The sequence below is a fragment of the Marmoricola sp. RAF53 genome (assembly GCF_052114005.1).
Taxonomy (GTDB): domain Bacteria; phylum Actinomycetota; class Actinomycetes; order Propionibacteriales; family Nocardioidaceae; genus Marmoricola.
Map to the genome: position 1 here is coordinate 1 of NZ_JBFRDX010000019.1, position 57671 is coordinate 57671.

The 57671-nt window shown below is 73.7% G+C and carries 46 protein-coding genes and 4 tRNA genes (1 of these 50 running past the window's edge); 17 read left to right on the forward strand and 33 right to left on the reverse strand.

Going from position 1 to position 57671, the window contains the following annotated elements; genetic code table 11:
- On the reverse strand, positions 1–270 hold a 270-nt coding region (locus AB4Y76_RS15820), incomplete at its 3' end, for a hypothetical protein (RefSeq protein WP_441926963.1).
- Between AB4Y76_RS15820 and AB4Y76_RS15825 the strand changes: the two genes are divergently transcribed.
- Positions 260–778 (forward strand): BACON domain-containing protein, encoded by a 519-nt coding sequence (locus AB4Y76_RS15825; protein WP_441926965.1) that lies wholly within the window; start codon positions 260–262, stop codon positions 776–778. The genes AB4Y76_RS15820 and AB4Y76_RS15825 overlap by 11 nt on opposite strands.
- Before the next feature lie 6 nt (positions 779–784).
- On the opposite strand, the gene AB4Y76_RS15830 is transcribed toward AB4Y76_RS15825, so the two are convergent.
- The 6 genes from AB4Y76_RS15830 to AB4Y76_RS15855 form a co-directional block, all read right to left on the reverse strand.
- The gene (locus AB4Y76_RS15830; protein WP_441926967.1) at positions 785–1405 is read right to left on the reverse strand and encodes an antibiotic biosynthesis monooxygenase; all 621 of its coding nucleotides are present in this window, start codon (positions 1403–1405) and stop codon (positions 785–787) included.
- A gap of 106 nt (positions 1406–1511) precedes the next feature.
- Positions 1512–2087, reverse strand: coding sequence for an HIT family protein (locus tag AB4Y76_RS15835; RefSeq protein ID WP_441926969.1), 576 nt, complete (start codon positions 2085–2087; stop codon positions 1512–1514).
- Positions 2088–2091: 4 nt separating this feature from the next.
- Positions 2092–4095 carry a threonine--tRNA ligase gene (gene thrS / locus AB4Y76_RS15840; protein WP_441926971.1) on the reverse strand — a complete coding sequence of 668 codons (2004 nt, stop codon included), beginning with the start codon at positions 4093–4095 and terminating at the stop codon, positions 2092–2094.
- Positions 4096–4176: 81 nt separating this feature from the next.
- On the reverse strand, positions 4177–5256 hold the full coding sequence (locus AB4Y76_RS15845; protein WP_441926973.1) for an NAD(P)H-dependent amine dehydrogenase family protein: 1080 nt from the start codon (positions 5254–5256) through the stop codon (positions 4177–4179).
- A 371-nt stretch (positions 5257–5627) separates the two neighbouring features.
- Positions 5628–5699, reverse strand: a tRNA-Val gene (locus tag AB4Y76_RS15850).
- 81 nt (positions 5700–5780) lie between these two features.
- The gene (locus AB4Y76_RS15855; protein ID WP_441926975.1) at positions 5781–6242 is read right to left on the reverse strand and encodes a PGPGW domain-containing protein; all 462 of its coding nucleotides are present in this window, start codon (positions 6240–6242) and stop codon (positions 5781–5783) included.
- Between the two features lie 286 nt (positions 6243–6528).
- Here AB4Y76_RS15855 and AB4Y76_RS15860 point away from each other — a divergent pair, with 286 nt between their 5' ends.
- Positions 6529–6957, forward strand: coding sequence for an SsgA family sporulation/cell division regulator (locus AB4Y76_RS15860; RefSeq protein WP_441926977.1), 429 nt, complete (start codon positions 6529–6531; stop codon positions 6955–6957).
- Between the two features lie 75 nt (positions 6958–7032).
- Here the strand turns inward: AB4Y76_RS15860 and AB4Y76_RS15865 are convergent, their stop codons facing one another.
- Positions 7033–7866, reverse strand: coding sequence for an aminotransferase class IV (locus tag AB4Y76_RS15865; protein ID WP_441926979.1), 834 nt, complete (start codon positions 7864–7866; stop codon positions 7033–7035).
- A gap of 149 nt (positions 7867–8015) precedes the next feature.
- Between AB4Y76_RS15865 and AB4Y76_RS15870 the strand changes: the two genes are divergently transcribed.
- The 3 genes from AB4Y76_RS15870 to AB4Y76_RS15880 all read left to right on the forward strand — a co-directional run bounded on the left by AB4Y76_RS15870 (position 8016) and on the right by AB4Y76_RS15880 (position 8283).
- Positions 8016–8088, forward strand: a tRNA-Gly gene (locus AB4Y76_RS15870).
- A 25-nt stretch (positions 8089–8113) separates the two neighbouring features.
- Positions 8114–8184: transfer RNA gene (locus tag AB4Y76_RS15875), tRNA-Cys, on the forward strand.
- A 24-nt stretch (positions 8185–8208) separates the two neighbouring features.
- Positions 8209–8283, forward strand: a tRNA-Val gene (locus AB4Y76_RS15880).
- Between the two features lie 121 nt (positions 8284–8404).
- Here the strand turns inward: AB4Y76_RS15880 and AB4Y76_RS15885 are convergent.
- The 3 genes from AB4Y76_RS15885 to AB4Y76_RS15895 form a co-directional block, all read right to left on the reverse strand.
- Positions 8405–9286 (reverse strand): universal stress protein, encoded by an 882-nt coding sequence (locus tag AB4Y76_RS15885; RefSeq protein ID WP_441926981.1) that lies wholly within the window; start codon positions 9284–9286, stop codon positions 8405–8407.
- Between the two features lie 79 nt (positions 9287–9365).
- A complete protein-coding gene (locus AB4Y76_RS15890; protein WP_441926983.1) occupies positions 9366–10739 on the reverse strand; it encodes an MBL fold metallo-hydrolase RNA specificity domain-containing protein in 1374 nt (457 codons plus the stop codon).
- Entirely contained in the window at positions 10736–11593 is an 858-nt protein-coding gene (locus AB4Y76_RS15895; protein ID WP_441926985.1) for a universal stress protein, read from the reverse strand. Before AB4Y76_RS15895 ends, AB4Y76_RS15890 begins: the two co-directional genes overlap by 4 nt.
- A 416-nt stretch (positions 11594–12009) precedes the next feature.
- Between AB4Y76_RS15895 and sqr the strand changes: the two genes are divergently transcribed.
- From sqr to AB4Y76_RS15920, 5 genes are all read left to right on the forward strand, one after another.
- Positions 12010–13245, forward strand: a complete 1236-nt coding sequence (sqr, locus tag AB4Y76_RS15900) for a type III sulfide quinone reductase, selenoprotein subtype (protein ID WP_441926987.1) — start codon at positions 12010–12012, stop codon at positions 13243–13245.
- Positions 13242–13556 carry a TusE/DsrC/DsvC family sulfur relay protein gene (locus tag AB4Y76_RS15905; RefSeq protein WP_441926989.1) on the forward strand — a complete coding sequence of 105 codons (315 nt, stop codon included), beginning with the start codon at positions 13242–13244 and terminating at the stop codon, positions 13554–13556. The genes sqr and AB4Y76_RS15905 overlap by 4 nt, the downstream gene beginning before the upstream one ends.
- Before the next feature lie 24 nt (positions 13557–13580).
- Complete coding sequence (locus tag AB4Y76_RS15910) at positions 13581–14084, forward strand: DsrE/DsrF/DrsH-like family protein (RefSeq protein ID WP_441926991.1); 504 nt, start codon at positions 13581–13583, stop codon at positions 14082–14084.
- Between the two features lie 39 nt (positions 14085–14123).
- The gene (locus AB4Y76_RS15915; RefSeq protein ID WP_441926993.1) at positions 14124–15059 is read left to right on the forward strand and encodes a universal stress protein; all 936 of its coding nucleotides are present in this window, start codon (positions 14124–14126) and stop codon (positions 15057–15059) included.
- Positions 15060–15175: 116 nt separating this feature from the next.
- Complete coding sequence (locus AB4Y76_RS15920) at positions 15176–16135, forward strand: universal stress protein (RefSeq protein WP_441926995.1); 960 nt, start codon at positions 15176–15178, stop codon at positions 16133–16135.
- Here AB4Y76_RS15920 and AB4Y76_RS15925 read toward each other — a convergent pair.
- Positions 16087–17586: a PAS domain-containing sensor histidine kinase gene (locus AB4Y76_RS15925; protein WP_441926996.1), complete on the reverse strand. Its 1500-nt coding sequence runs from the start codon at positions 17584–17586 to the stop codon at positions 16087–16089. The two genes, AB4Y76_RS15920 and AB4Y76_RS15925, sit on opposite strands and share 49 nt — an antisense overlap.
- Positions 17587–17781: 195 nt before the next feature.
- Here AB4Y76_RS15925 and AB4Y76_RS15930 point away from each other — a divergent pair, with 195 nt between their 5' ends.
- A complete protein-coding gene (locus tag AB4Y76_RS15930; RefSeq protein WP_441926998.1) occupies positions 17782–18051 on the forward strand; it encodes a DUF1876 domain-containing protein in 270 nt (89 codons plus the stop codon).
- Between the two features lie 192 nt (positions 18052–18243).
- Here AB4Y76_RS15930 and AB4Y76_RS15935 read toward each other — a convergent pair whose 3' ends face one another.
- Positions 18244–19053 (reverse strand): slipin family protein, encoded by an 810-nt coding sequence (locus AB4Y76_RS15935; protein WP_441927000.1) that lies wholly within the window; start codon positions 19051–19053, stop codon positions 18244–18246.
- 145 nt (positions 19054–19198) lie between these two features.
- Between AB4Y76_RS15935 and AB4Y76_RS15940 the strand changes: the two genes are divergently transcribed.
- The 3 genes from AB4Y76_RS15940 to AB4Y76_RS15950 all read left to right on the forward strand — a co-directional run bounded on the left by AB4Y76_RS15940 (position 19199) and on the right by AB4Y76_RS15950 (position 21909).
- Complete coding sequence (locus AB4Y76_RS15940; RefSeq protein ID WP_441927002.1) at positions 19199–20029, forward strand: class II glutamine amidotransferase; 831 nt, start codon at positions 19199–19201, stop codon at positions 20027–20029.
- A 78-nt stretch (positions 20030–20107) separates the two neighbouring features.
- A complete protein-coding gene (locus AB4Y76_RS15945; RefSeq protein WP_441927004.1) occupies positions 20108–21619 on the forward strand; it encodes a hypothetical protein in 1512 nt (503 codons plus the stop codon).
- On the forward strand, positions 21616–21909 hold the full coding sequence (locus AB4Y76_RS15950; RefSeq protein WP_441927006.1) for a hypothetical protein: 294 nt from the start codon (positions 21616–21618) through the stop codon (positions 21907–21909). Before AB4Y76_RS15945 ends, AB4Y76_RS15950 begins: the two co-directional genes overlap by 4 nt.
- Here the strand turns inward: AB4Y76_RS15950 and AB4Y76_RS15955 are convergent.
- From AB4Y76_RS15955 to AB4Y76_RS16005, 11 genes are all read right to left on the reverse strand, one after another.
- Positions 21881–25693: a hypothetical protein gene (locus AB4Y76_RS15955; protein ID WP_441927008.1), complete on the reverse strand. Its 3813-nt coding sequence runs from the start codon at positions 25691–25693 to the stop codon at positions 21881–21883. The two genes, AB4Y76_RS15950 and AB4Y76_RS15955, sit on opposite strands and share 29 nt — an antisense overlap.
- Entirely contained in the window at positions 25690–29547 is a 3858-nt protein-coding gene (locus AB4Y76_RS15960) for a hypothetical protein (protein WP_441927010.1), read from the reverse strand. The genes AB4Y76_RS15955 and AB4Y76_RS15960 overlap by 4 nt, the downstream gene beginning before the upstream one ends.
- Entirely contained in the window at positions 29544–30521 is a 978-nt protein-coding gene (locus AB4Y76_RS15965) for a hypothetical protein (RefSeq protein WP_441927012.1), read from the reverse strand. The genes AB4Y76_RS15960 and AB4Y76_RS15965 overlap by 4 nt, the downstream gene beginning before the upstream one ends.
- Entirely contained in the window at positions 30518–32626 is a 2109-nt protein-coding gene (locus tag AB4Y76_RS15970) for a hypothetical protein (RefSeq protein ID WP_441927014.1), read from the reverse strand. Before AB4Y76_RS15970 ends, AB4Y76_RS15965 begins: the two co-directional genes overlap by 4 nt.
- Positions 32607–42572, reverse strand: a complete 9966-nt coding sequence (locus AB4Y76_RS15975; protein WP_441927016.1) for a DUF6603 domain-containing protein — start codon at positions 42570–42572, stop codon at positions 32607–32609. The genes AB4Y76_RS15970 and AB4Y76_RS15975 overlap by 20 nt, the downstream gene beginning before the upstream one ends.
- A 4-nt stretch (positions 42573–42576) precedes the next feature.
- Positions 42577–43143, reverse strand: a complete 567-nt coding sequence (locus AB4Y76_RS15980) for a hypothetical protein (protein ID WP_441927017.1) — start codon at positions 43141–43143, stop codon at positions 42577–42579.
- Between the two features lie 2 nt (positions 43144–43145).
- Positions 43146–43271, reverse strand: coding sequence for a hypothetical protein (locus AB4Y76_RS15985; RefSeq protein ID WP_441927019.1), 126 nt, complete (start codon positions 43269–43271; stop codon positions 43146–43148).
- A gap of 87 nt (positions 43272–43358) precedes the next feature.
- The gene (locus tag AB4Y76_RS15990) at positions 43359–43586 is read right to left on the reverse strand and encodes a hypothetical protein (RefSeq protein WP_441927020.1); all 228 of its coding nucleotides are present in this window, start codon (positions 43584–43586) and stop codon (positions 43359–43361) included.
- Position 43587: 1 nt separating this feature from the next.
- Positions 43588–44940, reverse strand: a complete 1353-nt coding sequence (locus tag AB4Y76_RS15995; protein WP_441927022.1) for a dipeptidase — start codon at positions 44938–44940, stop codon at positions 43588–43590.
- Between the two features lie 9 nt (positions 44941–44949).
- Complete coding sequence (locus AB4Y76_RS16000; protein WP_441927023.1) at positions 44950–45414, reverse strand: hypothetical protein; 465 nt, start codon at positions 45412–45414, stop codon at positions 44950–44952.
- Positions 45411–46880: an APC family permease gene (locus AB4Y76_RS16005; RefSeq protein WP_441927078.1), complete on the reverse strand. Its 1470-nt coding sequence runs from the start codon at positions 46878–46880 to the stop codon at positions 45411–45413. Before AB4Y76_RS16005 ends, AB4Y76_RS16000 begins: the two co-directional genes overlap by 4 nt.
- A 190-nt stretch (positions 46881–47070) precedes the next feature.
- On the opposite strand from AB4Y76_RS16005, the gene AB4Y76_RS16010 reads away from it, so the two are divergent.
- From AB4Y76_RS16010 to AB4Y76_RS16020, 3 genes are all read left to right on the forward strand, one after another.
- On the forward strand, positions 47071–48390 hold the full coding sequence (locus tag AB4Y76_RS16010; RefSeq protein WP_441927026.1) for a threonine/serine ThrE exporter family protein: 1320 nt from the start codon (positions 47071–47073) through the stop codon (positions 48388–48390).
- A gap of 94 nt (positions 48391–48484) precedes the next feature.
- Positions 48485–48988, forward strand: coding sequence for a hypothetical protein (locus tag AB4Y76_RS16015; protein WP_441927028.1), 504 nt, complete (start codon positions 48485–48487; stop codon positions 48986–48988).
- A complete protein-coding gene (locus AB4Y76_RS16020; RefSeq protein WP_441927030.1) occupies positions 48985–50490 on the forward strand; it encodes an MFS transporter in 1506 nt (501 codons plus the stop codon). Before AB4Y76_RS16015 ends, AB4Y76_RS16020 begins: the two co-directional genes overlap by 4 nt.
- Here the strand turns inward: AB4Y76_RS16020 and AB4Y76_RS16025 are convergent.
- The 9 genes from AB4Y76_RS16025 to AB4Y76_RS16065 all read right to left on the reverse strand — a co-directional run.
- On the reverse strand, positions 50487–50660 hold the full coding sequence (locus AB4Y76_RS16025) for a hypothetical protein (protein ID WP_441927032.1): 174 nt from the start codon (positions 50658–50660) through the stop codon (positions 50487–50489). The two genes, AB4Y76_RS16020 and AB4Y76_RS16025, sit on opposite strands and share 4 nt — an antisense overlap.
- Before the next feature lie 79 nt (positions 50661–50739).
- Positions 50740–52821, reverse strand: coding sequence for an alkaline phosphatase family protein (locus tag AB4Y76_RS16030; protein WP_441927034.1), 2082 nt, complete (start codon positions 52819–52821; stop codon positions 50740–50742).
- Between the two features lie 106 nt (positions 52822–52927).
- Positions 52928–53482, reverse strand: coding sequence for a hypothetical protein (locus AB4Y76_RS16035; RefSeq protein WP_441927035.1), 555 nt, complete (start codon positions 53480–53482; stop codon positions 52928–52930).
- A gap of 145 nt (positions 53483–53627) precedes the next feature.
- Entirely contained in the window at positions 53628–54719 is a 1092-nt protein-coding gene (locus AB4Y76_RS16040) for a potassium channel family protein (RefSeq protein ID WP_441927037.1), read from the reverse strand.
- 3 nt (positions 54720–54722) lie between these two features.
- Positions 54723–55094, reverse strand: coding sequence for a hypothetical protein (locus tag AB4Y76_RS16045; protein WP_441927039.1), 372 nt, complete (start codon positions 55092–55094; stop codon positions 54723–54725).
- 61 nt (positions 55095–55155) lie between these two features.
- Positions 55156–55428 carry a hypothetical protein gene (locus tag AB4Y76_RS16050; protein ID WP_441927041.1) on the reverse strand — a complete coding sequence of 91 codons (273 nt, stop codon included), beginning with the start codon at positions 55426–55428 and terminating at the stop codon, positions 55156–55158.
- Between the two features lie 68 nt (positions 55429–55496).
- Positions 55497–56519, reverse strand: a complete 1023-nt coding sequence (locus tag AB4Y76_RS16055) for a YihY/virulence factor BrkB family protein (protein ID WP_441927043.1) — start codon at positions 56517–56519, stop codon at positions 55497–55499.
- A gap of 57 nt (positions 56520–56576) precedes the next feature.
- Entirely contained in the window at positions 56577–57197 is a 621-nt protein-coding gene (locus tag AB4Y76_RS16060; RefSeq protein ID WP_441927044.1) for a hypothetical protein, read from the reverse strand.
- Positions 57198–57199: 2 nt separating this feature from the next.
- Positions 57200–57671, reverse strand: partial view of a glycine hydroxymethyltransferase gene (locus AB4Y76_RS16065; protein WP_441927046.1) — the final stretch only. It continues 1010 nt past the right edge of the window; the window shows 472 of its 1482 coding nt (coding positions 1011–1482); its start codon lies beyond the right edge, outside the window; its stop codon occupies positions 57200–57202.

A 57671-nucleotide genomic window follows, 5' to 3' on the forward strand; every position in this document is an offset into this window, starting at 1 on the left:
GCTCTGGCCCGACGGCGACGACGTCGCGGCACCGGCGAGCGCCTCCCCCGCGCCCCCGTCGGACCAGGCGGGGCCGACGGACCAGGCCGCGCCGACGGAGGCGCCGACCTCGGCCGTCTCCGCCACGGCACCGGCCTCGCCACCCGCCTCGGTCGCCGCGCCGTCGGTCTCGGCGACCACCAGCGCCGCGCCCGGGACGCTCAGCACGAGCACCCGCGCCATCGACCTCGGCACGAAGAGCACCCGGAGCACCTTCGCGGTGACCGGCACCGGTGAGCTGCCCGTCGCCTTCACCGCGACGGCACGCTCGACCTGGCTGACGGTCTCCCCCGGTGCGGGCAGCCTCGACGGCGGCACCAGCCGGATCGTCACGGTGCGGGCGGACCGCAGCCGCGTGCCCGAGGGCCGGTCGACCGGCTCGGTGGTGCTGCGCTGGGCCACCGGCAGCACCACGGTGAAGGTCTCCCTGACCCAGGACCTGCCGCCGCGGGTCGGTGCCCCGGTCGCCTCCGCGGCACCGTCGTGCGGGACCCCCACGGTCACCGTGCGGGCGAGCGTCGCGGACGCGAGCGGCCTGTCCTCGGTGCGGCTGCGCTGGTCGGGCCCGCACGGTCCGGGCAGCGCGACGATGACGCGGTCCGGATCGCAGTGGACCGCGCCGATGGGCCCGTTCACGCTCGGCGGGACGGTGACCTTCCGGGTCGTCGCCACCGACCGGGCCGGTCACACCACGACCGGCCCGGCCCGCAGCGTCGAAGCAACGCCGTGTCCCGGCTGACCTGACTCAGACCAGCTCGGGGGCCCGCAGGTGGGCCATCACGAGCTCCATCTCGGCGACGTCGGTGAACTCGGCCTTGCCGATCGTCGCGCGTTCTGCCCGGAGGCCGGCCGCCATCTCCCGGGTCGCCGCCAACGACTCCGCGGAGTCGAAGCGGACGGTCCCGCAGGCCCGTCCGGTGGCGCGGTCGACCAGCAGGCTCGCGCTGCAGAACCCGTCGGTCTGGTCGAGCCGGGTCAGCACCGTGCCCTTGTAGAAGTCGATGGTCTCGTCGATCATCCCCGGCTCGGTCTGGAGCCAGGTGACCCGGCAGAAGCCGGTCCCTCCGGCCTCGTGCTCCCGGTGCATCACCGCGAGCTCCCAGAGGTCGACGTACTGCGGCCCGCCCATGATCTCCGCCGCCCGCGTCCGGTGCGGACTGACCATCTCCTCCGTGGCCCGCATGGCCTCCTCGGTGGCCCACGAGGTCGTCGCGATGCAACGCCCCGTCTCCCGGTTGACCAGCATCGACATGCCGATGCAGCCCTCCATGCCGGTCACCACCGGCATCACCTCGTCACGCACGTACGCGATGCCGGCATCGATGCTGCCGGGGTCGCCCATGACCGTCGTCGAGCGTGCAAACATCAGGCTCTCGCCTCCCTCCGCGGCGGCGCCCCGCTGGCGTCACCGGTCACGTCCACATTCCTCGCGGTCGGGGACGGGGGCAACCCCCGGAGTAGTCAGGCGGGAGTCAGTCGCGGGGCCAGGCCTCGGCGAGCAGCGACCGGGTCTCGGTGAGCAGCTGCGGCAGCGGCTTCGTGCGCCCGATCACCGGCATGAAGTTGGCGTCGCCGGACCACCGCGGGACCACGTGCTGGTGCAGGTGCGCCGCGATGCCGGCCCCGGCGACCGCGCCCTGGTTCATCCCGAGGTTGAACCCCTGCGCTCCCGAGACGGCCCGGATCGTGCGCATCGCCGTACGGGTGAGGTCGGCGACCTCGGCGGTCTCCTCGACGGTCAGCTCGGTGTAGTCGGCGACGTGCCGGAACGGGCAGACCAGCAGGTGGCCGGAGTTGTACGGGTACAGGTTGAGCACCACGTAGGCGAGCCGGCCGCGGTGCACCACCAGTCCCGCCTCGTCGTCCAGCGCGGGGACGCGGCAGAACGGGCACTCCTGCGGGCCGTCGCCGCTCGGCTTGCTCTCGCCCCGGATGTACGCCATCCGGTGCGGCGTCCAGAGCCGGTCGAGCTGGTCGGGCTCGCCGAGGCCGTCCTGGTGCAGGACGGGTTGCTGCTCCTCCGCCTGCCCGTCGTCGTCCGGCGTCACCGGGTCAGACCTGGACCCGGTCGGCGACGGCCTGGACGACGCGGGCGATGGCCTCGTCGACCGGGACGCCGTTGTCCTGACGGCCGTCGCGGTAGCGGAACGAGACCGCGCCCGCCTCGACGTCATCGGCACCGGCGATGAGCATGAACGGGACCTTCTGCAGCTGGGCGTTGCGGATCTTCTTCTGCATCCGGTCGTCGGAGTCGTCCACCTCGACGCGCAGGCCGGCCGCCTTCATCTTCCCCGCGACGTCGTACAGGTAGTCCGCGAAGGCGTCGGCGACCGGGATCGCCTGCACCTGGACCGGCGCCAGCCACGGGGGGAACGCGCCCGCGTAGTGCTCGACGAGGACGCCGAAGAACCGCTCCAGCGAGCCGAACTTCGCGGAGTGGATCATCACCGGCTGGTGCTTCTGGCCGTCGGCGCCGTTGTACTCCAGGCCGAAGCGCGCCGGCTGGTTGAAGTCGTACTGGATCGTCGACATCTGCCAGGTGCGGCCGATCGCGTCGCGGCACTGCACCGACACCTTCGGGCCGTAGAACGCCGCCCCTCCCGGGTCGGCGACCAGCTCGAGCCCGGACTCGAGGCAGACGTCCTCGAGGACCTTCGTCGCGACCGCCCAGTCCTCGTCGGAGCCGACGAACTTGTCCGGCTTGGAGTCGTCGCGGGTGGAGAGCTCGAGGTAGTAGTCGTCGAGGCCGAAGTCCTTGAGGAGGCCGAGCACGAAGTTCAGCAGGTGCTTGATCTCCCCGGGCGCCTGCTCGGCGGTCACGTAGGAGTGCGAGTCGTCCTGGGTCAGGCCCCGCACCCGGGTCAGGCCGTGCACGACGCCGGACTTCTCGTAGCGGTAGACCGAGCCGAACTCGAAGAGCCGCAGCGGCAGCTCCCGGTAGGACCGTCCGCGGGAGCGGTAGATCAGGTTGTGCATCGGGCAGTTCATCGGCTTGACCATGTAGTTCGAGCCCTCGAACTCCATGGGCGGGAACATCGTGTCCGCGTAGTACGGCAGGTGACCCGAGGTGTAGAAGAGCTGGTCCTTGGTGATGTGCGGCGTGCCGACGTACTCGAAGCCCTCCTCGATGTGCCGCTGCCGGACGTAGTCCTCCATCACCCGCTTCAGCACACCGCCCTTGGGGTGGAAGACGGCGAGGCCGGAGCCGATCTCGTCGGGGAAGCTGAACAGGTCGAGGTCGCGGCCGAGCTTGCGGTGGTCGCGGCGCTCGGCCTCCTCGATCCGGTGCAGGTGCTCGTCGAGCGCCTCCTTGGACTCCCACGCGGTGCCGTAGATCCGCTGCAGCTGCTTGTTCTTCTCGTCCCCGCGCCAGTACGCCGCCGCCGACCGCATCAGCTTGAAGGCGGGGATCCGCTTGGTGGTCGGCAGGTGCGGACCGCGGCAGAGGTCCTTCCAGGCGACCTCGCCGTTGCGGTCGAGGTTGTCGTAGATGGTGAGCTCACCGGCGCCGACCTCGGCGCCGGCGCCCTCGGCGGCCTCGGCGGCCGAGCCCTTGAGGCCGATCAGCTCGAGCTTGTACGGCTCGTCGGCGAGCTCGACCCGGGCGTCGTCGTCGTTGGTCACGCGGCGGGAGAACTTCTGGTTCTCCTTGATGATCTTGCGCATCCGGGTCTCGATCTTGGCGAGGTCCTCGGGCACGAACGGGGTCTCGACGTCGAAGTCGTAGTAGAAGCCGTTCTCCACCGGCGGGCCGATGCCGAGCTTCGCCTCCGGGAACAGGTCCTGGACCGCCTGGGCGAGGACGTGGGCGGTCGAGTGCCGCAGGATGTCGCGGCCGTCGCTGCTGTCGATCAGCACGCCCTCGATCGCGTCGCCGCCGACGAGCTCGTAGGACAGGTCCCTCAGAGCGCTCTCCCCACCCTGGCCGACCCGGACCGCGATCACGTCGGGCGCGTCCTTGAACAGCTCCCACGCGCGGGTGCCCGCGGCCACCGTCTGCTCCGTGGTGCCCCCGTCGCCGGCTGGGCTGATCACGGTGACGAGTACGTCGGACACAACGGCTCCTGCGGGGATGCGGGGGTGGATGGGCGTTCGCGGTGATCGTATCGACGCGGACGGCCCACCGCCCCACCGGTTTCAGCCGCGCCGGGCTCCGAGCCGGCCCACCGCGGGGCGCAGCGGCACGTCCAGGGCGTCGTACAGGCCGGGCTCGGCGGCGACGAGCCAGTCGATGGCTCCCACCAGGCGGCCGACCGCGGTGGCGTTGCCGCCGTCGGCACGGTTGCCCTTCTCGTCCGTCGCCTCGACGCTGACCTCGATCCGCGGGTTGCCCTCGATGATCACCCGGTGGGCGCCGTCACCGGTCGGCGGCAGCGGCCAGTCCGGCGCACAGGAGGCATGGATCCGGGTGACGTGCTCGACGACGATCCGCGGCTCGCCGGCGACGATGCCCTGGACCTCGAACCGCAACGCCCCCTGGGTGCCCGCCTCGAAGGTCCCCATCGCCGCCGTCTCGACCGTGCGCTCCAGCGGTCGACGCTCGACGACCTCCCTGATGTCGTCGAACTCGACCGCCAGAGCGCGCGCGATCATCCGCACCTGCCCGCCCCACACCATGGTGGGGACCGTCGCGGCGATCATCGGGGCGTCGTAGTCGAGGGGCTGCCCCATGCCCACCAGGAACCGGACCGAGTCCTCCTGGTCGTAGGTGGTGTAGTCGAAGATCTCCTGGCACCGGATCACGTCGACCTCGGTCCCCAGGCCGCTGATCAGGATCGGCAGCACGTCGTTGCCCCAGCCCGGGTCCACCCCGGAGGCGAACAGCGAGCCGCCGCCGATCGCGACCGCGGCCGCGACCGGGTCCCGGACCTCGGCGGGCGCGTTGCGCTGGTCGTAGAGCGCGTACAGCGCCGGCGTCACCACCACCGCTCCGGCGGCGATCGCCCGGATCACGTCGGCCAGCGCCTCATCGGGCCGGATGTCCCCGGAGGCGGCGTAGACGACGGCCTGCGGGCGCCCGGCCAGAACGGCGTGCACGTCGTCGGTCGCCGCCACCCCGAGCTCGCGGTCCAGGCCCGCGAGCACCCCGGCGTCGCGGCCGACCTTCGGCGGGTCGTGCACCACGACCGCCGTCAGCTCCAGCCCGGGATGAGCGTCGACAGCACGGATCGCCGCCCTGCCGACGTTGCCGGTGCCCCAGACGATGGTCGAGATCATGGGCAGGACCCTAGACGTGATCTGCAACACGTTCTAGTACCCGGGAGGGTCGGAAACGCAGAAGAGCCCCCGGTGTCCCGGGGGCTCTTCGTCGGTGGGCGATACCGGGTTCGAACCAGTGACCTCTTCGGTGCCAACGGCAGAGCCGCGCTACCACCCACAGAGCAGCCCGAACACGTTCACCGGAGCGAGGAAACAGAAGAGCCCCCGGTCTCCCGAGGGCCCGTCGTCGGTGGGCGATACCGGGTTCGAACCAGTGACCTCTTCGGTGCCAACGGCAGAGCCGCGCTACCACCCACAGAGCAGCCCGAACACGTTCACCGGAGCGAGGAAACAGAAGAGCCCCCGGTCTCCCGGGGGCTCTTCGTCGGTGGGCGATACTGGGTTCGAACCAGTGACCTCTTCGGTGTGAACGAAGCGCGCTACCACTGCGCCAATCGCCCGACGTGCGGTGCGCGGGAAACATTAGCCCATCACCGGCCGGGGTTTCACATCGGCCGGGTGGGGCGGTCCCGGGGCCGGTTTCACATGCCCGGCAGGTCCGGCACGAAGCCGAGCACGGACTGCAGCTTGTCCCAGCCGGAGACGGCCCAGTCGGGCCAGTCGGCGACCAGCAGGTAGCCGAGCACGATGCCGGCGACGAGGACGACGGCGACCGTGGTGAGCACGATCCGCTTGCGTCGTACGGCGGGATCGAGCGCGTCGGCCGCCTTCTTCGCCTCGACCAGCTTGCGGCGGGCGGCCTGGACCCAGCGGTCGGCCCAGTCCCACTCGGTGGCGAGGATGGCGAGACCGGCGACGATGCCGACCAGCCCGGGGCCGGGCGTCACCATCATCACCAGGCCGGCGGCGAGCACGAGGCTGCCGACCACGGTGACCACGATCTTGGTGGCCAGCGAGAGCGCCCGGTTCCGGTGCAGGTGGCGGTCGACGCGGGTCCACCAGTGCTCGTGGTGGGGTTCGTCGTGGGTAGGCGAGTCAGGCACGCCGACAGCCTGCCAAACGCCTCCCGCGAGCGCAGGATCCGGGCCCGGATCGGCGTCCGAAAGTGAACATTTGGTGCGGAAGTTCCACGTTTCGAACCTGGACTAGACCAATCGGGTCGTGAAGTAGACCACCCGTCTGATTTTCCTAGACCACCCCACCGGAAACCCCATGAAATCGGGCACATCGGTTGCATCTCGCGCCGTCACAAGCAAACTCATACCTGTCGCGCTGGGGATTTGCGGGAGGGCAAGTTCCATCAGACGTGGCCATCTGAAAGGCATGACGATGCAGAAGGAAATCACTGCACAGTCCATCATCACCGAAGCGATGCGGATGGAGTTCGTCGACGCGGAGGGACAGTCGACGCCCCTGGACGCCGAGTTCGAGTTCGACCCGGCCGACCCGTTCGCGGTGACCATCCTCTTCAAGGGTGAGCCGGTGCCGGTGCGTTGGACCTTCGCACGCGAGCTGCTCATCGAGGGCTTCTACGAGCCCACCGGCGACGGCGACGTGCACGTCTGGCCGTGCCTGAGCGCCTCGGGTCGCGCCGTCGTCATCCTCGAGCTGATCTCCCCCTCGGGCGAGGTCCTCATCCAGGTGAGCTCCCGCGAGCTCTCCACGTTCATCCACCGGATGGTCGCGATGGTGCCGCCGGGCACCGAGTCCGACCTGTTGGACCTCGACGCGACGGTCGCCGCGCTGTTCGCTGCCTGAGACAGACTTCCCTGGCCCGCCCATCCCCCGTGGCGGGCCAGGGCTGTTTCCGGACCCTTTCGCAGGCCGTCGGCCTCAGGGGTCCGAACTCTCGGCCGCGCGAGCGGCCCACGCCGCCATCGCCGCGGCGGTGACCGGCCCCGGTGCCGGCAGGTCCCGCCCGTCCAGGCGGCGTACCGGCTGCACCTCGCGGGTGGTCGACAGCAGGAACACCTCGTCCGCGCGGTGCAGCACGTCCATCGGCTCGTCGGCCTCGACCACGTCGCACCACTCCAGGGCGAGCCCGCGGGTCACGCCGGCGAGGCAGCCCGAGGCCAGCGACGGCGTCCGCGCCTGGCCGTCCACGACGTAGCAGACGTTGGACCCGGTGCCCTCGCACACCTCACCCCGGGTGTTCCCGAGCAGCGCCTCGTGCGCGCCGCGCTCCTGGGCCCACGCCAGCGCCACCACGTTGTCCGCGAACGACACCGTCTTCACCCCGGCGACCGCGCTGCGCTCGTTGCGTGCCCAGGGCGCGATGACGACAACCGCGCTCTCCGGCTGCGGCGCGCCGGGGGCGGCCGCGACCACCAGGCTCGGCGCCCCCTCGCCGCTCCCGTGAATGCGGCCGGAGCCCATCGGCGCCGGGCCGGCCGTCCAGGTGATCCGCAGCCGGCCGCGGGGCAGGTGCTCGGCCGCCAGTACGTCGGCGACGGCCGCGCGCACGACGCCGAGGTCCGGGGCCGGCAACCCCATCCGGGCCGCCCCCTCGGTGAGCCGCGCCAGGTGCCGGGTCAGCGCGAACGGAACCCCGTCGCGGACCAGCAGCGTCTCGAACACGCCGTCCCCGACGGTGAAGCCGTGGTCGTCGAGCCGGAGCACGGGAGTGGCCGGATCGTCGAGCAGAGCGCCGTTGAACCACACATGCATGCCCTGACCCTAGGGCGTGGGAATGACACGCCCCAGAGCGGTTCATGAGCGGTGTGAGGTACCCGACCCGTCTGGGAGGGGGTCCGAATTGGACGCGGGCGAGGCATCCGCTATGGTTCTTCTCGCACCGCCGGAAACGACAGTGCGAAGCGGACGTAGCTCAGTTGGTAGAGCGCAACCTTGCCAAGGTTGAGGTCGCGAGTTCGAGCCTCGTCGTCCGCTCGGAGAAGTAAAGCCGAACCTCCACGGTGGGTTGGCCGAGAGGCGAGGCAACGGACTGCAAATCCGTCTACACGGGTTCAAATCCCGTACCCACCTCGAAGATTTGAAAAGCAGCACCCGGGGCGATTGGCGCAGCGGTAGCGCGCTTCCTTGACACGGAAGAGGTCACTGGTTCAAACCCAGTATCGCCCACCAGGTAACCGCAGGTCAGAGGCCCTCACGAGGGCCTCTTTCCCATTCCGTGCTCCGCGAACGGCCGCTCGCCCTGTGGCGGCCGTCGCGACCGGGATGCTGTCGCTGCGCAGCAGCTCCCGGATCAGCCCTGCGGCACGACGGCCACCGCCGTCGCGGCGTGCTCCAGCACGTGCACCGCGATCGAGCCGACGAAGGCCCGCGCGGGGTGCCGGCCGACGACGACCAGCTCCATCCCGTCGGCCAGGTTGATGAGGCCGCCGGCCGGGGTTCCCCAGATCACCGACCTGTCGACCGCGACGTCGGGGAACTTCTCCCCCAGGCCCGCCAGCGACTCGGCCAGCGCGAGCTCGCCCTCCGGGTACCGCGGACTCTCCGGTTGCAGCTCGCGTGCCGGGCCCACGCCGGCCGGCCCTTCCCAGACGGTGTGCAGGACGGTCAGCGGCGCGTCCAGCTCGGAGGCCTGCCGGTAGGCGAACTCCAGCACCGCGAGCGAGCTGGGCGACCCGTCCGCGCCGACGAGCACGCCCTTCCCCTTCGACCCGTGCCGGTGCGGGCGCACGACGACGACCGGGCAGGCCGCGTGCCGGGCCACGGCGACGCTCACCGAACCGAGGAGCAGGTCCCGGACGGGGCCGTGGCCGCGGGACCCGAGGACCAGCACGTCGGCGCGCTCGGCCGCCTCCAGGAGGACCGACCTCGGGTCGACCCGGGTCAGCAGGCTCTCGACCCGTCCGGGGGGACGGTCGGGCGCGACGCGGGCCATCGCGGTGTCCAGGACCGCCTGACCGCCCTCCTCGATCTGCTGCACGTACGACGTCGGGTCGATCCGGCTCTCGTAGACCCAGGCCAGCATCGCGGCGGTGTCGTCGAGCGAGTGCACCAGGACCAGGTCCCGGCCCTCGCGCTTGGCGTAGGCGGCCGCCCAGTCGAGCGCGCGGTCCGACTCGCGCGACCCGTCGACCCCGACCACCACGGAACCCACAGAGATCTCGTTGACGTCCATGACTCCACCGTCGCCCCGTCGGGGGCCGCGCGGCAAGGCCGAACGCCCCGCGCCTGGGGGTCGTTCGGCCCGCGCCGGGTCAGAGGAGCACGCGCTCGCCGAGCCGCGGCACGACGGCGCAGAGGCCGAGCTCCTGCTCGATCCGCCGCGCCAGGTGCGCCGACGCGTCGGCCTCCCCGTGCACGACGTACACGGTGCGCGGCGGCTCCGGGGCACTGGCGATCCAGGCGATCAGCTCGCCCGCGTCGGCGTGCACCGAGAAGGTGCTGTCCTGGACGATCTCGGCCCGCACCGGCACGTAGCGACCGTGCATCTTCAGGACGCGGGCACCGTCGAGCAGCTGCCGGCCACGGGTGCCGATCGCCTGGTAGCCGGTGAGGACCACGGTGTTGCGGCGGTCCGGGAGCTGTTCGCGGAGGTGGTGCACGACGCGGCCGCCGGAGGCCATCCCGGACGCCGACACGATCACCGAGGGGCACGCCGGGTTGTTGATCCGGGCCGACCCGAGGGCGTCGTGGACCAGGTGCAGGTCACCGGGCTCGAACTGCGCGGACGCCAGCCCGGTGCGCATGCCACTGCCCGGCTCCCGGGTCGCCTTGCGGTAGATGTCCAGGGTCGTCAGCGCCATCGGGCTGTCGACGTAGATCGGGACCTCCGGGATCCGGCCGCTCTCGCGCAGCGCCCGCAGCCGGAGCAGGACGAGCTCGGTCCGGTCCACGGCGAACGCCGGGATGAGCACCGAGCCGCCGCGCCCGACGGTCCGGGTGATGGCGCCGGCCAGCACCGCGTCGTCGGGTTCCTCGTGCACCCGGTCGCCGTACGTCGACTCGACCACGAGCGCTCCTGACGCCAGCGGGGCCGCCGGCGGCTGGAGGAGCGGGTGGAACGGCCGGCCCAGGTCGCCGCTGAAGTGGGCCGACCCGCCGTCCACGGCGACGTGCACGGTCGCGGAGCCGAGGATGTGGCCCGCGGGCAGGAACCGGGCGACGACGCCGGGGGCCGCCGCGACCTCCTGGTCGTAGACGACCGGCCGGAACAGCCGGATCGTCTCGGTCACGTCCGCGGTGTCGTAGAGCGGCAGCGCGGGGCTGTGCCTGGAGTAGCCGGCCTTGTTCGCGAACGCGGCGTCCTCCTCCTGGAGGTGGGCACTGTCGCGCAGGACGACCTCGGCCAGCGCCGCGGTGTACGGCGTGCAGTGGATCGGGCCCGCGAAGCCGCCGCGCACGAGGCGAGGGAGGTACCCGCAGTGATCCAGGTGCGCGTGCGTGAGCAGCACGGCGTCGACGGAGCCCGGGGCCACCGGGAAGTCGCTCCAGTTCCGGCGCCGCAGCTCCCGGACCCCCTGGTACAGGCCCGCGTCGACGAGCACCCGGGAACCGGAGCCGTCGATCAGGAACCGGCTCCCGGTCACCGTCCCGGCGGCGCCGAGGAAGGTCAGGCTCGGTCCCGTCATCGTGCTCCCCCGCCCTCGTGGACGATCGCGACGGAGCAGTGCGCGTGGCGGACCACGTCCGCGCTGACCGATCCCAGCAACGCGCCGGCGACCCCGCCGCAGCCGCGGGAGCCGACCACGACGAGTGCCGCTTCCCGGGACGCCTCGACCAGGGCTCGCGACGGCTTCTGGTCGACCTCGCTGAGGACCAGACCCGGACCGCGCGCGGCACCGAGGGCGAGGACCCGTTCGCGCACGCCCGCGCGACGCGCGCAGACGGCGGCGCGCAGCTCCGGCGCCGGTTCGACCTCGTCCCAGTTGTCGAACCACTTCTCGTGCTCGGGGCAGTAGACGACCTCGACGTCCGCGGCCGCCGGCGCGACCGAGAGCGCGAACTCCAGCGCGGCGATGCTCGACCCGGACCCGTCGACGCCGACGACGACCTTCGCTCCGGACGCGGGCTCGTGGGCCACCACGACCGGACAGACCGCGTGCCGGGTGACGTGGTGACCGACCGAGCCCAGCAGGCCTTCGAGGACGGCACCGCGGAACTCGCGGCCGATCACCACGCAGGACGCGGTCCGGCTCTCGTCGACGAGCACCGATGCGGGCAGGCCGTCGCGCACCACCAGCTCGACCTCGGCGACTCCTGCCTCGTCGAGCCGCTTCCGGGCCGCCTCCAGGCGCCGCTCGGCGAGCTCACGGGTCCAGGCGTCGGAGGACGACGAGAGCGAGAACAGGTCTCCGCGTGCCGTGACGACCCGGAGCGGACGTCGCATCCGGGCCGCGTGCTCGACCGCCCAGTCCAGCGCCCGGCCCGCGTCGGGCGAGTCGTCGAACCCGACGACTACCGGCTTCTCGTGATCGGTGTCCATGTCCCGAGCATCGGCGTCGCGGACGATCCCGGGCCAGAGCCGGTACGGCCCGTCCGGGGGTGACCAAGGTCCCCTGCGGCCTCACCGCCGCCGAGGCCGTGGCCGCTGGACCCACCAGCGGCCACGGCAGAGGCGACCAGGCCAGCGCTGCGGCGTACGAGCGCGGACCTGGCGCGGGTCCCGGCGACGTCGGCACCCACGAGATGGGGGATTCCGTCGGCTTCGTCCGTCGTCGAGGGGGACAGCACAGCCATTGCGGCAGGGGGCGGACACGGCCGAAGGTCCTTTTCCGGTGGGACCATCGGCGGGGTCCCGGAAACGGCCCCTGAAGCGGCCCGTCCCGGCAGGACGTCCGGTCCCCCACCACCTGCCGTTCGGCCCTGCTCCGCGGCCGGTGCACGGACGAGGCTGAAGGCATGAGCAAGCTCGTCGTCCTCGGCGCCGGAACTGCCGGCACCATGATCGTGAACAAGCTGCGCCGCCGCCTCGGGCCGGACTGGTCGATCACCGTCGTCGACCGTGACGACCGGCACCACTACCAGCCCGGTTATCTCTTCGTCCCGTTCGGGCAGTACGACCGCGACGACATCGTGCGGAGCCGGCACCACTTCATCCCCGACGGCGTCGACCTGGTCCTCGAGGAGGTCGAGCGCGTCGACGCCGAACGCTCCCGGGTCGTCCTGGCCGACGGGACCGAGCTGCCCTACGACCAGCTGGTCGTCGCGACCGGCACCACGCCCCGTCCGGACCAGACGCCCGGCATGCTCGGCCCCGAATGGCGCCGCAGCATCTTCGACTTCTACACCCTGGACGGTGCCGAGGCCCTGGCCGCGGCGCTCACCGGGTTCGACCACGGCCACCTCGTCGTGCACGTCTCCGACACCCCGATCAAGTGCCCGGTCGCTCCGCTGGAGTTCACGTTCCTGGTCCACTCCTGGCTCCAGGACCACGGAGTGCGCGACCGGGTGAAGTTGTCCTACGTCACGCCCCTCGACGGCGCCTTCACCCGTCCGGTCGTCTCCGAGCTGCTCGGCGGGATGCTCGCGGAGCGGGACGTCGAGCTGGTCGCCGACTTCCTCGTCGAGGAGATCGACGGCGAGCGCAGGACCCTGGTCTCCTACGACGGCCGCGAGGTCCCGTTCGACCTTCTGGTGACGGTCCCGGTGAACATGGGCGCCGACTTCGTCGCCCGCTCCGGCCTCGGTGACGAGCTCAACTACGTCCCCGTCGACAAGCACACCCTGCAGTCGACGTCGTACCCGAACATCTTCGCCGTCGGCGACGCCAGCAACATCCCGGCCTCCAAAGCAGGGTCGGTGGCGCACTTCGCCGTCGACGTCTTCGTCGACAACTTCCTCGAGCACGTCGCCGGCGTGCCGATGACCGGCTCCTTCGACGGGCACGCGAACTGCTTCGTCGAGACCGGCGACGACAAGGCGCTGCTGATCGACTTCAACTACGACACCGAGCCGCTGCCGGGGAAGTACCCGCTGCCGGTGGTCGGGCCGCTCAGCCTGCTGCGGGAGACCCGGGCCAACCACGTCGGCAAGCTCGCGTTCCGGCACGTCTACTGGAACGCGCTGCTCCCCGGCCGGCCGCTCCCGCTGCCCGCACACATGTCCATGGCCGGGAAGGAACGGAGCACACCATGACCACGACCACCATCGAGGGCCGCAGCGTCCACGTCGATGCCGAAGGCTTCCTGACCGACCCCGCGGAGTGGGACGAGGGCCTCGCCACCGCCCTGGCGACGCAGATCGGGATCGCGCTGACCGACGAGCACTGGAAGGCGATCCGGTTCCTCCGCGCCGACTACGCCGCCCAGGGCGAGACCGCGACCCTGCGACGGATCTCGGTGCAGGGCGGGATTCCGACCAAGCAGCTCTTCGCCCTGTTCCCGCAGAAGCCGGCGAAGAAGCTGGCCTACGTCGCGGGTCTGCCCAAGCCGCACGGCTGCGTCTGACCCGACCACCCCGAGGAGATCAGCATGACCACCACCGCCCCCCTGGTTCCGGACTTCGGCGCCGCGCACGCGGGCCGCAAGCTCGCGATCATCTGCTCCAAGGGAAACCTGGACATGGCCTACCCGGGGCTGATCCTGGCCAACGCCGCGCTCGGCGAAGGGGTGGAGACGCACCTGTTCTTCACCTTCTGGGGCTTCGACATGATCAACAGGAAGACGATGGCCGACCTGAAGTTCACCCCTGTCGGCAACACCGCGACGCACCTGCCGCAGGGCCTGACCCCGCTTCCCGGGATGACCGCGATGGCGACGCACCAGATGAAGAAGGCGATCGCGGATCTCGACGTCCCCGAGGTCCCGGAGTTCCTGCAGCAGATCGTCGACTCCGGTGGGCACCTCTGGGCCTGCCGGATGTCGGCGGACATGCAGCACCTCGGCCTCGAGGACCTCTACGAGGAGGTCGAGGACATCATCAGCGCGTCCGACTTCATCGAGAAGACCGAAGGCGCCCAGCTGCTCTTCATCTGAACACGTCCGAAGCCCCTCCACCGTCCCTGCGAGGTCACGATGAGCAACGAGATCCCCCGCCAGACACCCTCGTCCGCGGAGCCTGCCGAGATCCTGGTCGGCATCGACGGAACCTCCGCCTCGGAGGCCGCCGTCCGGCACGCGATCGCCCTCGCCCGGGAGCAACGGTGCCGGGTCCGCCTGGTCCACGTCGTCCCGCAGGTCACGACCTCCGCCGGCTCGCCCGGCGCCGAGGATCTCCTGGACCGCGGCCGCGAGCTCCTCGCGCACGCCGTCGAACAGGCACGTGCGACCGGCCCCGGGATCGACGTACGCAAGACGCTCGTCGTCGGGCAACGCATCCCGGAGCTGGCGCAGGCGAGCCGCCAGGCGGCGCTCGTCGTCCTCGGGCGGCGGGAGCACAAGCACCTCGGCCGGATCGCCACCGGGGCGACCGCCGCGGCGCTCGCCTCGCAGACCACCTGCCCGGTCCGGGTCGTGCCGTCCGGTTGGACCAGCGACCCGACGGCGAAGGACGTGGTCGTCGGCATCAAGGAGGCCGCCACCGCGGGGCCCCTGATCGAGCGCGGACTCGAGCTCGCCCACGAGTACGGCGGGACCCTGGTCCTGGTGCACACCTGGCAGCTGCCGAGCGCCTACGCCGACGTGTTCTCCCGGGACGACCTGGCGGACTGGAACGCCCAGGCCGCCGTGGAGCTGGCCGCGGCAGCCAAGCCGGCGCACCGCAGGTTCCCGGAGGTCCGCCTCCAGTTCGTGGTCAGTCCCGGCCGGCCCGCGGAGGTCCTCGCCGAGCGCTCCGCCGCCGCGGCGGTGGTCCTGGTCGGCAGGCACGGCCGGAACCGGGTCTTCCCCCACCTCGGCCACGTGCCGCGAGCGGTCGTCCAGTCCGGCGCCGCCGCGGTCGAGGTCGGACCCGCGGAGCGGGCACCGGCGTTCGACCTCGAGCTCGAGCGCGCGGGGACCCTGCTGAAGTGACGCGCCGGGCGGCCCGGCCACCTGACGGTGCGGGCAGCGCAGGTGCGGCCGTTCGTCCCGCGATCCCGGACCGTGCGGCCCTGCCGCGACAGGGCGGATCCGCGCCAGGGTGAGCCATGGACACCCCACCGGTCACTCCCCCGCCTGTGGTGGTGTGCCTGGACGGCGGGTCCAGCGACGTGGCCGCCCTCGACTTCGCCGTCGACAAGGCGCGCTCCGGGCGGACGCGGGTCGTGCTCCACCACCTGGTGCGCCGGGCCCGCCACGTCCTCCCGGACGCCGGGTTCAGCACCCGCGAGACCGCGACGTACACGTCGCTCCAGCTGCTCACGGCAGCGGCGCGCTTCTGGGACGAGGCGCGCCGGTCCGGCGACCACCGCCCGCACCGGGAGCCGATCGCCGTGGTCGCCCAGGAGGCGGGGTGCCTCGTCCTCGGCGTCCCGCCGGAGGGCCCGCCGCCCTGGGCGCCCGGCCCGGCGGACCGCCTCGACCTGGGACAGGTCCGGTGCCCCGTCTACTGCGTGCCGCCGCCCGTGGTCCCGAGCCCTCGGCAGCGGACGGCACCGGTCGTGGTCGCCGTCGCGCACAGCCAGGAGCTCGACACGCTCCTCGATCTCGGGCTCGCCGAGGCGGCCCGGCTCGGCACCGGCGTCCGGGTGGTCCACGTCGGACGGTCCACCGCGGCCCAGGCCTACGCGGTCCGCACGCCTGAGGGCCGGGACGCCTGGACGCGCGACGCCGTCCGGGAGGTCACCGAGCGCAGCGCCCGTGCCTGTGCCGGAGCCCCCGACGTCGCGGTCGTGTTCGCCGCGACCCACGAAGAGCCCGCCCGGGTTCTCGCCGGGGAGCTCAGGACCGCCGCCCTGCTGGTGGTCGGCCAGCTCCGTACGACGCTGCCCACCGGGCGCGAGCTCGCCGGAGCCTGCCCGGTCGTCCTCGTGGCCGCTCCCTACCGTCAGACGCACACGGCCGGGTTCGGGCGCCTGCACGGTGCTCCCGACCAGGTGCCCCCCGCCCGGGGTCCGGGTCAGGTGCTGCCGCACGGCGCGCCGGGGACCGCCAGCCGGAACTCGTGAGCCGCACGCGCGCTGCCGGCGTCGTAGGTCAGCGCGCCGCCGTTGGCGGCTGAGAGCCGCGCGGCCATGTAGAGGCCGAACCCGCTCCCCCCGGCGGAGGCCTGCCGGCTGCCGGTGCGGGCGAACCGCTGGAAGAGCTGCGGCACCTGGGAAGCCGGCACACCGCCGCCGGCGTCGGAGACCGCGACGACGCAGCCACCGGCTGCCGCCCGGCTGCGGATCCGCACCGGGGCCGCGCCGTACCGGACGGCGTTGGTCAGCAGGTTCGCGACGATCTGCTCCAGGTGGACGCGGTCGAAGCAGATCCGTGCCGCCGGGTCGTGGAAGTCCAGGACGACCGAGCCGTCCAGGCCGCAGAGCTCGACGACGTCGTGCAGCACGAGAGCGAGCGCGAGCACCTCGGCGTGCGGCTCGATCACCCCGGCGTCCACCGCCGCGAGGGCGAGGATCTTCTCCACCGTGTGGTTCGTCCGCTCGACGGCGGCGATGGCCTTGCGGAGCAGGGCACGCCGCTGGTCGGGACCCGTCTCGACCTCGTCGTCGTCGAGCAGCTCGACGAAGCCGCGGACGGCGCTGAGCGGGGTCCGGAGGTCGTGCCCGAGCATCGCGATCACGTCCGCGTTGAGCTCGTTCGCCCGGCGCAGCTCGCCGTTGATCCGGTTCAGCTCGCGGGTCAGGGCGTTGGCCTCGGTCACGTCCTGCAGCGTCCCGGTCAGCCGCAGCACGGCCCCGTCGGGGCCGAGGACCGGCCGCCCCTTGCTGACCACCTCGCGCTCGGTCCCGTCCGGCCTGAGGACCCGGTACTCGTGGGAGTACCGATCAGCGGAGGCCGCGGCCCGACCGATCGCCGCGAGCACGCGCTCCTGGTCCTCCGGGTGCATGTACGCGCTCACCTCCTCCAGGGAGGCCGGCACGCCCTCGGCCGGGGCGCGGCCGACGATCCTGAAGAGCTCACGGCTCCAGGTGATCTCGCCCGTGCTCGGCGTGAACGTCCAGCTGCCCAGCCGGGCCAGCTCCTGCGCCTCGTCCATCGCCTCCTGGGCCGTGACCCTCGGCGTCACGTCGGTCACCAGGACGAAGAACCCGCGCACGCTCCCGTCGACGACGTGCGGCACGTACGACGCCTGGGTGTGCCGGGTGCGGCCGGACTGGTCCACGAGCGTCCGTTCGAAGAGCTGCTCCTGCCCGGCGAGCGCCCCGCGGATGAACGGCAGGTTCTTGGCGTAGACGTCGGGGCCGAGCAGGTCGCTGATGTGCAGGCCGCGCATCTGGTCCGGTCGCCGGCCGAACCACTCGACGTAGGCCGCGTTGCCGAAGACGTTGCGCGCGTCCTGGTCCCAGTAGGCGACCATGGCCGGCAGCTGGTCCACGACCTCGCGCAGCAGCGCCAGCTCTCGGGAGGCAGACCCGGCAGTCTCCATGCCGCACACCTCCTCGGACCGCTCTGACACCCACCGAGCCTAGGCGCCCGGCCCGGAGGGCGGCAGAGACCGAAGGCCCGGCTCGCCGGGACCTTCGCCCGCGGCGCCGAGGGTCCCGCACACGGAGGCCGAACGGCTCTGCCGGGGTGCGGCCCGAGGGGCGACCGTGGAGAAGGACCACCGGCGGCTCGTGGTGACGGGCCGCTCCACACCGAGGAGGACTCCATGCACACCAGGACCTGGACCGTGAGGGTCCACGTGTTCGAGCAGGACAACGGACGCACCAGCGCGGAAGCCGTGCTGGAGACCGACGTCGGGACCGTGCTCCGCCACCGCGGCGTGGCCCGCCGGAACCCGGCCGACCCCGACGTACCCGAGATCGGTGACGAGCTCGCCGTGTGCCGGGCGCTGTCCGGGCTCGGCCACGACCTGCTCGAGGCGGCCCTCTCCGACGTCGCCCTGAACGCCGCGTCCTCAGCGGGCTCCACGGTCTGACGGCTCGCGGAGGGACCTTCAGCACCCACGTCCGTGACGTTGAGCCCTACGCCGACCACCGGGCCCGCGGTTGAGTGGGGATCGGGACGACGGGGAGTCCAGTTGATGACTGGAGCGGCGTCCGAGGGCCTCGGCCCTCGTACACCCGCTCAGGCTCCGAGCCGTGCAGCACGGCCACGGACCCCCGTCGTCTCACTCGTCCCCGCCGGTCTCCCCGGTCCACGCCTCCGCGGCCAGCGTCTCCTGCCGGATGAACGCGCCGAGGTCGCTCACCGTGCTCAGCAGCGGCGCGGGGAACACCACCGTGGTGTTCTTGTCGACGCCGATGTCGATCAGGCTCTGCAGGGTGCGGAGCTGGAGGGCCAGCGGGTGGTCCATCATGATGTCGGAGGCCGCTCCCAGGGCCGCGGCGGCAGCCGCCTCCCCCTCGGCGGCGATGATCTTGGCCCGCTTCTCCCGCTCGGCCTCCGCCTGCCGCGCCATCGCCCTCTTCATGCTGTCCGGCAGCTGGATGTCCTTGAGCTCGACGAGGGTGACGAGCACCCCCCAGTCGGCCGTCGTCCGGTCGAGGATCTCGCGGATGTTCACGTTGATCGCCTCGGTCTCGGACAGCGCCTGGTCGAGGGTGTGCTGCCCGACGACGTTGCGCAGCGTGGTCTGGGCGATCTGGTTGATCGCGGACGCGACGTCCTCGATCGCGACGACGGACTTCACCGCGTCCACGATGCGGAAGTAGGCGACCCCGGCGACGTCGATGCTCACGTTGTCCTTGGTGATGATCCCCTGGGACTGGATCGGCATCGTGACGATGCGCAAGGAGACCTTCACGAGCTTGTCGACCACCGGGATGATCAGCCGGAGGCCGGGTTCGCGGACGGCCTGGACCCGGCCGAGCCGCAGCAGCACCCCCTTCTCGTACTGGTTGACGACGTGCACCGCCATCGCGAGCACCACCAGGCCCAGCGCGACCACGACGAGCGTGGTGATGATCGGTAGCTCCATGGCTGCCTCCTCGTTGCTCCGATCTCCCGAGCATCCCCCTTCCCGGTCCCGCCCGCTCAGGGGCGAAAGTCACCACGGTGCCTGCCGGCCGGTGCGCCGTCCGCCCGGCCGTGCGAGCATCGGAGGACGAACGGAAGGAAGCACCATGTGCCGATGGCTCGCCTACTCCGGAGGGCCGGTGTCGCTGGACGACCTGCTCTTCAAACCGGAGAACTCCCTGGTCGTGCAGAGCAAGCACTCCCGGCTGGGCGCCACCACGATCAACGGCGACGGCTTCGGCGTCGGCTGGTACGGCGAACCGGAGACGCCGGGCGTCTACCGGAGCACCGAGCCGGCCTGGAACGACCGGAACCTGCGCGAGCTCTCCGCCCACGCCCGATCGAGCCGGGTGTTCGCCCACATCCGCGCCAGCACCGGGACGCCGGTCCAGCAGACCAACTGCCACCCGTTCCGGCACGGGAGCTGGTTGTGGATGCACAACGGGTTCCTCGCCGAGTTCTCCCGGATCAAGCGCGACCTGGTGCTCGCGGTCGACCCGGACCTCTTCCCCCTGATCGAGGGCTCCTCGGACTCTGAGGTGCTCTTCTTCCTGGCGCTCACCTTCGGCCTGGCGGAGGACCCGCCCGCCGCGGTCGCCCGGGCGGTCGGGTTCGTCGAGGAGACGGGCCGGCGGCACGGCATCGAGTACCCGGTCCAGATGACCGTCGCGACGACCGACGGGACCGCCAGCTGGGCGTTCCGGTACTCCAGCGAGGGGCGGTCGCGGTCGCTGTTCCACAGCACCGACGTCGCGACGCTCCGGTTGCACTACCCCGACAACGAGGTCCTCGACGCCCTGTCCGACGACGCCCGGCTGGTCGTCTCCGAGCCGCTGGGCAACCTGCAGGGCGCCTGGCACGAAGTGCCGGAGTCCACCTGCCTGGTGGTGCGGGGCGGGCACGAGGAGCTGATCTCGTTCGCACCCGCGGCACCGTGACCACCGACCACCGCGGCGGGGCCGGTTGGTAGCGCCGCAAGGGTTGTGGCCGTCCGCGCGCTCGGCCATGGTGGATCCATGGTCGGCTGCGACAAGCTGGTGGTGACCCATCTCGGTGCCCTGCGCCGCAAGTACGGGACCGCCGGTGCCGCCCGGGTCAGGACGGCGCTCGACGCGCTGGACGCCGCCGACCGCGACCGGGGACTGACCTCGCGGCTGCTGCTGCTCGACAACGCCAGCAGCGCCAAGGCGCTGAAGGTCGCGAAGGTCGCCGACGGGGACTGGGCCGCCACCGTGCGCACCGTCGACCGGGCGGCCGCGAAGTACCTGCCGTCGTACATCCTGCTGGTCGGGGCGACCGACGTCGTCCCGCAGGCCCGGTTGCGGAACCCGCTCCGCGGGATCGACGGCGACGACGACCCGTACCTGCCCAGCGACCTCCCGTACGCGTGCGACATCCCCGACACCTGGGCCGGCACCAGCGCGACCCTGCTCGACCCGTCGGGACTGCTGTCGGTGACCCGCGTCGTCGGGCGCCTCCCCGACCTCGTCGGCGCGACCGACCCGGAGTTCCTGCTCCGGCTGCTCGACACCGCGACGACGTACCAGCAGCGCGCGAGCAGCACCTACCAGCAGGTCTTCTCGCTCACCGCGGCCGCGTGGAAGGGCTCGACCACGCTGAGCGTCGACCTGCTCCCGGGGCCGGCGCCGGTGACCAACCTGAGCCCGCCGCGGACCACCGGGTGGACCCGGGCGGAGCTGAAGGCGCGGACCCACTTCGTCAACTGCCACGGCGGCGACACGACCCCGGACTGGTTCGGACAGCTGGACTCGAACGCGCCGGTCGACACGGTGGCGCTCTCCCCCGAGGACGTCGACGGGCGGATCACGGCGGGCACCGTCGTCGCGGCCGAGTGCTGCTACGGCGCGATGCACCAGGACCCGGCCGACCTGGGCGGCCGGCTCCCGATGATGTGGGCCTACCTCGGCAGCGCCGCGTACGCCGGCGTCGGCTCGTCGACCACCGCCTACGGGCCGGCCGACGGGAACGGCCAGGCCGACCTGGTCTGCCGGTTCGTGCTGGAGGGCGTGATCGCCGGGGCCTCGACCGGGCGGGCGCTGCTCGACGCCCGTCAGCGCTACCTCCGCGAGCTCGGGGCGCTCGGCCCGGAGGACCTGAAGACCCTGGGCCAGTTCGACCTGCTCGGCGATCCCAGTCTGCAGCCGGTGCGCGTCCCCGGCCGGCCCAAGCAGGTGGTGCCGAAGGGCGGCGGGCCGGTCGCCGCCCTGACCCAGCGGCGCGCCGTGCTCCGCGCCGCCGGCCGCGCCCTCGGGGCGACGGTGCCGCGGTCCTCCTCCTCCCCCGCGCGCCGCAGCGAGGTGAGCGCCGAGGAGCTCGCCGTCGAAGCCGGCCTGCGCGCCGGTGCGGCCACCGGGACGGCCCTGACCTTCACCGAGGGTCGCCGGGCCCCACGGGCCGGGTACCGCTTCCACGTCGCGCCGGTCCGCGCCGCCGGCCGCGACGGCCTGGTGATCGCCCGCGAGGCCGACGGGCAGCGGCAGGTCAGCACGATCTGGCGCAAGGGATGACCCAGCCGGCCGACGAGCTCGTCGGGACGGTGGCGGTCGAGGTCACCGCCGAGGGGTCGAAGTCCGAGATGACCAGCGCGGTGCTCTACCGCGACGCGGACCCCGACGGCTCCCCCGTCGTGCTGCGCCGGCGCGAGGCGACCGCGCTGAGCGTCGAGCCCGAGCTCGCCCGGTACGACGGCCGCCGGGTCCGGGTCCGCGGCGTCCAGGGCTGGAGCACCTTCGTCGTCGACAGCGTCGAGGACCTCGACCCGGCCGCGCTCACGGACCCGGGACCGGACGCGGGGTGACCTGCACGATCCGGGCGGCGGCGTACGGCCAGCCCCGGACCAGGTCGGCGACGGTCGGCAGGGCCGGCAGGGCCGGGAACCCGACCGGCACCTGGGCGAGCTTGTCGAGGTCGCTCCAGGCGACCGCCAGGAGGAGCACGAAGTGCGACGGGTCCACGGCCGACAGGTTGACGTCGAACGAGACCGCCCGCGGGATGCGCGCGTCCAGCGCCACCCCGAGCGACCGCACCGCCGCGCCGGCCGCCGGCCCTGCCACCTGCCAGGCCCCGGGCGCGGCCTGCACGAGCCCGGTCGTCGCGCACTGCGCCAGGAACGGGGTCACGTCGGCGATCCCGAGGCCCTGCAGCGTCGGCATCGCCGGGGCCGAGCGCCACAGCAGCACGGCGTGGCTCTGCGCCGGGGTCAGCGGCCGGGTGTCCCGGTGGTGGAGCAGCACCTCGACGGTGTTGCGCTCCTGGTGCACCTGCCAGACGCCGCCGACCGACGAGACCGGCTGCACGCACTCCACCAGGTCGACCTCGGTGGCGCCGACGTCCATCGCCGCGCCGCTCTGCCACGGCGGCCGGTAGACGGCCAGCGGGTCGGCTGCGTTGTTCGACGGCGCCCCGGTCGCGGGGCTGATCCGGGTGCCGACGACCGCGTCCCACAGCGGCTTGTCGATGATCGGCTGGGGCGACATCCCGAGCTCGACCCGGCGGCGCAGCACCAGCTGCTGGAACGAGGGCGACCAGACCCCGGTCGCGAGCACGCTCGGGAACAGCCAGCGGAACGCGGTCTGGAACGTCCACAGCTGGTAGGTCGGCGGGTTCGCGGCGGTCATCGCCAGGGTGCCGGCGCCGAGCTGCCACTGCGGCTGGATCTGCGCGGCGGTCTCGGGCCGGACGGTGATGTCCGGGCTCTCGAAGGCGGTGAAGGAGGCCCCCGGGGGCGGGCGTCGTACGTCGGCCATCGGGGTCGGGAACCGGCGCCGGTCGTCCTGCGGGTGCACCCGCAGGTAGGTGCGCACCGGCTCGTCGGCGACGGCGAGGTCGACCTCCCAGACCCCGCGGGCCTGGATCGACGCGCGCAGCAGCCGCGGCGCCGGGTTGGCCGCGTCGTAGTGGATCGAGAGGTCCTGGACCGCCGCCTGCGGCAGCCCGTTGACGAACGGGGTCGGCGCCCAGGCGACGTTCGCGGTGCCGGGCGTGCGGACGCCGTGCCAGACGCCGGTCACGGTGCCGACGTAGACCTGCTTCGCGTCGGCCGGGTCCACCACCACCGCGTACGCCGGGTCGAGCGGTCCGACCACCACGGGCGGGCCGGCCTGGTTGAGCACCGTGCGCAGGCTGGTCCGGTTCAGCACCCCAGGAGCCGCCCCGGCCTGGGTGAAGAGGAAGCAGGTGTCGACCGCCGCGTTGTTCGGATCCCCGCTGGTGGTCAGGTAGAAGTCGGTGCCGCCGGCCGGGAAGACGTCGGTCAGCACCGTCGTCGYCGCCCCGGGCGCCGTCGCCAGGATCTGCGCCCCGGTGAGGACCACGGCGCCCTGCCAGGTCCCCGGGGCCGTCTCGGTCCAGGTCATCACGCCGCGCTGGAACATCGCCAGCAGCGTCGTCGGATTCATCCAGCGCAGCGTGGTCACCCGGCCCAGGGGCCCGAACTTCGCGTTCGCGGCCATGGCGGGCAGGCCGAGCGCGCCGGCCGGCACCCCGAACCGGCGCAGGTTCCCGGGGTCGGTGCCGTTCGGTCGCGCGTCCACCGGCGCCCCGCTGGGGAAGCGCAGCACCCGCCACGTGTTCGGGTTCGCGGTGCCGAGGTCGTCGGTGATCCAGATCCGGTTGGTGCCGATCGCCAGCCGGGTGGTGCCGCCGGCCGTGGTGGTCACCGCCGCGCCGGAGTAGAAGGACGTGACGTCCTGGCTGAACTCCCGGTCGTCGTCGTTGGAGCCCCCGCCGGCGAACCGGGCGGTCGGGCTGACGAACGCCGTCGGCGGGCTCGCCGACCACGACGAGGTGATGTACTGCCCGACGATCCGGTGCGGCTGGACCGGGTCGAAGACGATGCCGCCGCCGTCGCCCTCGAAGACCTCCTCCCAGACGGTCTCGCCGGCCCGCACCTGGCTGCCGTTGTCCTGCAGCCCGGCCGCGACGAAGTGGCTCGAGGTCGGGTGGTTCGCGCTGAACCCGGCCTCCAGGGTGCCGAGCCCGGTCGAGCGCGGCGCGAAGGTGTGCGTGCGCCCGGCCTGGGTGGAGACGTAGACGCCGCCGTCGCAGCCGACCCAGAGCTGGCGGGTCTGCGGGGTGTCGCCGACCAGGCGGACCACGTGCACGTCGGCGTGCACGCCCTGCCCGATGAACGACGCGACCGGGGCGCCGTCACCGGCGCCGGCACCGGCTCCCGGGTTGCCGCGCCGGGAGACCCCGGGCGCCGGCGCGAGGGTGTCGTCGGCCTGGACGTCGTAGCACCACAGGCTGGCGTCGAAGGTGTTCGGCACCGCCTCGAAGAAGGAGCCGGCCAGGTAGACCCGGTGGACGGCGGGGTTGGCGCCGACGGCGACGACGTCCACGTCGATCGCCTGGTCGTAGTCGCGCTGCCCCGGCCACAGCCGCGACTGGACCCCGCGGACCCGGACCGCGGCGGTGGGGGCCGCGCCACCCGCTGGGGTGATGTCCGGGACGCGGAAGAGCGCGGTGTCGTCGTCGACGGCGGCCGGCGCCCCGGCGGCCTTCCGGAGCCCGGTGAGCACGTAGACGGTGTTCGTGCCGGGCGCGCGCGCCATCGAGCTGACCCCCTGGACGGTCTGTCCGCCGACCGGCCAGTTCAGCCCGGTCACCCAGCCGAAGGTGGTCCCGCCGTCGTCGCTCCAGGCGAGCCCGCGACGGTTGATCGTGACCAGGATCCGGCCGTTGGCCCCGCCGGTCGCCCAGAGCACGTCGGTGACCGCCGGCGTCACCCCGGCCGGCTGGGCGGGCGGCGCGGGGTGGGTGAAGCTCGGCGCCACCGCCATCAGGGTGTCGATGCCGGGCAGCTTGGTCCAGGAGAAGGAGGCGGGCGGTCCGGCGACCCGGGTGCCCAGGTAGAGCCCCGCGCTGGTGGCCGCGAGCACCTGGTCGGTCGTCGCGCCGGTCGTCGAGGCGGGCGTCGACGCCGGGTTCCGGGCCAGCTTGAACACCCCGAGCCCGCGCAGCACGGCGAGGCCGGACTCGACCTCCCAGGGGTTGTCCCCGATCGGCTTGCCCGCCGGGCCGGTCCCGACGAGGACGCCGAGGCCGCCCCAGCTGCCGGTGAACGCACTCGCGCCGGGCACGGTCTCGCCGGTCCCGACCATCACGAAGTCGTGGTCGACGTCGGCGCCGAAGTCGACCAGCAGGCTGCCGCAGGACTGCGCGTTGTTCGGGCCGCCCGCCCCGACGGCACGCTCGGCCCAGCCGCCGACCGGCGCCCAGGTCGAACCGCCGTCCGCCGTGTACCAGACCCCGCCGCGGGCGCTCGCGGCGTACGCGCGCCTGCCCTCGTGGTGGATCGCGAGGTCCCGGATCCGGCCGGTGACCCGGGGCCGTCCCGAGCCCTGGCCCTGCCGGACCACGGACGGCCCGATCGGCACCCAGCGGCTGGCGTCCCCGGTCGGGAAGCCCTTGGGCTGGACGCCTCGGCCCTTCTTCTTCGGCCGTGGTTCGGCGAGCTTCGCGGAGACCGCGTCGTCCAGCGCCCGCTGGTCGTACTCCCCCATCCGGTCGACCACGAAGCGCTGCCGCGCCATCGCCCGGTCCCGCTTGGCGGCCTTGGCCGCGGTACGCGCGTCGCTCATCCGGCACCGTCCTCGCCCGGGGTCACCCGGATCCAGCCCTCCTGCACCTCGTGCGGCTGCACCGGCAGGTAGGCCGTCTGCGTGGCCGCGAGGATCGCGTCGTCCTTCCAGGCGAGCTCGCCGGTACGCCGCGTGAAGGTCTGCTTGTCGCCGAGGAGGTTGACCAGCGGCAGCCGGATCTCGGCCGGGTCGACCAGCAGCGGACCGACCCGCACCGACGGCATCAGCCGCTTCATCCCGGCCGCGAACCAGCTGTCGGCCAGCCCGATCTCCTTGCGCGGCAGCACGCCGGAGGTCAGGTGCACCTTGCCCATCGGCAGCATCAGCAGCGTCAGCACGGTGGTCTGGCGGGGCCGCAGCCGGAGCACCCCGTCGGTGACCAGGTACGGGTGCCGCAGCGTCGTGGTGTCCGGCGCGGTCGTGGAGCCGAGGATCCCGAGCTGGCCGACGGTGCGGCCGGTGAGCTTGGCGTGGCCCGCCAGCACCTTGTCCACCAGGTGCAGGTGCTCGTAGTCGTCGTCCACGAAGTAGCCGAGGACGGCGTCGTCGCTGCGGGTGAGCGTGCCGATCCGCACCTCCACCAGCTCGTCGCCGAGCGCGTCGAACCGGGCCTTCCGCTCCTCGGTCCCGCCGGCCGCCGTGACGGTCACCTCGGCGAGGTCGTCGGGGAGGTCGAGACGCAGCGTCGCCCGGACCACCGCGATCGGCCGGCCGACCAGCGCCGCGACGGTGCCGGCCCCGAGGGTCGCGAAGGTGTCGACGGTCCACAGCGTCGTGTCGACGGCCCGGAGCAGGGTGACCAGCGCACCGTCGTCGGGTCGCTGGTCCGGCGGCAGCGCCCGGGCGGCCGCGTCGGCCCGGACGAGGCCGGCGGCCACTTCGGCGACCAGCCGGTCCTGGGCCTCGATGCCGGTCAGCGGGCCGGCGTCGGCGGCGACCGCGCGGCCGGGCGCCGGCTCCCAGGTCACGGCCGCCGAGATGGCGTCGTGCCCGATCTCGCCCAGGGGCGTGCCGCCGACGGTGAACGCCTCCAGCGACTCGTCCACGTGGTCGGGCAGCAGGAAGCCCGCCACCGGGTTCGGCGCCGTTCCCGGCTCGAGCTGGTCGACGTAGGCCTCGCGCAGGGTGTCGAGCGGCCTCCCGGGCGGCTGGGAGGCATCCACCAGCCGGAGCAGCCAACGGGCGTTGCCCTGGAACCGCGGCCGGAGCCGGATCGTGCGGGCCTCCCCCGCGACCTCGAGCTCCACCGTGCTGACGGCCGCGTCGAGCACGGCGTCGGTCGGCGTGAGCGTCCGCCCGAAGGCGTCGACAACGCGCAGCGCGTCGATCCGCAGCGTCCCGCCGAAGAGCACGGTCGGGGTCCCCGACGCCGTCGGCCGGCCCTGGGCGTCGCGGACCACCTGGCCGACGAAGTCGATGCCGAGCAGCTGCTCGCGGATGCCGTCCAACGACGCGGACACCAGGTCGAGCGGCCGGTCCAGGTTGGCGAGCTCGCCGATCACCTCGCCGGTGCCGAACGGATCGGTCCCGTTGGTGACCGCCCGCCGGTGCTCGGACTCCAGCCAGGTCGCGACCGCGGCACGCAGCGTCTCGCCGGCCCCCTGGCCCAGCGGGCTGCGGCCGTGCAGCGTGGTGCTGACCGGGTGCCCTTCGGCGGGACCGGGGCCGGGCTCGACGTCGTACTGGTCCAGGTGCCAGCCGCGCAGCGAGTCGCGCCCGGTCAGCGTCACCTCCCACTCCAGCCAGAGCGGCACCCACGGCTGCCGCCAGGTGGTCAGCGCGACCGGGCTCGGCGGGGTGCCGTGCAGGGCGGACCGGGTGGCCAGCTCGGCGGTGATCCGCAGGTGCTCGGGCCGGTCCTCGAAAAGCTGCCGGCCCCAGGCGCCCGACCCCGCGGCCTTCGGGACGGCGAAGTCGAGCCGGGTGCTGCCGTCGTACCGGCCGTCGACGCCGTAGAGCCGGACGAGCTCGCCGGCGATCCGCGTCCGGTACGGCTGCAGCAGGTCGTCCTGGGGCGCCCCGGCGGCCGCCAGCCAGTCGTCGGCGTACGGGTTGAGCAGGATCGCCTCCCGGACCACGGTGAGCACCTCGGCCGGGATCGCGCCGGACCCCAGGGTCGGCAGCACGACGGCCCCGTCGACCAGCCCGTCCCAGCGCGGCACCGCCGAGCGCGGGTACCGGCAGAGCAGCATCCCGCTGGAGTCGAACAGGCCGTCGCCGTGGTGCCGGTGGCTCGGCCGGGCACCCCGTACGGCGACCAGCGGCGGCTGCGGCCGGAAGTACCGGGGGGCGGGCCGGTCGACCGAGCGCGACTCCGCGGCCGGGGCCGCCGGGGCGGGACGCTCGGTCTCCTCGGTGCGCCGCCGGGCGCCGGAGCCGCGCTTCGCGGTGTAGGCCTTCAGGTCGAACGTCTGCTTCCAGGCGAGCGTCCGGATCTCCTCGGCCGCCGCCTCCGGACCCGCCGCGCTCGCCGCTCCCCGGCCCTTGCGCCCCACCGTGGTCGGTCCGCTGGCGAGCGCGTCGTCGACCCGGAGCCGGTCGGCGCGGGCGTCGGGCAGCGGCGTGCCGGGGAAGGACCAGAAGCCGTTCTCGTGCTCGCGCTGGGCGATCTCGTCGAGGCCGTCGGTGGCGCCGAGCCGGCTGACCGCACCCATGCTGAAGGCGGCCATCGCGTCCTCGGCGAGCGCGCGGGCGTCCGGGCCGAGGCCGAGCCCGGCGGCACCGAAGGCCGCGACCACGTCGTCCACGTCGGTGCCGAGCGCGACGCTGAGGGCATCGGGAGCGGGCCGGTCGTCGGCGTCCGGGAGCGCACTCCCGACCGGGACGCCGAGCACGCTGCCGTGCAGCAGCGTGTGGTAGCGCGGCAACCGGTCGCCGAGGAGCACCGCCCCGGCCCGCTCGACCGGGTACCGCGCCTCCACCGCGACCCCGCGCAGCCGGCCGCCGGCCTTGGTGCCGTCGGCGTTGACGACCTGCGGCGCGGGCTCCTCGACCGGGCGCTTGAGGCCCAGCGCGGCCGCCCGCAGCTCGCTCTTCTTGTCCGGCTCGGCGACGTCGTCGTCGTTGACGTCGTGGTTCACGTGCCAGCCGAGCGCCCGCAGCGCCGCGTCCAGACCGGCGGGTGCCCGGGCTCCGTCCAGCGGGTCCGCGGCCGGGTCGGTCCACCAGCCCGCGACGGTGTAGACGGCCTGGTCCCCGGCGAAGCCMGCCGGCGCGGACGCGGCACGGACCTGGTCGAGGTCGGTCAGCGGGTCGTGGAAGCCGAACCGGTTCGCGCAGGCGGCGTACGACGCCGTCCAGTGCAGTCCGTTCGAGGTGGCGGTCAGCGGGACGATCGCGTCGGCGGGGAGCGTCTCCGCAGGCCCGCCGTACGCCGGCAGGTCGGCGACCACCCCGGTCCGGGCGTCGATCACCCAGCCGGTGGCGACGGCCTGCTGGGCGCCGACCGGCTGCAGGGTGCGGACCACGACCCAGGCGTCCGGGAGCAGCGGGGAGGCGGGCCCACCTCTCGGGCCACCTCTCGGGCCGCCGGTGGCCGGGTCGTGCCGGGCGGTGCTGAGCGCGTCCGGCATCGCCCAGTGCAGGTGCACCCCGGGGGCCTTCGCGGCCCCGTCGGCGAACGGGGCCGGGTCCTCCAGGCCGCCGAGCAGGTCCACGGTGGGCTCGTTGACGTCGGCGTGCGCCACGAACGCCTGGACGTCGACCGGCACCAGGATCCGGGTACGCCGCGGCAGCCGCGGGTCCCAGGTGCCCAGCGTGGCCAGGTCGACGTCGATCCGCCCGAGGAAGTTCAGCCGCGGCGAGGCGACCGCCCGCTCCGCCAGGTCGGCCCCGATCGCGAACACCGGCTTCACGGCTGCTCCCGGGTGAAGGTCCTGGTCAGCGCGGAGTACTTCACCGTCGCCTTGAACACCGACGAGACCGAGAATTCCTCGGCGTCGCCCCACACCTGTCGCCACGGCAGCTGGACGAGCTGGAGCGCGTACTCGGCGCTGTCCAGCCCGTCGGCGGCGCCGCTGCCGACGCGGGGCTTGAGCGCCTTCTCGAGCTGCTTGACGTCGACCACCCCGCTGGCCCCGGACCGGAAGGGCACGTCGACCGGCTGGCCGCTGAGGTAGCTGAAGTCGGCGGTGCTGCGCGGCCGCATCTGCGCGGTGAGCGTGCTCCCGCTCCGGGTCGCGGTGAAGCCGAACTGGACGCCCTGGCGCGGCTCCTCGATGTGCACCACCTCGGGGATGCCGTCGAAGAGGCAGAGCAGCACGGCCGGGGCGAGCCGCTCCAGGCGGAGCAGCCGCAACCGGCGGGGGTCGTCCTCGTCGTACTTGGCGTCGTCGGCCTCGTCGGGGTCGACCTTGAACGCGCGCACGTGCAGCGCCGGCCAGCCGGAGACCGCCTTCGACCGGAGCAGGAACCCGCTGACCGGGCCGCCGTCCTCGTCGGCCGAGAGCCGGTCGGCGCCGGCGGCGCGGCGCACCTGCCGCTCCTCCCGGTCGAGCTCACTGCGGACCGCGGGGTACTGGGCCGCCAGGTGGGTGCGGTCGTCGCTGTTCACGGTGCCCACCGACAGTGCTCCCATGACCAGCGCGTCGGTCCAGCGCCGGTCCAGGTAGAACCAGCGGATCGACTCCTCCGGCAGCAGCGCCGAGTCCGCCACCAGGTAGGAGAACGGCACCGCCTCGAGCAGCCGCAGCGAGACCAGCCAGCGGCGCAGCTCGGCCGGCATCGCGCCCGCGTCGTCGGCRCCGCCGATCTCCGGGACCACGTCCGGCGGGTTCGCCAGCGCGTCGCTCATCACCTGGAGCTGGACGACCATGTCCCGCTTGATCATCGCTCGTCCTCCTCGTCGGGCTCCACCGGACGCGCGTGCATCAGCAGGTCGAGCGGGTCGGCGCCGTGCGGCAGGGTGCCGAGGTCGACGTCCAGGTCGAGCCGGCGGCGCAGCTCGCCGACGGCCGGCCGGGCCGCGGAGCGCAGTGCCTCCTGCAGGTCGCCCGGCAGCCGCACGTCGCCGAGGTCGAGCGTGCCGTCGCGCAGCTGCGGGGCGAGCGCCTGCACCGCGGCGCGCGAGAACCGGGTGGTGAGGTGGGCGGCCAGCACGTCACGCTGCTCGGCGAAGGTCAGCTCGGGAACTCTTGCTCTCCGCGTCTTCGCGCCCTCCAGGCCGGCGAGCACCCCGTCCGGGGTCCCGTCGAGCAGCGCGGGGTCGAGGCCGAGCCCGCGGGCCAGGACCTGGTTCGCCGCCCGGTCCTCGAGCACCGGCCGGCCGGCCCGCACCAGCGGCGACGGGTCGCCGAGCACGTCGGCGGGCTTCTCGACCAGCCGGTCCGCGACCAGGCCGCCGATCCGGGAGCCGATCGCCCGGTCGACCTCCAGCTCGATGCCGGCGAGCAGGCCGGTCAGCTGAGCGGTGAGCCGGGCGCCGGCGTACCCGCCGAGCAGGCTCGCCGTCTGGTATCCCTGCTGCCGCCACCGGACCAGCGCCGCCACCACCGACGGCCGGGAGAGCGCGAGCAGCCGGCCGATCTCGAACGCGGAGGCGAGCGAGATGTCCTCACGGCCGTCCGGGACGACGGTGCGGACCTGGTCGGCCGCGTGCGCGAGGTCCAACCGCCCGCCCGGCGGGTCCTCGGTGGGGTGCGGGACGAACGGGCCGCGGTACCAGGAGCGCACCTCGTCTCCCCCGCGCAGCCGGTGGGCGAGGCCGGCGTGGCCGGTCTCGACGATCTCCAGCGGCGGCCGGCCCGGCTTCGCGGGACCCTTCGGCTCGGTGCCGAGGAGCCCCGACTGCAGGCTCTCCATGATGCTGCGGAAGGTCTCGTCCCCGGTCGAGGTGAAGCTCCAGTGCAGCAGCACCGGGAACCGCAGCTCCGGGTCGATCGCGATGAAGTCGCCGCCGATGAAGCCGCTGGTCGTGGCCAGGCCGAACGGCGCCGCCATCCTCGTGTAGATGTTGGCGACCTCGTGCTGGTCGCTCACGCTGGCCCACCCGGCCGCCCCGGCGTACGGCGCGGCCACCTCGGCGTCGACGACCGTGCGGCCGACGCCGGTGCGGGTGCTGCCGGCGGCCTTCGCGTCCTTCGGCAGCCCCTTCGGCAGCCCCTGGGGCAGCGCCGTCGCCCCGAGCCTCGGCCCGGTCGCCAGGTTCATCCTCGCGTGGTCGACGTCGGCCAGGGAGTAGGCCCGGGTCTCCAGCAGCTCCGGGACCAGGGTCAGGTCGACGTGCGGCGGCGCCTTCGCCAGCAGCCGGTCCCACTGGCCGCAGAGGTTGACCAGGCAGGCCAGGTACTTGACCGGCGCCTCCTTGCCGTCGGCGTCGCGGGCCGGCAGCGGCAGCCGGTTGCTGATCACCACCGCCAGGAACCCGTCGTCGTCGCCCATCATCAGCTCGGTGTCGTTGATGTCGACCTCGCGCGCGTGCGCCAGCAGCCGGACCTCCTCCCGGGTCGGGAAGATCCGGTGCACGGCGGACTGCCGCACCGCCAGGGTGTTGCCCTGCTCCACGTCCGCCGGGGTGTCCAGCCGGACGCCCGGGGTGACGCAGTCGGCCACCTTCTGGTTGAGCCGCAGCTCGGCCTCCCCCTCGGCGATCAGCACCAGCGCCAACCACGGTTCGTCCGGGTGGGCCTCGTCGACGGTCCGCTCCCAGGGCAGCGTCCGGCGGCGCAGCACCACCTGCGGCAGCCGGGACCCGAACGAGCCCTCGCGCCCGGCCGGCGGGAAGGTCGAGAGCACCTGGTCGGTCGGCAGCACGTACTGCGGCGAGCGCACCCGGACGTGCGTGACCAGCTCCTCGACCGGGAGCTTGTCGCTGCCGAGCGGGCCGTGGCTGTCGCTCGCGCCGAGGTTCTGCCGCGTGGTGAAGCGGTACGACCCCGCCTTCAGCGGCGGTTCGATGCGCGAGTAGAGCCGGAACTTACCGGGGTCGACGCCCACGGGCCCCTCCCTTTCTCGCCGCACGCTTCGACTTCGGCTTCGCCGCGGTCCAGGCCGGGCTGCACCCGGGGCCGGCGACGGCGCCCAGCCGGGCGGTCGCGCCGACCAGGCCGTCGCGCACGATCACCTGCGCCAGCGCGTCGGCGGTGCGGTCCGACCCGAGTACGCCGGTCAGCCGCCAGCCGCCGCCGGTGGCCACGCTGACCGCGACGGCACCGGCCTCGGGATCGGGGACCACGTCGTACAGGGCGACGACCTGGGAGCCGTTCATCACCAGGTGCGGCTCGACGGCCTCGCCGTCCGGACCGGTGGCGCGGGTGGCGCCGATCAGCTCCAGGCCCATGTCCTCGACGCGGTCCGGGGCGTCGGACTCGACCACGACGCCGACGGTGCGGACGGCGGTGGTGAACCGGGTGAGCACCCGGGCCGCGTCGGCCACCAGGTCCCCGGCGCTGGCCCAGCCCGCCGCGGTCACGGTGAGACCGGTGTCCACGACGACCGTGCAGCCGGCCGCGGTGGCCGCCAGCCCGCTCAGCGCCGCGATCTTGGACCGGCTGTGCCAGCCCGCGCAGCCGTCCACCGCGTCGACGACGCCGTCGGGCTGGACCGCGACCAGCGCAGAACCGGCAGGAACCTCCACGGCTCCGGCGCGGACCCCGTCGAGCAGGACCGCGCCGTCCCCGCGCAGCACGGTCACCCGGGCACTGCCGCCGAGGTCGAGCACCGGACGGGACGCTGCCACGTCGGTCGCGTGGTCCGGCAGGTTCAGCACCACCACGTCCCCGGAGGCCAGCGCCGCCGGGGCGTCCGCGGCGCGCTTCACCAGGGCCGAGGTCCGCAGCGCCTTGGCGCCCTTCGGGGCGGTCCCGCCCAGCCCGGTGATGCCCGCGACCCGCGACCGCGCGGCCGGGTGCCCGACGGGGTAGCTGGCCTCGGCCACCGGGGCCGCGGTGAACGGCAGCGCCGCCGGCGCGAACGTCCGCCCGGTCCGCACCCCCGGCGCGGGGGCCATCTCGAGCGTGACCGGCAGCGACCGGCCGAGCCGGGTGTGCACCGACGCCGTGGTCGGTGCCGGCCGCCGCTTCTCCGGCACGCCCCGCCCGCGGCCGGACACCGTGGTGCCGGCCTTGCGGAACGCGACGCCGCTGCCGGCGGTGAAGTAGCCGAGGACCCGGGGGTCCTGGGTGGCCGGGGCGGGCGCGGGCCGCGGCGGCGCGACCGGGTCCGAGGTGACGGTGTCCGGGTTCTCGACGGCCAGGCCGTCGGTCAGCGAGCCGAAGAGCGGCGGTGCCGCCACCTGCCCCCGGTACGCCGCCCCGGCGGTGCGGGAGCGGAGCCCGGTCGGCTGCAGCCCGGCGGCAGTGCGCGTCCGGACGGTGTCGAAGAGCAGCCGCACCGCCGCGTCCAGGGCCTCCCCCGGGTTCCCGGGCGTCGGCAGGGTCACCCCGGCCGCGGTCCCGGAGAGCGCGACCCGCTGGGATCCCTCGGCCTGCAGCGGCAGGTCCCGGCGGCCGGCCTCGACCTTGTAGTAGTCGATCTGCGGCCCGACGCTCATCTTCGACGCCTCCGCCACCAGGGTCACCTGGTTCCCGGCGAACAGGACGTCCCCGGCCGGCAGCCGCGTCGGCGCCTGCTCCGGCGGCACCAGGTCCGGCGGGCCCCAGACGCCGATCGGGAACGCACCGGTGCCGACCGTGTGGCCGAGCTGGCGCAGGTCCTCGGCGTCGTCGACCCAGGTCGCGGTGTCCTGCTTCCAGCGCTCCAGCCGGATCTCCTGGACCGAGCTGAGCGCGGAGGACTTCATCGGGTTCAGCCCGAGCGCGGCGCCGGCCCCGTCGGAGCGGAGCACCCGGACGGTCACGTCCGCGGCCAGCCCGACGTCGTACGCCGTGGTCGGCACCGTGCTCACCAGGGTCAGCTCGAACTCCGCGAACACCTCGAACGGGTGCTCCGCGCTGCCGTCGGACGGCGGCGCCGAGCGGGCGCCCCCGGTGGCCGCGGGCAGCGAGCCGCGGCCGGTGACCGCGGAGAGCGCGCGGGCGGTCCCGCCGCCGGCGTCCTCCAGGTACTTGGCGACGAACTCCGACCAGGCCAGCACCCGGCCCTCGCGGCGCGCGTTCGAGCCGAACGGCACCGTCACCGAGCACGGCCCGACCTGGACGGTGGCCTCGCCGGAGAAGTCCGGCCCCCACACGTGCACGGCGCAACCGGTGGTGATCGAGATGCTGATCTCGCCGAAGAGCCAGGTGTCGATCGTGACCCCGGCCGAGATGGTCGCGTAGACCTGCACGTCGTACCAGAACGGGTCGAAGTAGATCAGCCCGTCGGCGCCGAACCGGGCGCGCGCCCAGGCCCAGCCGAAGTCGGCGACGGCCTCGACCCCGACGCCGGCCATCAGCGCCTCGGAGGTCAGCGCGAAGTAGGAGCCGCCCTTGATGACGATGTCGTCGCTGACCTGCCAGACCAGCCCGACCCGGGGCACGTCCGGGTAGCCGTCGACGTGGAAGTCCGGGTGGTAGCCGCCGACGGTCAGCACGAACTGACCCGACAGCGGCCCCTTCCACCAGGTGGCGAAGGCGAACCCGCCGGTCAGCCGGACGTCGCGGTAGAGCAGCCAGGAGTTGTCGGTCAGCGCCGCCCGGATCAGGAAGACCCCCTCGCGCTCGGAGAAGCGCGCGAGCAGCCCGAGCTCGATCGAGACCAGCGGGGCCGCCGGGTTCGGCAGCGCCATCCGGGCCAGGCCGAGCAGGTTGATCTCCAGGCCGTTGCCGAACGCGACCGCGACGACCGCGATGCCGTCCACCAGCGAGAAGCAGGTGAAGCTGATCCCGGCGGCGAACCAGAAGCTGCCGCGCTCGGGGCCGAAGAAGTCGTTGAGCCGGCGCAGCTCGGTCATCGGGTCCGGGACGGACGCGTACGGGTCCAGCGCCATGATGAACGGGTACGTCGGGAACTGGCGCGGGTCCTCCGGCACGACCAGCCGCCGGTTGATGCCGAGCCCGCCGCCCAGGCCGGTGACGAAGAACGCCGGCGGCCCGCCGATCGGGCCGTTCACCGCGCCGAACACGAAGAACGACGGGTCGCCGTGGACGTTCGCGTAGCCGCCGAAGACGGTGAGGCCGTAGATCCCGAAGCGGCCGAGCAGCATCCCGACGTAGGAGACGACCTGGTCGTCGCCGGTCCCGTCGACCGTCTTCAGCAGCCCGCCCGCCAGGACGATCCCGGAGAGGTCGGCCGAGACGGCCAGCCCCATCAGGTCGACCTCCCACTGGTGGATGTCGAGCAGGTCGCCGCCGCGCCAGGTGATCGTGAGCTGGTCGACGGCGGCGGTCAGGCCGAAGATCTCCACGCGCCCGTCGAAGAGCAGCGCGATCCGGCTGACCCGGCCGCCGGACTCGGCGGAGTCGAACCCGACGCGCTCGACGTACAGCGGGCCGAGCTGGCGCTGCACGACGACCCACCACGGGCCGGGCGGCCGGCCGGCCCGGATGCTGACCCGGAAGTCCGGGTTGCCGGGGTGCCGCTGGACGGCGAGCGCCGGGTCGAACGTCGGCCGCTGGGACGGGCTGGAGGCGCCGGCGTCGTTCATGATCCCGTTGGCGACGGTGTTGGAGCCGCCGGCGCCGCCCGGTGCGACGGCCAGCCCGGTGAGCTCGACCTGGGCCCCGCCGCCGACCCCGGCGACCGTCGCCTCGGCGTACACGCGGACCGCGATGCCGTCCAGCGCCACCGGGCCGGCCGACAGCAGCGGGCCCGAGGACTTGGTGAACCGCACCCCGAGGCCGGCCACGCTGATCCCCGGCCGCAGGTCGAAGGCGTACGTCGCTCCCGTCCGGACGCCGTGGACGGCGTACACGGTGATGCCGGGCGTCACGGACGGCTCGAGCCAGCTGGCGTCGACCTCCAGCTCGACCTTCACGTCGCCGTCGGCCAGCGTGTAGCGGGTGCTCGGCGTCTTCAGCGACAGCGAGACGCCGAGCGACCGGTCGTCGCCGGTCCCGGGCGTGCAGGCGAGCGCGATGGTGACCTTGTCGTCGATCGTCAGCTTCAGCGGCTCGGGGTCGGTGGCGACGTTCCAGAGCAGCCGCTCGAGGCGGTGCAGCAGCTGCTCGGGGCGCAGCAGGTCGGCGCCGATGGCAGGGTCGAGGTCGGGCGTCGTGGCGGTCTCGGTGAACGCGACGCCGCGCAGCATCCGCACCACCCGGGCGTCCAGCAGCGTGGTCGGCAGCGCCTGGGCGAGCAGCCCGCCGGCCAGCGCGACGCCGACGGAGAGCAGCCGCACCGGGGCGTCCGGCTCGCTGACCCGGCTGACCGCCCCCTGTCCGTCCCGGTCGACGGCGGCGAGGACCGGCGGGGACGCGTCCAGGCCCCAGCGGAGCTCGACCGCCTCGGTGGCCGCGTCGTCGAGGGCCAGGCCGAGGCTGAGCAGCCGGTCGGTCGGGACGGCGCTGCCGGCGCGGACGCTGAGCATCGGGCGCAGCGCCAGCGGTCCGGCGTGCACCGGGACCGGTCCGATCCGGGCGCCGATCGCGACCCCGGACGCGGACAGCCGGAGCGAGTCGAGCCGCACGGTGCCGACCCCGGGGACCGGCCACTGCGCGGCCAGGTCCACGGCCGGCACCGGTCCGGCGGTGTCGAGGGTGAGGGCCAGCGTCGGCCCGGGGGCGGTCCCGAGTCCGAAGGTGGTGGCGCCCGCGGTCCGGCTGACCGCGATCCGGTTGCCGGAGCCGTTGACCGCGCGGGCCAGGACCGTCGCGGCCTCGCCGAGGAGGGCCGGCAGGTGGGCGAGCAGCGCAGCCGACGGGTCGCCGGCGAAGAGCGCGATCCGGGCGGTCGTGAACTGGCCGGTCTCGCGGAGCGCGAGAGCGTCCCCGAGCTCGGCGACGAGGGCGCCGACGTCCTTGGCCAGCCCGGCGGGACCGGTCGCGAGCCCGGCGAGCCGGTTGAGCAGGTCGGGGACGAGGGAGAGCGCGGCCGTCTCGAAGGCCTGCCCGAGACCGGGCCCGTCGGGGTAGATCGGCAGCGGCGCCAGCGGCACGGGCCGCAGCATGCTGACCCGCAGGCCGGGCTCCAGGCCCGGGTTCAGGCCCGGGTTCAGGCCCAGCTCCAGGCCGAGCCCGTCGACCCGGACCGCGACGTCGACGACCGGCGCCGGCAGCACCCCGGGTCGGAGCAGCGCTCCGGCGGCCAACGAGGTCTCGATCCGGACGCCGTCCAGGGTCTCGTCGAGGGTCACGTGCAGGCTGCAGCGCAGGGCGTCGCCGTCGAGGGCGTAGCGGAGCTCGACGCCGTCGGCGATCGGCCAGGTCCCGTCGCCCGGCGGGGCCTCCGCGGGCAGGTGCGCCAGGGCGTCGAGGACGTCCCGGCCGGCAGCCGCCAGCTGGTCGCCGGCCGACCTCGCCACCCCCAGCACGTACGCCGCCGGGTCCTGCACGAACGCCAGCGGGAGGACCACGACGGCCCCGCCCTCGGCGTACTGCCGGAGCAGCCCGCAGGCCGACAGCCCGGTCTCGAGCGCGGCCCGGCCGGTCTCGCTCGCGCTGCTGAGCAGGCCGCTGAGCACGCCCTGCAGCGCGAGCGCCGGGACGGCGGTCCCGATCAGATCGATCAACGGGGCCGGTTCGAGCACCGGCCAGATCCCCGCGGTCCGCGGGGTGCCGCCGGCCGCCGACCACGCGGCCGCGACCGTCAGGACGGGACCGGGGCCGGGGCCGGCCGTCGCGGTCAGCCGGGCGCCGCCGAGGTGCTCGTCGAGCGTGCCGAGCGCCAGCGTCGCGTGCGGGTGGGCGCCGGCGGCGACGTCGACCCGGACCGGGAGGAGTCCCTCGACGTCGGTGACCAGGCTGCCGGTGAGCGCGCCGGTGGCGAGGTCGAGACCGAGGCTCGCCGGGCCGACCTCCCAGGAGATCGCCGCGGCCGTGCCGGTCGCCCCCGGGACCAGCCCCCGCAGCGCGGAGGCGATCTCCGCGGGAGCCGCGGCGACGAGGCCGCGCAGCGTGGCGGCCGGGTCGTGGAGCAGCCGGTCGAGCGCGTCGACGTCCAGCCCTCCGGCCGCCGCGACCAGGCCGAAGCCCCCGAGCAGGGTGTCCAGGTGCGGGGAGGCCGCCCGCAGCCGCCGGACGACGTCGCCGAGCAGGACCCGGACCTCGGGGACCGCGACCGTGGCGGTGACGCCGTCGGCACCGGCCCGGACCGGCCAGCGCTCACGGTCGATCCCGAGACCGCGTGCCTCGTGCAGGACGAGCTCGCCGGTCCCGGCGGTGCCGTCGAACGGGATCTCCACCCGGGCCGACATCCAGCGCAGGTCGCCGCTGGTGCCGGTCGACCCCGGACCGCCGACGAGCCACCCGTCGTGGACGCCCAGGTGGAGCTCGACGACCAGGCCGCGGGCCAGGCTCGCCTCGATGCCGTCGCCGGCGCGGGCGATCCGGCAGGTCTCGAACGCGGCGCCGACGCCGACCAGCAGGCCGCCGAGGTCGAGGTCGAGCACCGGGACGTCGACGGCGACGTGGAGCGCGGTCACCTCCCCCGGGTCACCGGTGGCCTCGACGAGGGCCTCGCCGCGCGCTTCGAGCGCGTCCGCGACGAAGGCGCCGAGCCCGCGGAGCAGGCTGTCGTCGTCCAGGCTGCCGAACACGGCGTGCACCGCGAGCCCGACCCGCCGGGTCTCGGTGTCGGCCCGGGGCAGCTGGTTCTCCGCGCGCAGCACGGCCTGGCAGTCCCGGACCAGCAGCCGGGTGCGCTGCAGCGGCGTGCACTGCCCGCCGAGCAACGGGTCCGGCCAGGCCGGGACGTCGGCGCGCTGGAGCCGGCCGAGCAGCTGGAGCGCGTCTCCGCCGAGGCCGGCCGTGAGCGCGAGGTACGACGTGTCGGCCCACGGGGTACCGACGGTGACCACGTCGGTCACGTGGTCGAGGCCGGCCGCGGCCCGGATCGCGGCGGCGCCGGCGTCGCCGTACCCGACCAGGACCAGGTCCCCGGCCCGCCCGGCCAGCAGCGCGACCAGGCGAGCGGCCTGCTCGCCCACTCCGCCGCGGTCCGGCCGGGCCAGCGCCGCCTGCGCGGGCGTCGGGAGCCGGACGAAGTACGGGCCCGCGCCGGCCGGGAGCTGCGGCACCGGTCCGCTCCCGCTCAGGTCGTACGCCGACCCGGCCGGCCGGTCGGCGAGCACCTCGGCGCCGGTGCCGACGTGGACCACCGGGGCGGCCGTCGCCAGGATCCGCGGGACGAGCGCGCCGGTGCGCCCGAGGGCGGCGAGCTCGGCGCCGCCGACGCCGACGATCTCGAGGGCGTCGACGTCGCTCGGCAGCGCCGGTCTCCCCACCAGGCCGTCGGTGCCCCGCCACCGGTCGACGAGCGCCTGCAGGCCGGAGCCGAGGGAGTCGCGCCCGACCATCAGGTCGGCGACGTCGGGCAGCCGCTGGGCGCCGAACCGGAGCACCTCGGCGATGGTCCCGGGCGCGGGCGGCGTCGATCCGAGGACCGAGCCGGTGGCGACGAACGGTCCGCCGGGCCTGACCGCGCAGCCGGGGTCGAGCCAGACCCGCAGGCCGGGGGCGCGGGGCTCTCCGGCGACCGGGCAGCGGAACGGGTCCCGCACGTTGCCGGTGCCGAGGGCGGCCGAGAGCGAGAACCCGCTGAGCAGCTGGGCCACCGGACCGAGCGCGGCCCGGACCCGGTCGCAGTCGAGGAGCAGGTCGGCGAGCCAGGCCTCGAGCGCGGCCGCGGCGTCGCCGTCGAGGAGGGCGGCCAGGGACAGGTGCGGGCCGGTCCCGGTCCAGCCGAGGAGGCGGACCGCGGCGTCCACCTCGGGCATGCCGATCTGGGCGATGAGCGTGGCCAGCGCGGTCTCGACGGCGTCCCAGTCCGGGCTCGGCAGCACCAGCCGCCCGTCGGGGCCGAGGGCCGGGAGCGGGATGCCGACGGCGACGTCGTCGACCAGGAGCGCCAGGTCGTCCGAGGACAGCTGGAGGCCGAGCCCGGTTCCCCGGGACCAGCGGGCCTCGATCTCCAGGTCCGTGCCGACGACGTGGAAGGCACCGGCGTCGAGCGCGACGGGATGCTCGTCGGCCCGGGCGAGGCGGGCGGCGAGGGCGGCTCCGGTCGCGAACGTGACCCCCGGTCCGGCGAAGTCGATCCGGGCCAGGCCGATGCCGAGGGTGGTCGTCAGCAGCAGGTCGGTGAGGACGGTGCGCTCGACCGCGGCGGCCAGCCGGAGGTCCAGCACCTGGCCGGTCCGGGTGGCGTCGATGCGGACCCCGTCGGCGAGCTCGACCTGCCACGGGTCGGTCGCGGTCCCGGTGCCGGGCGCGAGGCCGGCGGCGGTTCCCCGGACCAGCGCGGAGGCGCGACCGAGCAGGTCCTGCATCGCGCCGCCGTCGAGCAGGACGGCGTGCCAGTGGTCGCGGATCGTGCCGACCGGGTCGGCGACCAGGTGCGGTACCGAGATCGCGGCGACCGCACCGGTCGCGGTCACGCCGAGGAGCCGCGCGACCAGGTCGCCGGCGTCGCCGAGCGCACCCAGCGCGCCGGTGAGTGCGCCGGTCACCAGGTCCGCCCCGGCGGCGAGCGCGGCGTCCGGGGTGGAGAGGTCGACCAGCGCCCGCTCGGCACCGGAGACGACGACGGTACGGGCGGTCAGCACGAAGGTCGGCCGGTGCGCCCCGTCGAGGCCGATCCCGACGTGCAGGCTCTCCACGCCGAGCTGGGGCGGCGAGCTGACCAGGGCGTTCCCCCCGGCGTCGACCCCGAAGACGGCCTCGACCCGCACGGCCGGGACGGCGGTGCACGCACCGGTCCCGATGTCGGCGCGGAGCAGGTCGACGGCCGCCCGCGCCTGCACCCCGGCGCGGGCGGACAGGGCGACCTCGGCCCACGGGACCAGGATCGTGTGCCCGCCGTCGCCCTGCTCGACGCGGAGCGCGAAGGCCGCCTCGACGCGCCCGACGCCGGCGACGTCGGTGATCGGGATCAGCACCTTGTCCCCGGTGGGGTCGAGCCGGCCGCCGAGGAGCAGCGCGAGCTGGCCGAGCCACGCACCCCGGGCGGCGGGGTCGCGGACGACGGTCTCGGCCCACTCGACGAGCACCGCCATCCCGCGGGTGGGGACGTCGGCGAGGTGCAGCGCCGGCAGGTCGGTGACGTCCCGCAGGCCGAGCAGCCCGGCCAGGGCCGCGAACGGGCGCAGCGCCGGCTGGGTGAGTTGCGACCCGAGCGCGTCGGCCTGCGCCCGGACCAGCCCGGCGGCGAGGTCGAGGATCCGGGGCCCGATCTCGTCGGGGTGGGCCACGTCGAGGGTGAAGGTCTGCGGAGCGGTGGCTCCGGGCAGCTGCAGGTCCCGGAGGGTGATCTCGAAGCCCACGTCGCCGGCGTACGACGGGATCTCGACGGCCAGCGCCACCCCGCCGAGCGACGCGGCCTCGGCCGCCGGAGCGGTGTCGCGCAGGGTGGCGTCGACGGCGATCTCGATCTCGCCGCCCGGACGGCCGAGCGCGAGCCAGGTCGGGTCGAAGCCGTCCGGGACCAGCGGGCCGGTGTCTCGCTCGGGGAACCGGAAGAGCGGCACGTGCACCCGGGTGGAGACGGTGGGCGCGGCGCCCTGGGTGGTGTGCTCGACGCCGAAGCCGAGCCGGACCTCGCCGTCGGCGACCCCGAGGACGGCGTACACGGTGACGGTCGGGTCGGCGTTCTGGAACAACGGCACCCAGGTGGCTCCCGACCGGGTGCGGGCCTCGGGCGGGCCGAGCACCTGGTCCACGAAGTGCGTCAGCGCCGCCCGCTGGTCGGGGTCCTCGAGGAGGTGCTTGAGGCCGTGCGGTGCCGGGCCGGCGCCGCCGGTGACCGGGTCGGAGAACCAGGACGCGTTCGGCTGGCCGTCCGGCGTGAGCAGCCCGAGCGCGATGCCCAGGTCCCCGAACGAGCCCAGGGAACCTTGGTCGATGCTCATCGCGTCACCGGGTCCTGACCATCGGCAGGACCAGGAAGGATCCGCGTGCCGAGGCGATGGCACCGGGCACCAGCGGTCGCCCGGACCCGTCCTTGCCGGCTGCCGCGGCCACGTGCACGGCCAGCGTGAGCAGGCACTCCCAGGCGAACGCGATCAGGGCCTCGGACCAGACGTCGACCACCGCGGCCGGGCCGGTCGGCTGCTCGAAGGTGGACAGGAAGAGACCGCGGGTCTCCTTCTCGGTGCCGGTCGCGAACGGCACCGAGACGGTCGCCTCGCCGCGCACCTGGTCGCAGCCGACCGCGACGTCGACGCCGACGAGGCCGAGGTTGCAGGTGATCCGGGTCCGGTCGGTGCGGACCAGCAGCTCGTTCGCGCCCGAGGTCCAGAGCACCTCGGGGGTGGTCCGCAGCGGCAGGTCGGCGACCAACCGGGCGACCTCGGGCAGCATCGCGTTGACGGCCCGGGCCGGGACCGTGGTCCAGCGCTTCGCCGTCCCGGTGCTCAACCGCACCGCGCGCGGGAGCCACTCTGCCCCACCGACGTCGAGTCCGAGCAGCGCGGTAGCCACGATCAGGCCCGGGGGCGCCGTACCAGTCGGGCCAGCAGGTTGAAGAAGGGTTCGCGCACCCGGAGCCAGATCTCCACCAGCACCAGCACGAGCACGATCAGCACCAACGGCTGTTCCTCGAAGAGCACCCGAACCTCCTCAGCCGAGCATCGTCCTGCTGGAGCCGTGCACTGCCTTTTCGGACTATAGGACCGGGCGGCTCCCGGCACCAGACGTCACTCCTGGGTGAATCCCTGGGTGAACTCCGCGTTGTGCTCCGGGCACTCCGGGTTCGGGCAGTAGTCGACGGCGACCATCTCCCCGGGGTTGAACTCGGCGCGGTTCTCGTTGCTCTTGTCCAGGTCCACCACCGCCGAGGCGAGCCTGGTCCCGCAGGTCGGGCAGTGCGTCGGCCAGGCCGGAACCTCCTCGCCCGGGTCCTTCACAGCGTCGTCCTCGGTCATGTCAGCCTCCCTCTCCGAGCCGCTTCAGGAACATCGCCTCCGCCACCGAGAGCCGCTCGATCTCGCCGGGGTCCACGCTCTCGTTCGGCGCGTGGATCAGGCAGCGCGGCTCCTCGACGCCGAGCAGCAGCAGCTCGGCGTCCGGGTAGGTGTCGGCGAAGACGTTGCACAGCGGGATCGACCCGCCCTGCCCGAGGAACACCGGGTCCGCCCCGAAGCCCTCCTTCATCGCCGCCGACATCGCCGCGTACGCCGGCCCGTCGGTGCGCGCGCGGAACGGCTCGCCGAGCGCCTCGGTCTCGATCCTCACCCCGACACCCCACGGGGCGGCGGCGGTGAGCTGGGCCCGGAGCGCGCGCTCGGCGTCGGCCGGCTCGGTGCCGGGCGGGATCCGCAGGTTCAGCCGGGCGCTGGCCCGCGGCACGATCGCGGCGGCCGACCCGACCACCGGCGGGCAGTCGATCCCGAGGATGGTCACGGCCGGGCGGGCCCACAGGCTGTCCGAGACCGTGCCCGAGCCGATCAGGTCGGCCCCGTCGACGACGCCGGCGTCCTGCCGGAACGCGTCGGGCGGGTACGGCTCGCCCTCCCAGGTGCGGGCGCCGTCCAGGCCCGCGATCGTGGTGTCGCCGGCCGCGTCGCGCAGCGTCGCCAGCATCGCGACCAGCGCCGCCAGCGCGTCCGGTGCCGGTCCGCCGAACATGCCCGAGTGCACCTCGTTGCGGAGCGCCTCGACGTGCACGACCAGGTTCACCATGCCGCGCAGGCTGACCGTGACCGCGGGGCGCCCGACCGCGGCGTTCCCGGTGTCGCAGACCAGGATCACGTCCGCGCGGAGGAGGTCGGCGTTCTTCGGGACGAAGTCCTCCAGGCCGCCGGTCCCCTGCTCCTCGCTGCCCTCGACGACCAGCTTGAGGTTCACCGGCACGTCGCCGCCCAGCGCCCGGAGCGCGGTCAGGTGCATGAGGATGTTCCCCTTGCAGTCCGCCGCACCGCGGCCGTGCCAGCGCCCGTCGACCTCGGTCAGCTCGAAGGGCGGGGTCGTCCAGGCGTCGTCGTCGAGCGGGGGCTGCACGTCGTAGTGGGCGTAGAGCAGCACCGTCGGGGCGTCCGGGTTCCCGCACGGGCGCGACCCGACGACGGCGTCGCTGCCGTCCGCGGTCCGCTCCAGGCGGGCGTCGGTGAACCCCTCGGCGACGAACGCGTCCAGCACCCACCGGGCGGCCCGGGCGCACTCCTCCGGCGGGTACTGCCGCGGGTCCGCGACCGAGGGGATCGCCACCAGGGCGGTGAGCTCCTCGCGCACCCGCGGCATCAGCCCGGCGACCGCGGCCCTGACCTCGTCGAGCTCCATCGGTCCCGCTCAGTTCTTGACGGTGTCGTCGAAGTCGAGTCCGTCGACGAACTTCTGGAAGTCCGGCAGCTCCTCGGGGCAGTAGATGCTGATCACCAGCAGCTGTCCCTTGACGACCAGGTCGTCGGCCACGATCGGCCGGGCGCCCGGCCCGGCGGCCCCGTTGAAGAGCATCCCGCGGAGGACCGACTTGGTCAGCGCCGAGGACGGGTCGTGGCAGAGCGCGCCGCCGTCGCTGCCCAGGACGCCGACGATCTGGTCCTTGTCCGGGGCGTCGTACCCGGCGGCCTGGATCGCGGCGGTCAGCTGGGTGGCCTTGGCGTCGGCCTCCTGGGTGTCCTTGTGACCGCGGTAGGCGAACAGGCCGACCACGATCAGGACGAGGATCACCAGACCGGCGAGCCCGTAGGTGATGTTCCGGTCCCGGCTGGTCGAGACGTCGTGCCCGACCTCGTGCCCCTGGAGGTAGCTCATGACTCCATCCCCTCCGCCGCGGCCAGCTCCGCGTCCGACATCTTCCAGCTCGGCTTGCGGCTCTTGTAGAACAGGAACGGCACCAGCAGGCCGAGACCGAGCGCGCCGGAGGCGACGATCCCGACGTACAGGAAAGTGCTGTCGCCACCGAACTGCGAGGACGGGACGAACCCGATCAGCAGTGCCGCGAGCGACGACACGAAGCCGACGACGCAGAGCAGGACGAGGGCCGGCGCCCGGAACCCGCGCTCGTGGTCAGGCTTGTCACGGCGCAGCCGGACGGCCGCGACGAACATGAGCAGGTACATGATCAGGTACACCTGGGTGGTGATGACCGAGAAGATCCAGTAGGCGCTGGAGACGTCCGGGATCAGCGCGTAACCGAGCGCGATCACCGTGGTGACGAAGCCCTGGACGACCAGGATGTTCTGCTGCACGCCGTGCTTGTTGAGCTGCTGCAGGTACGGCGGCAGGTAGCCCTCCTGGCGGGAGATCATCAGCAGGCCCTTGGACGGACCGGCCAGCCAGGTGAGCATGCCGCCGAGCGAGGCCGCCACCAGCATCACGCCGAAGATCGGCGTCAGCCACTGGATGCTGAAGTGCGCGAAGATCGCGTCGAAGGCCTGCATCACGCCGGCGGTCAGGGAGAGCTCCTCGGCGGGCACGATCCAGCTGATCGCCAGTGCCGGCAGGATGAAGATCAGCAGCACCATCCCCATCGCCAGGAACATCGACTTCGGGAACTCCTTGCCCGGCTTCCTCAGCAGGTTCACGTGGACCGCGTTCATCTCCATGCCCGAGTAGGACAGGAAGTTGTTGACGATCAGCACGAGGCTGGACAGTCCGGCCCAGGCCGGGAGCAGGTGGCTGGCGTTCATCGGCGCCGCCGACTCGTTGCCCTGGCCGAGGAAGACCATGCCGAGCACGACCAGGAAGACACCGGGGATCAGGGTGCCGATGATCAGGCCGCCGCTGGCCAGGCCGGCGATGCCCTTGGTCCCGCGCGAGGACACCCAGACGCCGGACCAGTAGACGACGACGATCACGCACGCGGTCCACACGCCGCTGGAGGCGAGCGCGGGGTTGATCACGTAGGCGAGCGTGCTGGCCACGAAGCCCAGCAGGCTCGGGTAGTAGAAGATCGTCATCGCGAACTGGCACCAGACCGCGAGGAAGCCCATCGGCTTCGAGATGCCCTCGGCGACCCAGTTGTAGACGCCGCCCGTCCAACCCGAGGCGAGCTCGGCGGAGACCAGCGAGGTCGGGAGCAGGAAGACGACCGCGGGCAGCAGGTAGAGGAAGACGCAGGCGAGTCCGTAGACCGCCATCGTCGGGGCGGCCCGGAGGCTGGCCACCGACGAGGTGGTCATCATCGCCAGGGCGACCCAGGAGATCCAGTTGACCGTCGGGGCGGCCGCCTTCGCCGCCGACGCGGGCACCGCGGCGCCGCCGGCGGGGACGTCCATCGCGCTCACGACCGGCCTCCGCGGCGGGTCGCCGGACTCGCGTCCGTGGGGATGCAGGCTGACATGACGCCCTCCTCGATCGCTGCCGCCCGGAGATCGGACTGCTGCCAGCCTGCACCTGCTCGATCGGCCAGATCATCACCCGTTCCGGGCGAGTACGGTCCGCGAGAGCGCCGGGCATGGTGGTCCGGTGAGCGAGCCGTCGCGGTCGAACCGGTTCTGGTCACGCGTCGCGAGCTTCGCGGCGAACGAGGCCGGCGAGGCGCCGGCCCCGGTCCCCGACCAGCCGCCGGCCGCCGTCCTCGACCTGCTCCGCCGGCTCGGCGTGGCGCTGTGCCAGTCGGGTGAGGCGGTCGACCGCGTCGGCCGGATCCTCGAGGACGTCGCCGCGGCGTACGACGCCCGCCAGGTTCGCTTCTTCGTGCTCCCGACCGGGGTCTTCGTGCGGCTCCAGATCGGCGAGTCCGCGACGATCGACTTCTCCCCCGGTTCCGTCGACCAGCTCCGCCTCGACCAGATCGACGCGCTCTACCGGCTCGTCGACCTGATCCGGCGGCGCCGGGTCGACGTCCGCGGCGCGAGCACCGAGCTGGACCGGATCCTCGCGAGCCGGCCGCGGTTCGGGCCGCTGGTCGCGATCGCCGGCACCGCGGTGCTCACCCTCGGGCTCGGCCTGCTGCTCAACCCGACCGCGTCCGCGGTGCCGGCGTACCCGGCGCTCGGGGTGCTGGTCGGGATCATGGCCTGGTGGGCGGCGCGGAGCGAGGCGCTGGCGCTGGTCCTCACGGTGTCCACCGCGTTCGTGGTCAGCTGGGCGGCGTTCGAGTTCGCCCAGCCGCTGCTGAACGCGAACGCCCTCGACCTGGTGATCCCCTCGCTGGTCACCCTGCTGCCCGGGGCGACGTTGACGATCGCGACCGTCGAGCTGTCCTCGGGCTCGATCATGTCCGGGTCCACCCGGCTGGTGTTCGGGCTCGAGCGGCTGCTGCTGCTCGCCTTCGGGATCGCCATGGGCGCCCAGCTGGCGGGCACCGCGGGGGCCGTCACCGGGTCGGCCGCTCCGCTGGGCCCGTGGGCGCCGTGGCTGGGGGTCCTCCTGCTCGGGTTCGGGCACTTCTACGCGTCCTCGGCGCCGAGCAGCGCCCTGGTCTGGCTGCTGCTGGTGCTCTCGCTCGCCTACGGCGTGCAGGTCGTGTCGGGTGAGATCCTCGGGTCGCTGGCGTCCTGCTTCGTCGCGGGCGCGGTGATCGTCCCGGTGGCGTACACCGTCCAGGAGCGCGCCGGCGGGCCCCCCGCCCAGGTGACGTTCCTGCCGGCGTTCTGGCTCCTGGTCCCCGGGGCGCTCGGTCTGGAGGGCGTGACCGAGATCCTCAGCGAGGGCCAGGCCGCGGGGATCGCCGACTTCCTGAACGCGCTGCTGTCGATCGTGGCGATCGCGATCGGCGTCCTGGTGGGCTCCGCGGTCACCGACAGCGTCGGCCGCCGGACCAGCTCGTGGCGCGGGCTCTGAACCTCGTCCGCGAACCCCGGCCTCACCCGGTTGGGGGGAGGCGGGCTCCGGCGGCGCTGGTGATGATCGCCGGAGACCGACCGGGAGGTGAGCGGTGACTGTTCGCGCTGCACGTGCGGCGGCGGGCTGCTTCCTGCTCCTCGCGGTCGGGGTGGCGGGGCCGACGGCGTACGCGGCCACGGAGGTCCCGACGCCGACGCCGACCGAGACCCCCGCTCCCACCCCGACCCCCAGCCCGACCCCGACCCCGACCCCCACCCCGACGCCGACCCCGACCCTGACCGAGGCGCCGACCGAGGAGCCGACGGAGACCGAGACGCGCACGCCGGCCCCCACCGCGACGGTGACGGTCACCGCGACCCCGGAACCGGCCCCGACGAGCGCGACGACCGGCACCGACGACCAGACCGACTGGTGGTGGTGGCTCTTCGCCGCCCTCGTCGCCGCGACCTCGGCGACCGCGCTCGTGATCGCGGTGCGCAAGCGGGACCGCGAGGTCCGCGCCGAGGACGACGAGCCCGTACCGCTCGACGCGACCCGGCAGCTGCCTGCCGTCGCGCCGGAGGACCCCACCGACCCCGAGGAGCCCGACGCATGACGAACCGCCCGTCCGCCACGACCGCGTCCGCCACGGGCGTGCTCGTCGCGACCTGCCTGTCCACCCTCGTGGTCAACGCGAACACGTCCGCGGTGAGCATCCTGCTCCCCGCGATCAGCGAGGACACCGGCATGTCGGTGACGACGCTGCAGTGGGCGGTCACCGGCTACTCACTGGTCGGGGCGGCCGTCATCGTCACCTCCGGCGCGCTCGGCGACGTCTTCGGCCGCAAGCGCGTCTTCCAGCTCGGCCTGCTCCTCTTCGTCGCCTCGTGCCTCCTGATCGCCCTGGCCCAGAGCGGCGAGATGGTCATCGCGGGACGGCTGGTCCAGGGTGCCGCCGGAGCGACGATCCTCGCCTGCGGCCTCTCCCTGCTGACGGTCGCGAACAGCGGCGAGGCGCAGATCCGGGCGGTCTCGCTCTGGGGTGCCGCGGCGGCGGTCGGCGCCGCGGCCGGCCCGCTGCTGGGCGGCCTGCTGGTCGACATCACCGGCTGGCAGGGCCTCTTCTGGGTGGACGCCGTCGTGGCCGCGATCTGCGTGCTGATCACCTACCGCGGCGTCGGCGAGTCGCGCGACCCGAACCGGTCCCGCGACATCGACTACCTCGGCGCCGCACTGGTCGCCGTCACCCTGGCCGCGCTGATCCTCGCCGTGAACAAGGGCGCGGACTGGGGCTGGGGCTCGTTCGCCACGGTCGGGTGCTTCGCACTGTCGGCCGTCGCCGGGTTCGGGTTCGTCCAGGTCGAGCGCCGGGTCCCGGTGCCGCTGCTCGACCTCGCGCTGCTGCGCAACCGGGTGCTGGTCGGCTCGACGGTCGCCATCCTGATCGGCGCCGGCACGATCAACGCGCTGATGTACGTCCTCAGCCTCTTCTTCCAGGACCCGAGCTCGCTGGGCTTCTCGCCGCTGGAGGCCGGGGTCGCGACCCTGCCCGCCACGATCGGGCTCGTCATCGTCGCGCCGCTGGTCCCCAGGATCGCCACGAAGATCGGCGGCCGCGAGACGGTGGTGCTGGGCTTCCTGGTGACGACCGCCGGGTTCGTCGTCCTCGGATTCGTCGACGACTCCTGGAAGTACGCCGCCTTCGTGCTGCCGCTGATCGCGATCGCCGTCGGCATGGGCCTCTCGAACGGGCCGTCCTCGGCGGCGTCCACCTCGTGCGTCCCGGCCAACCAGGTCGGCGAGGCCTCGGGCGTCTCGAACATGGCCCGGTACGTCGGCGCCGCGGTGGCGACCGCGGTGGCCGCGACCGTCTACGCGCAGGTGACCGCGAACCACGCCGCCGACGGCGCCTCCGCCGGCTCGGCGCTCGCCTCGGGTGTGGCCGCGACGTCCTGGGTGATGGCCGGGATCAGCTTCCTCGGCGTCGCGATGGGCGTCCTGATGGGGCGCCACCGCGCGGCGCGCGGCACGATCCACGACGCCGCCGCGTCGGCCGCGGCCGGTTCGCACACGCTGCCGACCTCGGCGACGGCCTCGGCCGACCGGGTCACCCGCTAGTCGAAGCGGACCTCGCCGCACTCGCACTCGAAGCGGGTCACCGAGAAGGTGTCGTCGTACTCGATCCCGCGGAGCTGCCAGGTGTGCTCGTGCGGCGGCACCACGCGGAGCACGGGTCGTGGCTGCGGCGACGGCTCGGGGGCGCCGGGACCGTACGGCAGTGTGCTCATCGTCCTCTCCTTCCCGTGCCGGCGCACCGGTGGCGCGCACGCCCCCCGACTGTGCCCCCGCCCGGGCCCGGCGAAACCCTCAGGCCGTCTCGGCCCGCGAGCCGGCCGGGGCCGGTGCCGGCCTCGGGGCGATCGTGCGACGGTGCCCGAGCCCCTCGAGGACCGAGACCAGGAAGCGGTGCAGCGCGTCCGCCCCCTCGAGGTCGCGGGCGGCCTCGCTGTCCAGGTCGGCCGGCACCAGCAGAACGGCACTGTCCTGCCACCCGCCGAGCCCGCCGTGGGCGCCGACCAGGTCCTCGAACGCGTGCACGTCGAGGGTGGACTCGGCGACCGAGCTGTTGACGTACAGATCGGGTGACTCCGGCATCAGCACCGCGCGGGCGAGCAGCCGCGGCGCGCGCTCCCCGTACGCCGCCAGCGGGTCGTCCCCCTCGACGGTGCCGTCGGCCAGGTTGCGCCGGCCACCGGCCCCGAGCGCCCAGGGCACGCCGTCGTCGTCGAGCCCGGCGACGAAACCGATGCCGGGGTGCTCGGTGAGACCCGGGACCAGGTGCGGCCAGCGCCGGTCGAGCTCGTCGAGGGAGAGCCGGGTCTTCTCGCGGACGTAGAAGAGCCCGAGGTTGCCGGACCCGAGGACGACCGGGCCGTCCTCGGTGGCGGTGGCGACGGCCCGCTCCTCGGCCTGGTCGCGACCGCGCTCGATGCTCTTCTCGGCCTGCGTCGCGATCCGGCCGGTGAGGCCGCCGCTGCCGGCGACGTCGCCGACCACGGACTCGGCCCGCCCCCAGCCCTCGACGGGCGCGTCGACCGTCTGCACCTTCAGGGCGATCAGCTCCTCGCAGAGCGCGCCGAGGCTCTTGCCGTAGGCGTCCTCGAAGGAGCGGCCCTGGGACTGGCCGTGGTCGGAGATCGCGATGATCCGGTAGCGCCGGGGCGCGAGCCGGGAGAGCTCCTCCAGGGAGCCGAGGACCCGGTCGACGCCGTCCAGCGCGGCCAGCGACTCGGGACGGAACATCCCGGCGTGGTGCGCGATCTCGTCGTAGTCGACGTAGTTGACGTAGATGACCTTGGTGCCGCGGCGCATCTCCTCGGCGACGAGCGCGGTGTTCACGTCGCGCAGCAGTGCGTTCGTGACCGCGCGCAGACCGGCGAAGGTCCAGCCGCGCTTCATCCGCGGCTCGAGCTTGCGGCGGTCCTGCCGCTTGGCCTGCCAGCGCTCCTTGACGATCTCGGCGAAGGTCCGGGCCAGGCTGCGGGCGAACCCCTGCGGCGCGACCACGAACCAGCCGAAGACCCGGCGGGTCGAGGTCTGGCTCATCCCGCCGCCCAGCCGGCTCATCGTGAGCATCGACCGCGGCGCGTCGCCGGTGAAGAGGTTCGAGATCGAGACGCCGTCGTCGACCAGGAGACCGCGGCCGCTGGTGCCGCGCTGCTCGATCACCGCGGCGTCGCCGGGCTTGTTCGCGACCAGCAGCCGGCCGAGCTCGCGGTCGTACCAGCGGAAGGCCGGGATCCCCTCGACGGTGCCGTGCAGGACGCCCATCTGGCTGGCCGGCGTGGTGCACGGCAGCTGCGGCGTCCACTCGTGCAGGTGGTAGCTGCCGTCGGAGAGCCACCGACGCAGGGTCGGCACCCCGCCGGACTGGACGGCCCAGTGCAGCACCGGGAACGGGACGCCGTCCATCTGCACGATGAGGAGGCCGTCCACGTCGGGGTCGGGCACCTCGGCGCCGGACCGGGACCCGCGGCGCGCGAGCGAGGCGACCAGGCCGTCGTCGGTGCCGGCGGTGACCAGCCAGGTGAGAGCGGTGCCGATGAACGCGGTGATCCAGGCGGTGCCCAGGGCCGACCAGGGCGTCGTGGTGACCCCGGGGACCGAGCGCAGGGCGACGTACATGACGAGCGCCTGGCCGGCGACGGTGACGAGCAGGATCGCGACCCAGCCGATCCGGGCGGAGAGCTCGACCAGGACGGGCCGCAGCACCATCCCGACGACTCCGGCGACCGCGGCGACCGCGACCCAGCACCACGGGGAGGTCGCGGACAGCTCGGGCTGGAGCCAGTCGGCGATCATCAGCGCGAGGACGGAGATCAGCCAGGCGAGCAGGAGCCTGCCGACGTCACCGGCGCGCAGCCGCCACCTCGAACGTGCTCGGACCATCGAACCCCCTCGGTGCAGCCCTCGCGGTGGAGGGGTGTGCTGATCGTGGCACCCGGGCGGTGCTCCCGGGGACGACCGAAACGGGTGAATCCCGGGGGCGGGGACGTCAGGCCGTGGCGCCGTGCGCCAGCGCGCGCAGGCCGTTGCGCAGGACCTCGGCGAGTGCGACGTGCGACGGGTGGTTCTCGTCCCGGGCGGCGTGGCCGGGGCAGTACGTCGGACCGTCGGGACCGAGGCCGATGCCGATGCCGGCGGCACCGCAGCCGGGCGTCAGGGAGGCCGGGTCGATCCACCGGAAGTGCGTCCAGTGCTGTCCCTCGCAGCGGCGCTCGTGGCGGCGCAACCAGCGCGAGGCGTCCGCGCCGGTGCTGTCGAATCCGTGCACCTGGCCGAACCAGCCGTCGTCGAGGAGGGCGAACGGACCCAGCTGCCAGACCGCGTGCTGGTGGATCGCGGAACCCTTGCGCTTGACCACCAGGTACCCGCTGATCGGGAGGTCGTCACGGCGGATCAGCTGCATGGCCTCGGCGACGAGCTCGGCGAGCGAGGGGGCCCGGTGGCTGCGTCCGGGGCTCTCCGGGGAGACGCGCGGCCCGGGCACGAAACCGCCCGCGCCCTGCTCGGTGGTCGCACCGGTCTGCGCCGTCGTCCCTCGCACCATGGGCGGGACGCTAGCCCGCCCGGGGGTGGGCTCCCAGCCTTTTCGGAAACTGCACTTTCCCGTTTCGGACAGATCGGGCAACCTGTTACTGGTGTGACTGGTGTGACCAACTGGTCCAGGCCAGGTCGGTCGAGGTCTGTCGAGGTCAGTCGCTCTCGTCGGCCACCATCTCGCCGTGCGTGCCCGGCCGGGGAGCCCACGGGAGCTCCTTGGACGGCCGCACCACGACCAGCCGGTCGCCCCGGGCGAGCTGGGTCACCGTCGGGTCGAAGTAGCGGTACACCTTCTCGTCGCGGAGCACCGCGAGCACCTGGTCCGGCAGGCTCTGCGGCGCCTTGCCGACCTCGGTGACGAGCAGCTCTCGCTCGGCCACCTCGAGCCCGTCGCCGTGGGTCAGCAGGTCCTCCAGCACGGTGGCCAGCGGCGGCGAGATCGACGAGAGCCCCACCAGGCGCCCGACGGCGTCGGAGGAGGTGACGACCGCGTCCGCGCCACTCTGCCGCACCAGCGGGACGTTGTCCTGCTCCCGCACGGCGGCGACGATGTAGGCCTGCGGGTTGAGCTGCCGCACGGTCAAGGTGGCGAGGACGGTGGTGTCGTCGCGCGGCGTGGTGATGATGACCTGCCGGGCCCGCTCCACCCCGGCACGGCGCAGCACCTCGCGCCGGCTGGCGTCGCCGGTGACGACCGCCAGCCCGTGCGCGTGCGCCTCGCCGAGCGCGACGCTGCTCGGGTCCACGATCACCAGCGACTCCTTGTCGGTGCCGTTGCTGATCAGGGTGTCGACCGCGCTGCGGCCCTTGGTGCCGTAACCGATGACGACGACGTGCTGCTCCATGTGCTTCCTCCAGCGTGYGGTGCGGAACATCTCCCGCCCCTGGGTCGCGAGGACCTCGAGGGTGGTGCCGATGAGGACCACCAGGAAGGCGATGCGCAGCGGGGTGATCACGAACGCGTTGACCATGCGGGCACTGTCCGAGACGGGCGTGATGTCGCCGTACCCGGTCGTGCTCAGCGTCACCGTCGAGTAGTAGATCGCGTCGAGCATCGAGATCGCGGTCTTCTCGGGGTGGGCGCTGTCGCGGTAGTTCTCGCGGTCGGCGTAGACGATCAGGACGGTGAAGACCAGGATCCCGACCGCGAGCAGGAGTCGCCGCGCCAGCTGCCACCACGGCGAGCGGTTCGAGGCGGGCAGCTTGAGCTGGCCCGGGACCAGCTTCGGCGGGGAGTCCGGCATGCCCTAGCGCACCACGGTGCCGTAGATGACGACCTCGTCGCGGGAGTCGGCGCCGCCGTCGGAGCCGTCGGCCGCGGCGCTGCCCGAGGTCTCCTGGAGCACGAACCGGAACTCGTCGCCCTCACGGGGCACGGTCGCGCCCGCCGAGTGGCTCCAGGTGCCGCAGAGCAGGCCGTCGGAGTCCGCGGCCTTCTCGTCCTTGACCGCGTCGCCCTCCAGGCAGAGCTCGGACGTCGAGCGCTGGAAGCTGGCCACCTTCGCGGTGGTCGGCTCCGGCGACCCCGGGCCGGCGACCACGCCGACGAGGTAACCGGCGAGCAGGCAGAAGGCGCCACCGGCGAGGAAGACCGGGGTCGGAAGGGTCACGTTTCCCACACGCAGAGCATGGCACGCACCGGGTCGCGGCGAGCGCAGCGACCCCCGCCCCGGACCAGGATCAGCGCGGGCGGAGCTCGATCACGTCGGCCTGCCGCGGCGTGCGCGACCAGACGTCCTCGATCGTCACCCGGTCGTCCGACCAGCGGCGCAGCACCACCCAGTCCCCCGGCCCCGGCACGCAGCCGCGGTCGCGGGCGATCCGGCCGAGCATGCAGCCGCCGTAGCTGGCCCGCAGCTCCCCGCGGTCGGTGAGGACGACCGCCACGCCGGGCTCGCCGCCGACGACGCACCCGACCCAGGGCTCGGGTCGGGTGACCCGCTCCGCGCTCATCGAGCGCCAGGTCCTACGTGGTGCATCACGGCTCCAATGTAAGCGCCCTTCCGCGGCCCCGCATGCGATTAACCCTCGGTCTCCTCGGACGGGCTCCGCCACGGGAGCACGGTGTCGAGGTTGATCCGCTTCAACATCTCCGACCGCGCCCGGGTGGTCTCCTTCTGCGGCCAGATCTGGTCGAACGCCGCGTTCAGCGCCGCGCCGATGAGGACGGCGATCGAGAGGATGTAGAGCCAGAGCAGGATCGCGATCGGCGCCGCCAGCGGCCCGTAGATCGAGGTCGAGCCCTGGGCGGTGCCTTCCAGCACCCAGCGCAGCAGCGCCGACCCGGCGATCCAGCAGAACATCGTGAACACCGCGCCCGGGACGTTGTAGCGCCAGTAGGTCCGGACCGGCACCGACACGTGGTACAGCGTCGTCAGGAAGCAGATGCACAGCAGCAGGACGATGGGCCAGTACAGCTCGTTGAGGAAGTCCATCCGCTCCGGCAGCGCCCGGTCCACCATCCCGGGGCCGGCCACCACCAGCGGGATCGTGACCACGCCGGTGAGCATGCCGAGGACGTAGAGCAGGAAGGACAACGCCCGGGTCCGGACGATCCCGCGGTGCCCGCCGAGGCCGTACATGATCGTGATGGTGTCCACGAAGACGTTGAGCGCCCGCGAGCCCGACCAGAGCGCCAGGATGAAGCCGATCGAGACCACGTCGTACCGGCCGCCGCGGAGCACGTCGTCGAGCGTGGGCCGGATGATGTCGTGGACGGTGTCCGGGGTGAGCGCCTGGGAGGACAGGTCGAGCACCTTCTGCCGGACCTCCTCGATCCGGCTGTCGCTGAACCGCTCGAAGACGTAGCCGATCGAGCCGGCGAGCGCGAAGATCAGCGGCGGCAGCGACAGGATCGCGAAGAACGCCGCCTCCGCGGCGAGCCCGGTCACCCGGTGCCGCATGCAGGTCCCGACCGTGGAGACGATCAGCCGCCACAACGCGCGCCGGACGTTCTCCAGCGTCCACCGGTGGCCGGCCGGGGCCTGGTCCTGGACGCCGGACGAGGCGTGAGCAGGCACGGGCGCGCTGCTCTGGTCGGGCATGAGGTCAACCGTACGGCGTCGGGACACACCGGCCCGGCAAGCGGACCGGGCGTGGGGCTAGTCGAATTTCACAGTGTCGAGCACCTGGCCGTAGACCGCGGGGGCCTCGACCAGGTCGCCCTGGGGCAGGAAGTACTGCAGCTGGAAGAGCTTCTGGCCCTTCTCCACCAGGCGCGCCCAGATGGTGACCGGCTGCCCCTGCGGGCTCGCCGTGTAGCGCGCGTCCCGGGCCGGGTTGCCGAGGAATTCGACGGTCTTCTTCGACTCCACGGTCCCGTCGACGTTCGCGGCGGCACCGGTGACGGCGCCGTCGAGGTCGAGGTTGGTGCCGGGCGGGTACTCGTTCATCGCCACCACGAAGGTGCCGCCGTCGGAGTCGGTGGCGGTGTAGAGCGTGATCTTGATGTCCCCGGCCTGCGTCGGCACCGTCTGCGTCGTCGACCGGGCCTTGCCGGGGAGGTCGACGGTGAAGCCGTCACCGTCCAGCCGGACCAGGTCGCCGACGGAACTGCTGGGGCTGGGGCTGGGGCTGCTGCTGGGGCTGCTGCTCGCCGAGGAGCCGGCGGACGCCGAGTGCTTCGTCGACGCCGCCTGGGGCTCGGCCGAGCTGCCGCAGGCGGCCAGCGCGGGCGCGCCGGCGACCGCGGCCACGACCGCCAGGGCGGGCAGCAGCCGCACGTTCAGCTCAGCTCCAGGCCCGGGTACAGCGGGTGCTTGTCGAGCATCTCGGCGGACTGCGCCCGGACCCGCTCGGCGACACCGTCGGCCAGCGTGTACGTCGCCTTCGACGGCGCCCCGGCCGCGGTGTTCTTCGGCGTCGTGTTCGAGAGCACGTCGACGACGAGCTCGGCGACCTTGTCGAACTCGGCCTCGCCGAAGCCCCGGGTGGTCAGCGCCGGGGTGCCGAAGCGGATGCCGGTGGTGTACCAGGCGCCGTTCGGGTCGTTGGGAACCGAGTTGCGGTTCGTGACCACGCCGGCGTCGAGCAGCGCCGACTCGGCCTGCCGGCCGGTGAGACCGTAGGAGGCGACGTCGAGGAGCACGATGTGGTTGTCCGTGCCGCCGGTGACGAGCTTCGCGCCGCGGGTCAGGAAGCCCTCGGCGAGCGACTTGGCGTTGTCGGCGATGTTCTGCGCGTAGGTCTGGAAGGAG

Bases quoted from the DNA above. Each gene is read 5' to 3' on its own strand.
- AB4Y76_RS15830 (WP_441926967.1), bottom strand. From the start codon at position 1,405: ATGTTTGCACGCTCGACGACGGTCATGGGCGACCCCGGCAGCATCGAT.
- AB4Y76_RS15845 (WP_441926973.1), bottom strand. From the start codon at position 5,256: ATGATCTCGACCATCGTCTGGGGCACCGGCAACGTCGGCAGGGCGGCG.
- AB4Y76_RS15860 (WP_441926977.1), top strand. From the start codon at position 6,529: ATGCAGAAGGAAATCACTGCACAGTCCATCATCACCGAAGCGATGCGG.
- AB4Y76_RS15865 (WP_441926979.1), bottom strand. From the start codon at position 7,866: ATGCATGTGTGGTTCAACGGCGCTCTGCTCGACGATCCGGCCACTCCC.
- AB4Y76_RS15885 (WP_441926981.1), bottom strand. From the start codon at position 9,286: ATGGACGTCAACGAGATCTCTGTGGGTTCCGTGGTGGTCGGGGTCGAC.
- AB4Y76_RS15890 (WP_441926983.1), bottom strand. From the start codon at position 10,739: ATGACGGGACCGAGCCTGACCTTCCTCGGCGCCGCCGGGACGGTGACC.
- AB4Y76_RS15895 (WP_441926985.1), bottom strand. From the start codon at position 11,593: ATGGACACCGATCACGAGAAGCCGGTAGTCGTCGGGTTCGACGACTCG.
- sqr (WP_441926987.1), top strand. From the start codon at position 12,010: ATGAGCAAGCTCGTCGTCCTCGGCGCCGGAACTGCCGGCACCATGATC.
- AB4Y76_RS15905 (WP_441926989.1), top strand. From the start codon at position 13,242: ATGACCACGACCACCATCGAGGGCCGCAGCGTCCACGTCGATGCCGAA.
- AB4Y76_RS15910 (WP_441926991.1), top strand. From the start codon at position 13,581: ATGACCACCACCGCCCCCCTGGTTCCGGACTTCGGCGCCGCGCACGCG.
- AB4Y76_RS15915 (WP_441926993.1), top strand. From the start codon at position 14,124: ATGAGCAACGAGATCCCCCGCCAGACACCCTCGTCCGCGGAGCCTGCC.
- AB4Y76_RS15920 (WP_441926995.1), top strand. From the start codon at position 15,176: ATGGACACCCCACCGGTCACTCCCCCGCCTGTGGTGGTGTGCCTGGAC.
- AB4Y76_RS15930 (WP_441926998.1), top strand. From the start codon at position 17,782: ATGCACACCAGGACCTGGACCGTGAGGGTCCACGTGTTCGAGCAGGAC.
- AB4Y76_RS15935 (WP_441927000.1), bottom strand. From the start codon at position 19,053: ATGGAGCTACCGATCATCACCACGCTCGTCGTGGTCGCGCTGGGCCTG.
- AB4Y76_RS15940 (WP_441927002.1), top strand. From the start codon at position 19,199: ATGTGCCGATGGCTCGCCTACTCCGGAGGGCCGGTGTCGCTGGACGAC.
- AB4Y76_RS15945 (WP_441927004.1), top strand. From the start codon at position 20,108: ATGGTCGGCTGCGACAAGCTGGTGGTGACCCATCTCGGTGCCCTGCGC.
- AB4Y76_RS15950 (WP_441927006.1), top strand. From the start codon at position 21,616: ATGACCCAGCCGGCCGACGAGCTCGTCGGGACGGTGGCGGTCGAGGTC.
- AB4Y76_RS15975 (WP_441927016.1), bottom strand. From the start codon at position 42,572: ATGAGCATCGACCAAGGTTCCCTGGGCTCGTTCGGGGACCTGGGCATC.
- AB4Y76_RS15990 (WP_441927020.1), bottom strand. From the start codon at position 43,586: ATGACCGAGGACGACGCTGTGAAGGACCCGGGCGAGGAGGTTCCGGCC.
- AB4Y76_RS15995 (WP_441927022.1), bottom strand. From the start codon at position 44,940: ATGGAGCTCGACGAGGTCAGGGCCGCGGTCGCCGGGCTGATGCCGCGG.
- AB4Y76_RS16000 (WP_441927023.1), bottom strand. From the start codon at position 45,414: ATGAGCTACCTCCAGGGGCACGAGGTCGGGCACGACGTCTCGACCAGC.
- AB4Y76_RS16005 (WP_441927078.1), bottom strand. From the start codon at position 46,880: ATGGACGTCCCCGCCGGCGGCGCCGCGGTGCCCGCGTCGGCGGCGAAG.
- AB4Y76_RS16020 (WP_441927030.1), top strand. From the start codon at position 48,985: ATGACGAACCGCCCGTCCGCCACGACCGCGTCCGCCACGGGCGTGCTC.
- AB4Y76_RS16025 (WP_441927032.1), bottom strand. From the start codon at position 50,660: ATGAGCACACTGCCGTACGGTCCCGGCGCCCCCGAGCCGTCGCCGCAG.
- AB4Y76_RS16030 (WP_441927034.1), bottom strand. From the start codon at position 52,821: ATGGTCCGAGCACGTTCGAGGTGGCGGCTGCGCGCCGGTGACGTCGGC.
- AB4Y76_RS16035 (WP_441927035.1), bottom strand. From the start codon at position 53,482: ATGGTGCGAGGGACGACGGCGCAGACCGGTGCGACCACCGAGCAGGGC.
- AB4Y76_RS16050 (WP_441927041.1), bottom strand. From the start codon at position 55,428: ATGAGCGCGGAGCGGGTCACCCGACCCGAGCCCTGGGTCGGGTGCGTC.
- AB4Y76_RS16055 (WP_441927043.1), bottom strand. From the start codon at position 56,519: ATGCCCGACCAGAGCAGCGCGCCCGTGCCTGCTCACGCCTCGTCCGGC.